The sequence below is a fragment of the Marichromatium sp. AB32 genome, from assembly GCF_003718675.1.
Lineage (GTDB): Bacteria > Pseudomonadota > Gammaproteobacteria > Chromatiales > Chromatiaceae > Marichromatium > Marichromatium gracile.
On the sequence record NZ_RHFJ01000030.1, the window covers coordinates 1 to 44235 of the forward strand.

Annotated in this window: 32 protein-coding genes and 1 pseudogene; 12 read left to right on the plus strand and 21 right to left on the minus strand. The window is 66.5% G+C overall.

Annotated features, from left to right (window positions below; translation table 11 throughout):
- The 8 genes and pseudogenes from EBL85_RS10400 to EBL85_RS10440 form a co-directional block, all read right to left on the minus strand.
- The gene (locus EBL85_RS10400; RefSeq protein WP_123139253.1) at positions 1-1728 is read right to left on the minus strand and encodes a type I secretion system permease/ATPase; all 1728 of its coding nucleotides are present in this window, start codon (positions 1726-1728) and stop codon (positions 1-3) included.
- Between the two features lie 132 nt (positions 1729-1860).
- Positions 1861-2655 (minus strand): SapC family protein, encoded by a 795-nt coding sequence (locus EBL85_RS10405; RefSeq protein ID WP_123142874.1) that lies wholly within the window; start codon positions 2653-2655, stop codon positions 1861-1863.
- Positions 2656-2844: 189 nt separating this feature from the next.
- Complete coding sequence (locus EBL85_RS10410) at positions 2845-4047, minus strand: trypsin-like serine protease (RefSeq protein ID WP_123142875.1); 1203 nt, start codon at positions 4045-4047, stop codon at positions 2845-2847.
- A gap of 152 nt (positions 4048-4199) precedes the next feature.
- A complete protein-coding gene (locus tag EBL85_RS10415; protein ID WP_148040532.1) occupies positions 4200-6974 on the minus strand; it encodes a hypothetical protein in 2775 nt (924 codons plus the stop codon).
- Between the two features lie 622 nt (positions 6975-7596).
- Positions 7597-8376 (minus strand): conserved phage C-terminal domain-containing protein, encoded by a 780-nt coding sequence (locus tag EBL85_RS10420; protein ID WP_123142877.1) that lies wholly within the window; start codon positions 8374-8376, stop codon positions 7597-7599.
- 437 nt (positions 8377-8813) lie between these two features.
- Entirely contained in the window at positions 8814-9962 is a 1149-nt protein-coding gene (locus tag EBL85_RS10425) for a transposase (protein WP_123142878.1), read from the minus strand.
- 289 nt (positions 9963-10251) lie between these two features.
- Positions 10252-10494 (minus strand): annotated as a pseudogene (locus EBL85_RS10430) (transposase); the annotation flags it as partial.
- Between the two features lie 403 nt (positions 10495-10897).
- Positions 10898-13225 (minus strand): hypothetical protein, encoded by a 2328-nt coding sequence (locus tag EBL85_RS10440; RefSeq protein WP_123142879.1) that lies wholly within the window; start codon positions 13223-13225, stop codon positions 10898-10900.
- Positions 13226-13692: 467 nt separating this feature from the next.
- On the opposite strand from EBL85_RS10440, the gene EBL85_RS10445 reads away from it, so the two are divergent.
- The 11 genes from EBL85_RS10445 to purE all read left to right on the plus strand — a co-directional run bounded on the left by EBL85_RS10445 (position 13693) and on the right by purE (position 27833).
- A complete protein-coding gene (locus tag EBL85_RS10445; RefSeq protein WP_123139260.1) occupies positions 13693-14529 on the plus strand; it encodes an ABC transporter permease in 837 nt (278 codons plus the stop codon).
- Positions 14519-15865, plus strand: a complete 1347-nt coding sequence (locus EBL85_RS10450; RefSeq protein ID WP_062274950.1) for an ABC transporter ATP-binding protein — start codon at positions 14519-14521, stop codon at positions 15863-15865. Before EBL85_RS10445 ends, EBL85_RS10450 begins: the two co-directional genes overlap by 11 nt.
- Positions 15866-15998: 133 nt before the next feature.
- Positions 15999-17126, plus strand: a complete 1128-nt coding sequence (locus EBL85_RS10455) for a DegT/DnrJ/EryC1/StrS aminotransferase family protein (protein WP_062274952.1) — start codon at positions 15999-16001, stop codon at positions 17124-17126.
- The gene (locus EBL85_RS10460; RefSeq protein ID WP_123142880.1) at positions 17113-17685 is read left to right on the plus strand and encodes an acyltransferase; all 573 of its coding nucleotides are present in this window, start codon (positions 17113-17115) and stop codon (positions 17683-17685) included. The genes EBL85_RS10455 and EBL85_RS10460 overlap by 14 nt, the downstream gene beginning before the upstream one ends.
- Before the next feature lie 69 nt (positions 17686-17754).
- Positions 17755-18969 carry a glycosyltransferase gene (locus tag EBL85_RS10465; protein ID WP_123142881.1) on the plus strand — a complete coding sequence of 405 codons (1215 nt, stop codon included), beginning with the start codon at positions 17755-17757 and terminating at the stop codon, positions 18967-18969.
- Between the two features lie 31 nt (positions 18970-19000).
- A complete protein-coding gene (locus EBL85_RS10470; protein ID WP_123139263.1) occupies positions 19001-20035 on the plus strand; it encodes a glycosyltransferase in 1035 nt (344 codons plus the stop codon).
- A complete protein-coding gene (locus EBL85_RS10475; RefSeq protein ID WP_123142882.1) occupies positions 20032-21216 on the plus strand; it encodes a glycosyl transferase in 1185 nt (394 codons plus the stop codon). Before EBL85_RS10470 ends, EBL85_RS10475 begins: the two co-directional genes overlap by 4 nt.
- A 7-nt stretch (positions 21217-21223) precedes the next feature.
- Positions 21224-23467: a glycosyltransferase gene (locus EBL85_RS10480; RefSeq protein WP_148040533.1), complete on the plus strand. Its 2244-nt coding sequence runs from the start codon at positions 21224-21226 to the stop codon at positions 23465-23467.
- A gap of 97 nt (positions 23468-23564) precedes the next feature.
- A complete protein-coding gene (locus EBL85_RS10485) occupies positions 23565-25487 on the plus strand; it encodes an acyltransferase family protein (protein ID WP_148040534.1) in 1923 nt (640 codons plus the stop codon).
- 682 nt (positions 25488-26169) lie between these two features.
- Complete coding sequence (gene purK / locus EBL85_RS10490) at positions 26170-27324, plus strand: 5-(carboxyamino)imidazole ribonucleotide synthase (RefSeq protein WP_123142885.1); 1155 nt, start codon at positions 26170-26172, stop codon at positions 27322-27324.
- A complete protein-coding gene (purE, locus tag EBL85_RS10495) occupies positions 27321-27833 on the plus strand; it encodes a 5-(carboxyamino)imidazole ribonucleotide mutase (RefSeq protein WP_123139268.1) in 513 nt (170 codons plus the stop codon). The genes purK and purE overlap by 4 nt, the downstream gene beginning before the upstream one ends.
- A 99-nt stretch (positions 27834-27932) precedes the next feature.
- On the opposite strand, the gene EBL85_RS10500 is transcribed toward purE, so the two are convergent.
- On the minus strand, positions 27933-29267 hold the full coding sequence (locus EBL85_RS10500; protein WP_123139269.1) for a peptidylprolyl isomerase: 1335 nt from the start codon (positions 29265-29267) through the stop codon (positions 27933-27935).
- On the minus strand, positions 29248-31692 hold the full coding sequence (locus EBL85_RS10505; protein ID WP_123142886.1) for an LPS-assembly protein LptD: 2445 nt from the start codon (positions 31690-31692) through the stop codon (positions 29248-29250). The genes EBL85_RS10500 and EBL85_RS10505 overlap by 20 nt, the downstream gene beginning before the upstream one ends.
- Before the next feature lie 213 nt (positions 31693-31905).
- Here EBL85_RS10505 and EBL85_RS10510 point away from each other — a divergent pair, with 213 nt between their 5' ends.
- Complete coding sequence (locus tag EBL85_RS10510; RefSeq protein WP_123142887.1) at positions 31906-32886, plus strand: aminoglycoside phosphotransferase family protein; 981 nt, start codon at positions 31906-31908, stop codon at positions 32884-32886.
- Between the two features lie 38 nt (positions 32887-32924).
- Here the strand turns inward: EBL85_RS10510 and purD are convergent, their stop codons facing one another.
- The 11 genes from purD to dsbD form a co-directional block, all read right to left on the minus strand.
- A complete protein-coding gene (purD, locus tag EBL85_RS10515) occupies positions 32925-34217 on the minus strand; it encodes a phosphoribosylamine--glycine ligase (RefSeq protein WP_123139272.1) in 1293 nt (430 codons plus the stop codon).
- Between the two features lie 65 nt (positions 34218-34282).
- Complete coding sequence (gene lpxA / locus EBL85_RS10520) at positions 34283-35059, minus strand: acyl-ACP--UDP-N-acetylglucosamine O-acyltransferase (protein ID WP_123139273.1); 777 nt, start codon at positions 35057-35059, stop codon at positions 34283-34285.
- Between the two features lie 170 nt (positions 35060-35229).
- Positions 35230-36804, minus strand: a complete 1575-nt coding sequence (purH, locus tag EBL85_RS10525) for a bifunctional phosphoribosylaminoimidazolecarboxamide formyltransferase/IMP cyclohydrolase (protein ID WP_123139274.1) — start codon at positions 36802-36804, stop codon at positions 35230-35232.
- A 104-nt stretch (positions 36805-36908) separates the two neighbouring features.
- A complete protein-coding gene (locus tag EBL85_RS10530; protein ID WP_005221820.1) occupies positions 36909-37217 on the minus strand; it encodes a helix-turn-helix domain-containing protein in 309 nt (102 codons plus the stop codon).
- The gene (dusB, locus tag EBL85_RS10535; RefSeq protein ID WP_123142888.1) at positions 37214-38221 is read right to left on the minus strand and encodes a tRNA dihydrouridine synthase DusB; all 1008 of its coding nucleotides are present in this window, start codon (positions 38219-38221) and stop codon (positions 37214-37216) included. Before dusB ends, EBL85_RS10530 begins: the two co-directional genes overlap by 4 nt.
- A complete protein-coding gene (gene prmA, locus EBL85_RS10540; RefSeq protein ID WP_123142890.1) occupies positions 38218-39099 on the minus strand; it encodes a 50S ribosomal protein L11 methyltransferase in 882 nt (293 codons plus the stop codon). Before prmA ends, dusB begins: the two co-directional genes overlap by 4 nt.
- Before the next feature lie 748 nt (positions 39100-39847).
- Positions 39848-41188, minus strand: coding sequence for an acetyl-CoA carboxylase biotin carboxylase subunit (accC, locus tag EBL85_RS10545; RefSeq protein ID WP_062274983.1), 1341 nt, complete (start codon positions 41186-41188; stop codon positions 39848-39850).
- A gap of 99 nt (positions 41189-41287) precedes the next feature.
- On the minus strand, positions 41288-41752 hold the full coding sequence (gene accB, locus EBL85_RS10550) for an acetyl-CoA carboxylase biotin carboxyl carrier protein (RefSeq protein WP_123139278.1): 465 nt from the start codon (positions 41750-41752) through the stop codon (positions 41288-41290).
- A 2-nt stretch (positions 41753-41754) separates the two neighbouring features.
- Entirely contained in the window at positions 41755-42216 is a 462-nt protein-coding gene (gene aroQ, locus EBL85_RS10555) for a type II 3-dehydroquinate dehydratase (RefSeq protein WP_005221810.1), read from the minus strand.
- Positions 42217-42348: 132 nt separating this feature from the next.
- Complete coding sequence (locus EBL85_RS10560; RefSeq protein ID WP_123139279.1) at positions 42349-42918, minus strand: TlpA disulfide reductase family protein; 570 nt, start codon at positions 42916-42918, stop codon at positions 42349-42351.
- Positions 42915-44235, minus strand: a 1321-nt coding sequence (dsbD, locus tag EBL85_RS10565) for a protein-disulfide reductase DsbD (RefSeq protein ID WP_123142889.1), incomplete at its 5' end; no start/stop codon positions are given. The genes dsbD and EBL85_RS10560, both read right to left, overlap by 4 nt.

Here is a 44235-nt window from a genome sequence, read left to right on the forward strand (position 1 = left end):
TCAGGCGCTGGCGCTGGAGGCCGCGTCCAGCGACGCGGGCTGGACCGAGCGTGGCTTGAGCACGCGCGAGAGCACCTCCTGGCGCGGACCATAGGCCTCGATGCGGCCGTCCTTGATCACCAGTACCTTGTCGACCGCCTTGAGCACGCTCGGGCGATGCGAGATCAGTACCACGGTGGCGTGGGTGGCGCGCAGGTTGTCGATCGCCTCGAGCAGCGCCGCCTCGCCGCGGTCGTCGAGGTTGGAGTTGGGCTCGTCGAGGATCACCAGCTTGGGGTTCTTGTAGAGCGCGCGGGCGAGCCCGATGCGCTGGCGCTGACCGCCGGAGAGCATCACGCCGCCGCCGCCGAGCCGGGTGTCGTAGCCGTTGGGCAGTTGCGCGATCAGCTCGTGCACCCCGGCGCGTTGCGCCGCGGCCACCACCTCGGTGTCCTCGATCTCGCCGAAGCGGGCGATGTTCTCGGCCACGGTGCCGTCGAACAGCTCGACGTCCTGCGGCAGATAGCCGATGTGCGGACCGAGCTCGTCACGGTTGTAGAGCGCCAGATCGGCGCCGTCGAGCCGCACCGCGCCCGAGGCCAGGGGCCAGATGCCGAGCATCACCCGCGCCAGGGTCGACTTGCCCGCCGCCGAGGGGCCGATCATGCCGACCACGTCGCCGGCGGCGATCTCCAGCGAGATGCCGCGCAGCACCGGCTTGCGCGCGCCGGGGGGCGCGGCCACCACGCCCTCGAGCTGGAGCGCGCCGGTCGGCGCCGGCAGGCTGATGTGACGGCTGCCCGGCGGGATCTCGGTGAGCAGCTTCTGCAGCCGGCCATAGCTGGCGCGGGCGTTCACGAAGCCCTTCCAGGAGCCGATCATCTGATCGACCGGGGCCAGCGCGCGGCCCATCATGATCGAGGCGGCGATCATCACACCGGGGGTGATCGACTGCTGGATCGCCAGCCAGGCGCCGGCGCCGAGGATCAGCGACTGCAGGAACATGCGGAAGGACTTGCTGGTGGCCATCAGCAGCGCCGCCTCCTCGCTCGCGCGCGCCTGCCAGCCGATGGTCTGGGCGTGGTGGTCGTGCCAGCGCTGCTGGATCTGCGGACGCATCCCCAGCGCCTCGATCACCTCGACGTTGCGCAGCTTGGCGTTGAGCACGTGCTGCTCGCGGATTGCCTGGTTGGAGGCGGCCATCAGCGGCTTGCGGGTGCGGAACTCGTTGAGGAAGGCCAGCGCGATGAGGATCAGCGCGCCGCCGAGCGCGATCACCCCGAGCAGCGGGTGGAACATGAAGATGACCACCATGTAGACCGGGATCCAGGGCGCATCGAAGAAGCCGAACAGCCCGTTGCCGGTCATGAACTGGCGAAAGCCGCCGAGATCGCTGATCGGCTGGGCGCTGCCCTGGCCGGGCTGGCGCGCGGCGACATCCATGGTGGCGTCGAACACCCGCTGGCTGAGCACCCCGTCGAGCCGGGCGCCGACGCGGATCAGCACCATCGAGCGCACCCATTCGAGCAGCCCCATGGTGAGCATCAGGAAGGCGACCAGCACGGTCAGCGCCATCAGCGTCGAGACGCTCGACGAGGCCAGCACCCGGTCGTAGATCTGCAGCATGTACAGCGGCGGGACCAGCATCAGCAAGTTGATGAACAGGCTGAAGAAACCGGCACCGTAGAAGGAGCTGCGGCAGATCGCCATTGCTTCCTTGAGGGTCTTCGCGGGCTGCAGTTCGGCCATGGGGATTCCTCGATTGATCAACGGGCAATTTTAGCACAGGGCGTGCCTCGCCCGTGTCCGCGCCACCGCGGCGGGGACCTGCCGGGCGGCGCGCGATCGTCTTGTCGGGTCAAGCGGTTGGCGGTGTCGGGATCAGCGTGTCAGCGCGTCCCAGTCGAACTCGAAGCTCTCCTCCTCGGGCTGGTCGAGCATCGCCCGCGCCTGCCTGGCCGCGGCCTCGTCGTGTTGGGCGTGGGCCTTGGCGAGCAGGCCGAGTCGTTGCAGGTGCTGCATCGAGAGCAGCTGGCAGTAGGCCATCGACAGCGCGCCGCTGGCGCGCAGTCCGGCGAGGGTCTCGGCGTCGAGCTGATTGAGCGCGGCCTCGTCGATACGCAACAGCCCCTCGATCTCGCGCTCACCCTCGTCGCCCTGGACCTTGATCGGCCAGGGCGCGATCACCCCGGCCTCGGCCAGCGCGGCGCAGGCGCGTGCGGTGGTCTGGCGGTTGGTCTCGACCTGCTGGAGGAACTCGAGCACCTTGGTGATCGCCGCCGAGGGCTTGCCCTCGTCGTCGAACAGCGCCTCGTCCTCGGGGTCGTCGGTGAGCAGGCCGCTGTCCTCGTCGATGCACAGCACCAGCTGGTCGCCCTCGGTGCGCACCAGGCGGAAGGGGTAGCCGCGCAGCGCCGCCGGGATGTAGCCGCCGCCGACCCAGCGGCCCTCCTGGGTCACGCACAGGTTGCGACCGGGGGCGAGCCCCAGCACCGCGCTCAGCGCGAAGCCTTCGCCCTGACGGACGAAGGCCAGCGGCAGGCCCATGGTCGCCTTGGGCAGCTCGGCGGCCACCACATCGACCAGCGCCGCGCCCCGGGCGAAGGCATAGGAGTCATAGCGTTTCCAGCGCCGAGCGGCGTGGCGCTCGCGTGACAAGGCAGCGATCTTGGGCATGGATTCGACCTCGGATGAAGATGGGGGCTGGGTGGCGCGTGGCCGAGGGCGCGGCTGGAGCGGGGATCGGGCGCGCCGATCCCGGGCGTCGCCGACCGGCGCGTCGGTCCTGGCGCACGGGCGTTCGAGTCAGGCGATCATGATAACGCGGATGGTGCGATCGCTGCAGGTCGGCGCGGCGGCGCGGCCTCAGCCCCACCAGTCGTCGTCGACGATGATGCGCGTGGCGCTCAGCTGGGTGACGCCGGCGCCGAAGTCGGCGCCGACCGGGTTGAAGACATCGAGAAAGAAGGTCTCGGCCTCTTCCGGGGTGGTGTCGCCGATCACCTCGACGGCGATCACCGCCTGATCCTCGCCGGGATAGAGCACCAGGGTCTCGCTCACCGGCAGATAGTCCTGGCCGGCGACGGCGGTGCCGTCGCGGGTGGCGTAGTCGACGCTCAGCCAGGCCTCGGGGCCGCTGCGGGTGCCGTTGAACTCCAGCAGGAAATAGGCGTGACTGGTGCCGCTGTCGCCCTCCTGGACCAGCGGCGAGACCTCGGTCGCGTTGCTCGGCGCGTCGGTGTAATTGGCGCGCAGGCTCAGGTCGATCCATTGCTGATAGTGGCTCACCCGCTGCCAGGAGGCGATCTCGCCGAAGCTGCTGTTGACCTGGTTGTCGACATCGGGCTGGGTGAGCCAGGTGTTGATGCTGGCGGTATAGCTGGCGATCCCGGCGACGCGCCCGTCGACGAAGGCCGGCCCGCCGCTGTCGCCGGGCGAGATCAGCCCCTCGTTCACGCCGATGCCGAGATGGTCGAGATCGAGCAGCTGACCGAGCGCGTCGTGTCGGCTGCTGCCGTCGTCGAAGTCGGCGATCAGCTGGGTGCCGCTGGCCGGCTCCCAGGTGAGGATGCGACCGAAGCGCGCGTCCAGGGTCTCGATCCCGGCATCGAAGGTGTTGAACGCCATCAGTCGCAACGACTCGCCGGAATAGGAATCGATGGTTCCGTTCGCGCCGGTGCCGGGGGTGCCGTAGCCGACCAGGGTCAACACCTGCCCGATCTCGTCGGGGCTGCGATAGAGCCCGTAGCGCTCGGCCGTGACCGGGGCCGACTGGTCGAGCCAGACCAGCGCCAGATCGTGGTTGCCGTTGACCGGGTCGTAGTCGGGGTGGAGCGTCACCCGGCTTGCCGTCAGCGTCTCGCTGCCGGCGGTGGTCTCGAAGGTGACGCTGGCCGAGGTCACGCCGGGATCGAACAGGTGCGCGGCGGTGAGCACCGCCTGCCCGTCGGATAACAGTACGCCGGTGCCGTAATAGCCGCCGGCGCTGACCTTGACCACGCCGTCGTAGCCGAGGCCGGGGACGGCTCGATGAGTGGAATCGTTCGCGCGGGTGACGGTGCTGACCATGGCGGGGCTTCGCTACGGGGATGAATGGACGATATGACCACGCGCGCTCGCGCCTGGTTCATCTCGGGAGTGTAGCTCGGTCGCCGTCTTCGGTGGCCGGATCGTGCGCGACGCCCCGCAACTCGGGGCGCCGTCGCAGGCGCGGGCTGTCGTCAGATGACGTGGAAGTTGTAGGTGGTCAGGTTGGCGACGTCGGCCTGGGTGATGTCGACCACGCCCAGCAAGGTGACCTCGGCGCCGCCGGCGTCGGTGCCGCCATCGCTGTCGTAGTACAGCTCCGTCTTGCTGGTGCTGGTGTTGTAGGCGACCACCACGGCGCCGCCGGTGACCCCGCTCTGGTTGGCCAGCATGGTCTCGATGTCGCTGGCCCCGGTGATCGCGTTGGTGGCGACGATGACATTGCCCGTGACCTGATCGGCGCTGCCGATGTTGCCCTTGGCGAAGGTCTCGCTGGCCGTGCCGCTGAGGTCGAGATTGTCGTTGTCTTTGAAGGCCAGCACATCGCCGCCGTCACCGACATCGAACCCGGTGATGGAGTTGCCGCCGGTGCCATCGTCGGTGCTGTCGAACAGTACGGAGAAGGTGCCGGTGCCGAAGGCGATGGTGTCGGTGCCGGTCGAGGCGTGTACGATCACGCTCGCGTCCGTCGTGGTGACGTTGGTCAGCGTGATGGTGTCGTCGCCCGGGGTCGTGGCCAGTTGCAGATAGTCGATGGTGGTGTCGGTGCCGGTCAGCGAGAAGCTCCGGCCGCTGATGTCGGCCGCCTGCCCCTGCCCCTGCATCTGGTGTGTGGTGTCGATGGTGAGGGCGTCGATCTTGGCGAGACCCTGAGCGACCGCGGTCAGCTCCGCCGCGTCCATCCCGCTGTCGCTGGCGGTGTTGACGTTGACCGTGGCGTCGACCGCCGTCTGGGCGCCGAGCAGGTTGCCGATAGCGGTTGCGTCGAGCCCGGTGGTGGAGAGCGCCAGGGTGCCGGTGATGCCGTTGTTGGCGACATTACCGATGCTGGTGGATACCGCCGCGAGGTCGGTGCCGTCCATGTTGGTGGCGGTGACCTGCGCGTCCGTGGCCTTGCCGAGCAGGTTGCCGATCGCGGCGGCGCTCTGGGTGTCGGTCAGGGTGAGGTTGGTGATGGCGTCGACCTTGGCGATGCCGGTGTTGACGGCGCCGAGTTCGGGGGCGGTCATGCTGGCGGCATCGACGTTGACCGTGGCGGCATCGGCCGTCTGGGTGCCGAGCAGGTTGTCGATGTCGGTCTCGTTGAGTCCGGTGGTGGAGAGCGCCAGGGTGCCGGTGATGCCGTCGGTGGCGACCTTGGCGATGTTGTCGGCCACTGCCTTGAGGTCGGTGCCGTCCATGTTGGTGGCGGTGACCTGCGCGTTCGTGGCCTTGCCGAGCAGGTTGCCGATCGCGGTGGCGCTCTGGGTGTCGGTCAGGGTCAGGTTGCTGAGCCCGTCGACCTTGGCGATGCCGGTGTTGACCGCATCGAGTTCGGCGTCGGTCATGCTGGTGGCATCGACGTTGACCGTGGCGCCGGCCGCCGTCTGGGTGCCGAGCAGATTGCCGATGTCGGTCTCGTCGAGCCCGGTGGTGGAGAGCGCCAGGGTGCCGGTGATGCCGTCGGTGGCGACCTTGGCGACGTTGTCGGCCACCGCCTTGAGGTCGGTGTCGCCCATGCTGGTGGCGGTGACCTGCGCGCCCGTGGCCTTGCCGAGCAGGTTGCCGATCTCGGTGGCGCTCTGGGTGTCGGTCAGGGTCAGGTTGCTGAGCCCGTCGGCCGCCAGCTTGGCGGCATTGTCCGACAGCGCCGTGAGCTGCGCCGCGGTGGCGCTGCTGGCGTCGACCTTGGTGGCGCCATCGGCGAGTTTGGCCGCCAGGCCGGTCACGGCGAAGGTGGCCGCGCTCATCGTCAGCGGCCCCGGGATGCCGGCGTCGTCGAGGTCGGTGAGGTCGGGCTTGGTGCTGGCCTCGTGACCATCGCGGGTGAAGGTCAGTGCGCCCGCGTTCTCGGTGACGGTGATGTCACCGGTCGCCGATCCCGCGAAGGTCAGGGTGATGTTGGGCGAGGTGCCGCTCTCGGTGACGCTGAACGTCGGGGGCGGAGGCGTGCCGCCACCGCTGCCGGGCTCCTCCGGGGTCTCCGGCGAGCCGGGTTGTTCGAAGGTGTCGGGCAGCTCGATATCGTCCGGGACCTCGACGCCCTGGGGGACCTGTAGCCTGACGCCCTCGGTGGGGATGAAGTCGACCGGGATCGGGGTGTCGGCGGCAGGTGTCCAGCCCTCGGGCGGGGTGAACGCGGGCAGGAAGGGCGCGACCTCGTTGACCCGCGCGAGCGCGGCCGCGGCGTTGCCGGAGGCCACCGCGGCCTGGAATTCGGGGTCGTTGGCGAAGTCCGCGAGATTCAGACCGTTGCCGAGATCACGCCCTTCCGCGAAGCCGTAGGTGAACAGGTGCTCGGCGATGCCGATCTGTCCGGCCTCGGCCTGCGCCAGCACATCGGGGTTGGCCCGGGCATAGGCCTGCAGATCGATGCCGGGGGCGGGGGCGCGAAGCTCGCCGTTGCCCTGGCCGTGGTCGAAGAAGTGCGCGAAGGGTGTCAGCGTGCCCGCCGTCACGGCGCTGTCGACATCCGGGTTCTGCTCCAGATAGAAGGCTGGATCGAACAGCGGCGAGGGTTGGCGCTGCTCCTGCGCGCCGTAGGTGACGAAATGGTCGTAAGCGGTGGTGCTGCCATTGGCGACCGCCTCGGCAACATCCGGGTTCTGCTGCAAATAGAAATCGAGATCGACGAAGGCGTTGGGGTTGCGTCCCTCGAAACGTCCGTATTGCTCGAAATGTTCCTCAGCGGTGAAGGTGCCGGCCTGTACGCTCGCCGCGACATCCGGGTTGTTGCGCAAGTAAAAGTCTTCGTCGAAAAACCTAACCATCTGCGATCTCTCCATCGTGCGCGTCATCGGGCGCACCGGGGTTCGGGACAATCCTCCCTGCCGTGATGGCCGGGGAGGAGATCGAGCCGTCCGGGCTCGAGGGCCGATGCGCCGTTGTCGACCAACCCCTGTCGATCGGGGCGGTCACAAAGGCGCAAGTGCCGGAGCCAGTCGAACACGTCCGATGACGGATGTCGATCGATGGGGAATGACTGTGGACGATTTCTTGTCGTCTTGAGGCGCTGTTCGCTGTTTTGGCGCGCACTGGACACGCAAGGGCGAGTGCACGGCGCGATCTCGCCGGGGAAGGGGGCGATGTCGTCGCCGTACTCCTTCGGCATCCGCGCATGGACGCGCTGTTCGACCGCTCGGGCTCGACGCCGCGAGCATGCGTTGCCTCAAGGTAAGTGGGTGTCCTTTTAAGGTAAGTAAGTGGGTGTCCTTTTTGAGCCAACTAACTGGGCGAGCTAACTAACTGGGTGTCCTTTTTACGCTCTTTACGCTCTTGAGCCTTCCGCTAACTGCTAACTGGGTGTCCCTTTCAGCTTCGGGTGTCCCTTTCAGCTTCCCTTTCTGGCCCTCGTTTCAGCATCCGCAGGTAACTGGGTGTCCTTTTCAGGAGCTATGCGTGGCCCGGCGGACTGTCAACCGCGCGCCCGAGGATATGGCGCATCGCATCGAGATGGCGCCGTACCTTGCCCGGCGCGGTCGGCGGGCGCGTGGTGGGGTCGGGGTCGCGCGGGGGCTCGGGTGACGGTGGGGGAGGGGGCGAGGCCGGTCGTCCGCGCTGGTGCAGCTCGGAGAGATAGCCCTCGAGCCGGGACGGGGTGAACAGCGTCGATGGGCGCAGATAACGCGCCTGCTCGGTGCGGCCCCACTGGGCGGTCTTCAGGTCGACCACAGCGCACAGCGTCTCCGGGGCGTGTCGTCGCAGCGCGCGGCGCAGGATGCGGTAGGTCGCGGTGCCCGGCGCGTCGGGGAAGCAGGCGTTGGCCGCGCGGTTGAGGTGGGCGACGACCCGCGCGATGGCGGCGTCATCGACGGGACGCGGCTCGGCCTGCTGTCTGGGCGCAGGGTCGGGCGCGCGTTGCGGCGCGGGCCGGGGTGGGTCGCGCCGCAGGATCGCCCGATAACGATTCGCCCGTCTGGCATCGCCGCGCTCGACCTGCAGCAGCTGTAGCTCGACCATGCGGCGGATGGCGCGCTTGACCGAGCTGTAGGAGGTGTTCGACACCCGCGCGAGCGTACGCAGCGACGGCCAGGCGACGCCGGAGTGCGAATTGATGTGCAGCGACAGACTGGTGGCGATGCGGCTGGCGGTATGGCTCAGCCTCGGCTCGGACAGCACGCGGCGCTGCCAGGCCAGGATCTCCACCGGCGAGGTGGCGAACTGAATGGACATTCGGCAATCTCCAGCATACGGAAACGGAGACCACCGACTGGATTGAGAGGGATCGCGAACGGGCAGTACGGCACATGCCAGCCCCTGGGGGACTTTGCTAGAATACCGCCGGCCACTGGTGCGCTCGACTCTGTTGCAGTCGGGGCTTTACGCGGTCAGGTGCGTCAACACCCCCGCGACGGTGGCCATCCTACCCTCGCCCAGTCCGGCTTGTCGAGCCTCCCCATCTCCGCGCCAACCCTTGGCGTCTCCCGCATTCGCCGTCTCCTCGCCCGTTCATCCTCCCGCCCCGAGGGGGCCACGGGGGAGCGATCATTCGTGCCTTCGGATTCGTCCGTTCAGGGGCCAGCCTGACCCCAGGGGTTGGGGCGCGTTGGACCCAGGGTGGGGTCAGGCTGGGCCCACGAAACGACCCCGGCTGATGGGCGATCGATATGTCAGGCCGTGGCGGCGGCAGCCGTGAAGAACTGCTTGGCGCGTCGCACGCCTCGCAGATAGCGACACTCCCGCTGTGCGGCGAGCGCCGTCATTCGTTCAGGCGCACCGATCGCCGCGCCGAAACCCTTGAGCAGGAAACCCGCGTGCTCGACGAAGCGCTCCGGCGCGATGCCGAGTCGGGCGAGGATGTCGGGCAACCCCGCCGGGATCGCGCCACGCTTGCGTGGATGCAGGGCGCGCCCGAGCGAGTCGACCAGGATCAGGTAATTGTCGAAGGTGAAGGGGATGGTGGCTGGGCATTCGGCGGGGTTGCCGAATGGCATCAGTGGGGCAGGTGGCAGACGGTTGAGGGCGGCTTCCCAGAGTTCAGCGCGACGTGCGTCTGCCGTGGGCTCCGTGTCTTCGGTCTCTGGCGGCGTCGATGCTGTCGCTGGGGTGGGCGGTGGATGCGATGAGCCTTGCCGGGGCTGTGGTGCCGCTTCTGCTTCATCCCCATCCCCTTGCAAGTCGGCGATCCGCGCCGCAATCCCGGTGTGCGCGCTCGCCTCCGGCGTCTCCGCGATCCCGGCGCGGATCGGGTTGAGATCGACATAGGCCATCACCGCCAGCAGCGCCGTCTCGTCGAGGATCGCCTGCGAACGAAAGCGTCCCTCCCAGAACCGCCCGCGCACCCCGTCCTCCCGATTCGCCGCCCGCGCGATCGATTCGTTCAACACCCGCATGAACCACGAGAGATCCACCAGCCGCGCCCGATAGGTCGCGACCAGCTCCGCGACACCATCCAGCTCCGCCTCGGTCATCCCCGCCCGCGTCGCAGGCGACAGGAACCGCTCCACCACCACCGGCCCCCGGAACAGACATCGCCAGCGCCGTAACACCTCCTCATCCGACCACTGAGAAGCACGCTCCGCATCGAGCCGCACCACCAGATGCACGTGATTACTCATCACCGCATAGGCCGCGACATCGATCGCGAACACCCCGGCGAGCTGACGCAACCGCAACTCCACCCAGTCGCGCCGATGCTCGAAGCTCCGTCCGGTCAACCGATCGAAGCCGCAGAGATAGGCCCGCCGCACGCAGCGCGTGACGAGGTGGTACCAAGGCGTATCAGAGAGTGAGACGAGCGAGGCGCGGGGACGAGTCATGAGGTCTCTCCGCGAGGGGTGATGAAGGGAAGGTAGGAGAGGTGGGGAAGGAAGTCAAAGGTAAGTGGGTGTCCTTTTCTTCACGAGGGGTGATGAAGGGAAGGTAGGAGAGGTGGGGAGGGAAGTCAAAGGTAAGTGGGTGTCCTTTTCTTCTCTCTTCTACCAAGGCGTATCAGAGAGTGAGACGAGCGAGGCGCGGGGACGAGTCATGAGGTCTCTCCGCGAGGGGTGATGAAGGGAAGGTAGGAGAGGCGGGGAGGGAAGTCAAAGGTAAGTGGGTGTCCTTTTCTTCCGCATCGAGCCGCACCACCAGATGCACGTGATTACTCATCACCGCATAGGCCGCGACATCGATCGCGAACACCCCGGCGAGCTGACGCAACCGCAACTCCACCCAGCCGCGCCGATGCTCGAAGCTCCGTCCGGTCAACCGATCGAAGCCACAGAGATAGGCCCGCCGTACGCAGCGCGTGACGAGGTGGTACCAAGGCGTATCAGAGAGTGAGACGAGCGAGGCGCGGGGACGAGTCATGAGGTCTCTCCGCGAGGGGTGATGAAGGGAAGGTAGGTGAGGTGGGGAGGGAAGTCAAAGGTAAGTGGGTGTCCTTTTCTTCCACCCGTGACGAGGTGGTACCAAGGCGTATCAGAGAGTGAGACGAGCGAGGCGCGGGGACGAGTCATGAGGTCTCTCCGCGAGGGGTGATGAAAGGAAGGTAGGAGAGGTGGGGAGGGAAGTCAAAGGTAAGTGGGTGTCCTTTTCTTCCGGAGAGGCGGGGAGGGAAGTCAAAGGTAAGTGGGTGTCCTTTTCTTCCCCTTTTGCGTTTGCAAAAAAAACGCCCCCGGTTTTCCGAGGGCGGTTTTTAATCAAGCATCAAGCGTTAGTGCAGACGTTGGGTTGCCGTTGGCAACCCAACCTAAGCCGCTTAGGAGAGGGGTTAAGCGAAGGTGAAGTCGGCCAAGACGGGAATAGTGCCACCAGTTAGGCCGGTCAACTCAATGGCCAAGTCGCCGTCATTGAAGCTGCCGTTCTGGTCGGCGTCGACATAGACCCAGGTGTCGGCGGTGTCGTCAACAATTACGACCGCTCGCTGGTCACCACCCGCACCGAAGAAGTTCTCGGCCTTGCCTGCTGCTATTTCGCCGGTAGCCGCGTTAATGTCAGCTGGGGCACCAGTCTTGAGCGACGAAGTAAGCACGCCGCTGAAGCCAAAGGCCGAAAGATCAATCTTGTCTTCAGTAGTGACGAAGTTGGCGATGGTGTCAAACTGGTTGGCACCGCTGATCACGCCAGTATTGGATTCACCCGCGCCAGAATAGACCAAGTGCTCTGTTTCGGCACCACCAGCAGTCAATGTAATAGCATCACCACCTGCGGCACCGGTGATGATGAAGTCACCGCCTGCAGTGGTAGAGCCAGTCAAGTCCAGCGTGTCATTTCCCGAACCCAGCTTAAAGGCTACACCGTTAGTTGCAGTGAAAGCAGTGCCGCCAGCGGTGGTTGCAGAAACGCTCTGGGTTGCTTCAGAAGCATCAAACAAGACCAACGATTGAGCGTTCAGGTCCGTAATGGTCAGGCCAGCGTTGCCGTTGGCAACGTTGATGGTCAGTGCTTCATCGGCGGTCAGGTCGCTGATGGTATGTGTCACAGCGCCAGTCGCAGTGGCCTTGTCAGCTGTCAGCGTTACAGTCTCGATATCATTGATATCCAGAGTGCTGCCAGTGGTGATGGCGGTAGCGCCTTTAACCAGAACATCAATAGTGTCGTTAGGGCTGCCTGCGCCAGCATCTTTGACGTTGATGTTCAGGGTGTTACCGAGAGCCGCGTTAATTTCAACGCCGGCACCCTTCGCCAAGTTATTAACGGTAACAGCATTGCCTGCTACAGTTGCAGCACCCACCTTGAGTGTAGTAATGCCGTCCAGCTTGGAGACATCAAAAGCTGCCGCTGTACCACCAGCTCCACGGATATCCAAAGTCTCGAAGCCGGACACAGACAGGTTGTTAACCAGCGTGGCGCCAGCGTTGACGCCAATGATGTCAGTACCTTCACCACCTTCCAGAGTGTCGTTGGTGGTCAAGGAATTGCCGAGATAGAAGGTGTCGTCGCCAGTACCGCCTGTGGCTGTGACATTACCTGTGGCGGACAGATCGAAGCTGACACCACCCGTGTTGCTAGACGCATCAACTGTAGCCACGGTCGCCGCCAGAGCTGCAGTGACAGTAAGGGAGCCTTCACCGCTTGCGTTAACGGTCGTGGTTGCGTTGAGAGCGGCACCACCAGTATCACGCAGGTTCGTGATCACCGAGGCGCCAGTTGCAGAGAAGTTGAGCGTCTCGAACTCATTCGCCGCAGTCATGCCGCCAACGTCCAAGTTGGTGATCGTTGCACCATCCAGAGCAATCGACAGAGCATCGGCGTTTCCGGCTGCAAGGCTGTCTTTGAAGCCCACGTTGTAGGTGCTAGCCCCAGTGATCTCGCCTTTGACGCCAACCGCGGCAGCTTCCTGCACGTTGGTGACAGTCACGCCAGTAGTATCAGTCGAGCGGTCGTTCCAGATTTCCGTAACGCCGGTCGCGTTTACCATATTGACAGTCGTACCACCAGCAGTTGTCGCGCCTTGAATAAAGACCTGCTCGACGCTCGTCATGTTCGGCGTGACGCTGACGGCTGCTGTACCATCGGAGAAGAAGTTCAGACGGTCGGTGCCGCCTCCACCGTTGATGACGTCTGCAGCACCGAGAGTGTTAGCGCCGGCAGCCGAACCTGCGCCACCGATGACGGTGTCGTCGCCATTGGTGCCTTGAATGTTATCGATTGCCGTAGTCAGCGTGAACGTCTCCCCACTCGTCGGCGTCTCAGACCCACCCGAGGCACGCCCCTCAGCCGCACCATAGAGCACGAAGTGCTGGTAACCACTGGTGAAGGTGCCGGCGTCGACGGCGGCCTGGACATCAGGGTTGTCCGCGAGGTAGGTGGCCTCGTTGAAGGTGTCGGCGCCGGGCTGACGGCCCTCGGTGGCACCGTACATCTCGAAGTGCTCCAGCGCGCTGGAGAAGACGCCGGCCTGCACGGCGGCGAGCACGTCCGGGTTCTGGGTGTAGTAGCCGGTCGGCTCGAAGTAGGGGTTGGGCTGGCGACCCTCGGCCTCGCCGTAAAGGGTGTAGTGCTGCTCGGCACTGGTGAAGACACCCTGGAGGACGGCCTGAAGGACGTCGGGGTTCTGCTGCAGATAGTATTCTTGAACGAAGGTCTGGAGAGCCATGAGTTTTAGTCCTTTACGGTGGGATGTTAGGGTGGTGGGTGAGCCCGAAACTCGGCTAGGCTAACGCAGCCTGACGCTATCAGCAACTCACGCCATGGCGCAAGCACTCGGCCGTCGAGTTGCTGTACCAGAGCGGTTCAGCGCGGGCGGTGGCGCCGACAGGCTTTGGGGCGCCCGACTCCGCTGTGCCGACCTGTACCAGGAACTCATCTTGGTGTCCCCAAAAAGCAACATTGGATACGAGCACTGCTAAATTCTACTCAAGTTTTCCCATAAAACAAGCCTGAAAGTGCGCGACTGACACTATATTGAAACGTGTCTCTTTTTAGCATCACCTCGGGGCGACCGCTGGTGGTGCGCAAGATTGTCCCGCCCGCCCCGGATCGCTACACTGAATCCCTTGACTTGCCCTGGCGTGTCCCGCGCGGCCCGCCGTCACCCGCTCACCCGACCTCCCAAAGCTGCCGATGGACTCTCCGTATTCCGATCTATCCACCACCGCGCCGTCGGCCCTGCCGGCGAGTTTGTGGCGCAACCGGGGGCTGGTCCTCCAGTTGGTCCGGCGCGACATCAGCAGTCGCTACCGCGGCTCGTGGCTGGGGCTGGCCTGGTCGGTGCTCAACCCGGTGCTGATGCTGCTGGTCTACAGCTTCGTGTTCTCGGTGGTGTTCAAGGCGCGTTGGGGCGGTCCGGTGGAGGACGGGCATGCGGCCTTCGGTCTGGTGCTGTTCGCCGGGCTGATCGTGCATGCGCTGTTCTCCGAGGTGGCCAATCGCGCGCCGCGGCTGATCTTGGACAACGTCAGTTATGTGAAGCGGGTGGTGTTTCCGCTGGAGGTGCTGCCCTGGGTGGCGTTGGGCTCGGCGCTCTTCCACATGGGCATCAGTCTGGTGGTGCTGCTGGCGGGGCAGTGGCTGCTGACGCAGTCGCTGCCCTGGACCGCGCTGCTGTTGCCGGTGGTGGTCGCGCCGCTGTTGCTGGTGACGCTCGGGTGCGGCTGGTTCCTGGCCGCGACCGGGGTCTATCTGCGCGACATCGGGCAGAGCATCGGTCTGCTGACCACGGTGATGCTGTTTCTGTCGCCGACCTTCTATCCGCTCTCGGCGCTGCCCGAGCTGGGGCAGACGCTGCTGTATCTCAACCCGCTCACGCTGGTGATCGAGGAGAGCCGGCGGGTGTTGCTGTTCGGTCAGTTGCCGCACTGGGGCGGTCTGCTGGTCTATTCGGTCATCAGCGTGATGGTGGCCTGGGGCGGTTTCTGGTGGTTCCAGCGGGCGCGCCGAGGGTTTGCCGATGTCGTCTGAGCCGATGATGATCCGTGCCGAGGGGCTGGGTAAGTGCTATCGGGTGTACGAGCGCCCGGAGGACCGGCTCAAGCAGTCGGTTGTGGCGCGCTGGCGCGGTCTGCGGGGGCAGCCGCCGCCGCAGTATTATCGCGAGTTCTGGGCGCTGCGCGAGGTGTCGCTGGAGCTGCGCCGGGGGGAGACGCTCGGGGTCATCGGGCGCAACGGCTCGGGCAAGTCGACGCTGCTGCAGATGCTCTGCGGCACCCTGGCGCCGACCACCGGGCGGGTGGAGACCGGGGGGCGGATCGCCGCGCTGCTGGAGCTGGGCGCGGGGTTCAACCCGGAGTTCACCGGGCGCGAGAACGTGTATCTCAACGGCAGCGTGCTGGGGCTGACGCAGGCGGAGGTCGACGCGCGTTTCGAGCGCATCGCCGCTTTCGCCGATATCGGCGCCTTCATCGACCAGCCGGTGAAGACCTATTCGAGCGGGATGTACGTTCGTCTGGCCTTTGCGGTGGCGGTGAACGTCGATGCCGACGTGCTGGTGGTCGACGAGGCCCTGGCCGTCGGCGACATGTATTTCCAGGCCAAGTGCATGGCGCACATCCAGCGGTTGATCGACGACGGGGTCAGCCTGCTGTTCGTCAGCCACGATGTGGGCGCGGTCAAGTCGGTGTGCCAGCGCGCGCTCTATCTCGACCGGGGGCAGCCGGTGGCGCTGGGCGAGACCGCCGGGGTGGTCGAGGCCTATTACAGCGCACGCGTACAGGCGGAGCGCGCCGCCAGACCGGCGCCGGAGGCCGCCTCGCCCGAGCTGCCCGCGCAGGATCTGTTCGATCCCGCGGATCTCGAGGCGCAGGCCGAGTTCGCGCGGCGCGCGGACTTTCAGCGCATCCGCAACGGTCAGGCGGAGTTCCTCGATGTGCGGCTGACGGATCTCGACGGCCAGCCGCTGGAGTGCGTCGAGTTCGGCCAGACGGTGGTGCTGCGCATGCTGTTTCGCGCCAATCAGGCGATCGCGCTGGCCGGCATGGCCTACCATGTGCGCGATCGCACGGGGTATGACATCATCTACTCCGACACCGAGATCGAGTCGCGCCCCATCACCGATCTGCGCGCCGGCCAGGTGGTACAGACGGACTGGCGCTTTACCGTGCGCTTGCGCGAGGGGGATTACTCGATCGCCGCGATGCTGTCGATCCCGGAGAATCTCGAGATCGCTCAGGTCGATGTGTGTGACTTCGTGCCCATCGCGCTGGCGTTCAAGGTGGTGCGGGGGGAGACCCTGCCGCTGCATGCCGCCTGTCACTGGCAGAACGAGGTGGCACACCGCACGCTCGAGGGCGAGGCTTAGGGGCGCTGTCCGGGGCTGTCGCCGCGACCGCGCGTCGGTCGCCGCGGCCCCGCTTGCCGACGGCCTCTGGTGCGCGCCCGCAGCGTCTGCGAGACATCGGGATCTCTCCGTTAACCTCTGCTGATCGGCACTCATGTCCTCCTCCAGACCCCTCTATGTGACGCAACCCGCCCTTCCGCCGCTGCGGGAGTTCATGCCCTATCTGGAGCAGATCTGGGATGCGCGGATGCTGACCAACGCTGGTCCCTTCCACGCGCGCTTCGAGGCCGCGCTGGGCGAGTACCTGGGGGTCGAGCATCTGGCGCTGTTCGCCAACGGCACGCTGGCGCTGATCACGGCCCTGCAGGCGCTGCGCATCACCGGGGAGGTGATCACCACGCCTTACTCGTTCGTGGCGACGGCGCACTCGCTGCTGTGGAACGGGATCAAGCCGGTGTTCGTCGATGTCGATCCGGTGACGCTGAACCTGGACCCGGCGCGCATCGAGGCGGCGATCACGCCGCAGACCACGGCGATCCTGGCGGTGCACGTCTATGGCCATCCGTGCGATCTGGATGCGATCGAGCGCATCGCCGACACCTACAACCTGAGGGTGATCTATGATGCCGCGCATGCCTTCGGGGCCAGGGTGGGGGGGCGCAGTCTGGTGGATCATGGCGACCTGTCGGTGTTGAGCTTCCACGCCACCAAGGTCTTCAACACCTTCGAGGGCGGGGCGATCATCTGCCCGGACGCGCGCACCAAGCAGCGTATCGATCGGCTGAAGAATTTCGGCTTCGTCGACGAGGTGACGGTGGTGGCCCCCGGCATCAACGGCAAGATGAACGAGTTCTGCGCGGCACTCGGCCTGTTGCAGCTCGAGCACGTCGATGCCGCGCTGGCGCGTCGCGCGGAGCTGGCGCGGATCTATCGCGCGGCCATCGACGAGATCCCCGGACTGCGCTGTCACCCGGACCCGGTGCCGGAGGGGGCGAATCATGCCTATTTCCCGATCATGGTTGAGTCGGCATACCCCATCGATCGCGATGCCCTGTACCAGCGCTTCAAGGCGCGAGACATCCATGCCCGGCGTTATTTCTATCCGCTGATCTCGGCGTTCCCGATGTACCGGGGGCTGCCATCGGCGCAGCCCGACCTGTTGCCGAACGCGGTGCGCGCGGCCGAACAGGTGCTCTGTCTGCCGCTCTACCCGGATCTCGAGGCGGAGGATCAGGCGCGCGTGATCGCGGTCTTGCGGGAGGCCGGCGATGGCGATGCTTGAGCGTGCCGAGGTCGAGGCGCTGGGGTTCGCCGGTGTCGGTCGCGACGTCGAGATCTCCGAGCGTGCGGTGTTCTATGGCGCATCGCGCATCACCCTGGGCGATGCGGTGCGCATCGATGACTTCTGCGTGGTGTCGGCGGGTGCCGGAGGCATCGCGATCGGCAGCCATGTGCATCTTGCCGTCGGCTGTACCCTGATCGGCGCGGCGCGGATCAGTCTGGAGGACTTCAGCGGTCTGTCCTCGCGGGTGTCGGTGTATTCGAGCAGCGATGACTACTCCGGCGCCGCGCTGACCAATCCGACGGTGCCCGATTGCTATCGGGCCGTTGCCCACGGCGAGGTGAGGTTCGGACGGCATGCGATCGTCGGTGCCGGGAGCGTGATCCTGCCCGGGGTGACGCTGGAGGAGGGCGTGGCGGTCGGCGCGCTCAGTCTGGTCACCAAGCGCTGCGCGGCGTTCGGCGTCTATGCCGGTCGCCCGGCGCGGCGCGTCAAGGAGCGCTCGCGCGAGCTGCTGCGACTGGAGGCGGCGTTGCTTGGCGAGGACGCGCCGCGATAGGACATGGAGTCCTGGCCGCCGCGGGCAGGATAGGCAGGCCTTGGCGCCGAGTACAGAGATGGATCGATCATGAGTAGTCCACGAGTCAGCGTTGTTGTCGCTGCATATAACCATGCCGCCTTTGTGCGTGAATGCATCGAGAGCGTGCAGGCCCAGACCTTCACCGATTGGGAGCTGGTCGTCACCGACGACGGCTCCCATGACGGTACCGCCGATATCCTCCGCGAGCTTGCCGCCTCGGATCGACGCATCCGCTTTCACGGCTTTGCCGTCAATCAGGGGGCCTGCATCGCGGTCAACGATGCCATCGCGCGGGCGCGCGGCGAGTTCGTCGCCGTGCTCAACTCCGATGATCGCTGGCGAGCGGACAAGCTGGCGCTTCAGGTGGCGTTTCTCGAGCGCCACCCCGAGTGCGGCGCGGTGTTTGCCAAGCCGCGCCTGATCGACGAACGCGGCGCGCCCTTCACCGACGCGGGACACAAGGACTATCTGATCTTCGAGGAGGCGAACCGTTCTCGTCAGGCATGGCTGGATCACTTCTTTCATGCCGGAAACTGTCTGTGTCACCCCTCGGTCCTGATCCGGCGCTCATGCTACGACCATGTCGGCTGTTATGACCCGCGTCTGGCCCAGTTGCCCGATCTGGACATGTGGGTGCGGCTCTGCGCGCATTACGAGATCCATATCCTCGACGCGCAGCTGGTCGACTTCCGCATCCTCGACGGCGAGCGCAATGCCAGCGCCGCGCGTCCCGAGGTGCTTGCTCGCGAGCCCTGGGAGCGGTTGCAGGTCTTGCGTCACTATCTGACCGACGGTCTCGACGGCCATGTGTCTCCGCTGTCGCATCCGGCGCAGCCGCAAGACGAGCCGTCGCCGCGCCTGCGCCTGGCCTGGACCGCCCTGGCGATCGGGACGCCGGCTCATCGCGCGCTGGCCCTGGAGATCCTTCATCGGGCGCTTGCGCCCGGCGAGCCCGTGGCCGCGGGCGCCCCGGAACTCTCCGCGTATCTGCGTCTCACCGGCGAGACGGATCTCTTCTGGCAGCGCCATGTTGCCATCTGTCACCAGCTCCAGCGCGACGTCGAGACGCTGCAGGATGTTGTCGCACGTCAGCGCGCCGAGCTGGCGTCGGTCAACCAGGCGCTCGACCTGAGCCAGTCGCGACATGCCTCGGCCGAGGCCGCACTGCGGGACATCCAGTCCTCCCGATCCTGGACCATGACCGCACCGCTGCGCCGGCTGGTGCGGCGGGTGAGCGGCTTGCGGCGAAAGGGGGATGAGTGATGATGACTGCCGTTTTCAACAGAGATGAATCATGAGCAAGACCCCATCTGTCAGTGTCGTGATTCCGGCCTACCGTCATCAGGCGTTCATCGCCGAGGCCATCGACAGTGTGCTGCGGCAGAGCTTCGATGACCTCGAGCTGATCGTCATCGATGACGGCTCGCCGGATGACACGGCGGCGGTTGCCGAGCGAGCCCTAGCCAATGATCCGCGCGCCCGGCTGCTGCGCCAGGACAACGCCGGTTCGCATGCGACGATCAACCGCGGGCTGTCGATGGCCCGCGGGGAGTGGGTCGCCATCCTGAATTCCGACGACCGCTATCACCCGGATCGTCTCGAGCGTCTGCTCGCGGTGGCGGGGGAGGGGTACGACTTCCTGGTCAGCGATTTGCGCCTGATCGACCAGGACGGGGGCGTCGTGAGCGACCCCGGGCACTGGTTCAATACGATGATCGAAGGGTTCCGTCAGTACGCGAGGGCCGATGGCCCCGTGGCCGGCTTGCTGTACGGCAACTATACGGCCTCGACCTCGAACTTCTTTTTCAGGCGCGCGCTGCTGGATCGCATCGGCGGTCTCAGGGAATATCGCTATGTCGTCGATTGGGAGTTTGCGCTGCGGGCCGCGCTCGAGGCGCCGGAGCGATTCACCTATCTGATCGACGAGCCCCTGTTCGATTATCGCCTTCACGGCGCCAATACGATTTTGTCGGGCGCGCTGCGCGGTGGCGCGGAGATCGAGCGCATGCAGCGAGGGATACTCCGCGAGCGCTTCGGTGTCCCGCGCGCGCTGCTGGCAGCCATGCACCGCAATCATCGCCATCTGCGTCGCCATTGGCGGGAGCTGGGTGAGCAACGCGTCGAGCGCTTCGTGCGCGATCGCGAGGCTGACGTGGCCCTGCTGCGTGATGCGCTCGACCTGGAGTCGAGCACTCGCCAGCAAGAAGTGGCCTTGCTGAAGGCCAAACTGGCAGAGCGCGAGACGGCCCTGGCCGCGCACAAGGCGGAGTTGGCCGCCATTCATGCCAGCCGTAGTTGGCGTTATACGAGGATTCTGCGTAAAAAATGAAATCATCGCCTCACTGCTTTACCAGCATTACGAGCAACTATCTGCCGAAGGCTCGCGTGCTGGCTTCGTCGATCAAGCGGGTCTGCCCCGATGCTGGTTTCCACTTGATGCTCAGCGACACGCCGCCCAGCGGTTTCGATCTGGCGGCGGAGCCTTTCGATAGTGTGCTGCAGATCGAGGATCTGCCGGTCGCCGATGTCAATGCCTGGGTGTTCAAGCACAGCGTGGTGGAGCTTTGCACCGCAGTGAAAGGCCTGGCGGCACAGGAGATCGCACGACGGCATGATGCGGCGCAGGTCTTCTATTTCGACCCCGACATGGTTGTTTTCGGTGGTCTGGATGAACTCAGCGGCAAGCTTGCCGGGCACAGCGTCGCCCTGACGCCTCACCTGACCGCCCCGGAGGAGGATCTGCAGGGGATTCTCGACAACGAGATCAGTGCCCTGAAGCACGGGATCTACAATCTGGGGTTCGTCGGCGTCAACACCGCCAGCAGCGAGGGACGGCGTTTTCTCGACTGGTGGGCGGCGCGGCTGGTGGACTTCTGTTATGACGATATCCCCAACGGACTGTTCACCGATCAGCGGTGGGTCGATCTGGCGCCCGGCTTCTTCGAGGACGTGCTGATCCTGCGTGATCCTCAATACAATGTCGCAACCTGGAACATCAGCCACCGACAGGCAACGGGGTCGATCGAGGACGGCATCGAGATCAATGGCCAGCCCTTGAGCTTCTATCACTTCTCCGGGTTCGACAGCGGCGCCCAGGAGGCCATGCTGAAGCGTTACGGGAAATCCAGCCCGGTGCTCTTCAAGCTGCGCGACTGGTATATCGAGGAGTGTCGCAAGAACGGTCAGGACGCGCTCGGCAAGCTGCCGTGCAAGTTTGCCTGCTACAGCAACGGGGAGACGATCACCAAGCTGCAGAGGATCGTCTATCGCAACCGTCAGGATCTGCAGGACGCCTTCCCCGATCCATTCGACACCTCAGACCTCCATCAGTCCTATTACGACTGGTTCCGTGTCAATGGTCCGGCACCAACGGACTTCGACGAGCTTCCCGCCGAGGCGCTGCGGGCACAGTTGAGCGAGGCGCTCGATGAGCTGCGTCGCATCAAGCATTCACGTAGCTGGAAGCTGGCCCGTCTGGTGAGTCGAGGTGCCCGGTTGCTCCGGCGCTGATGCTACCGTGGAACGCGTGCTTTGCTTTGATGGGGGCCCTGCGACAACAGGCTTGACGGTGCGGGATGACTGTCTGGTCGAGAGCCTGCGCCTGCTGTTGTCGAATACTGCCTACGCGACCGGGATTCGACTCTATCTGCCTGGGTTTAGCCGGGGGATGAGCGAGCGGGAAGAGCAGGCGTTTTGCAGCGAGCTTTCCAGCCGGGTCGGCCTGGATCTTGCGCGGGATGATCGCGTCGAGATCCACCCGCAGGTCAGCAACGGTCTCTCCGACATCCTGAGCACGCTGCCGGCCTCGGTCAGCGAGGTGATGGTTGTCGGCGCCGGCTTCCTGGTGCCGCCCGGGTGGGATACGCGGCTGCGTTCCATCGCCAAGGACGACGCCCTGATCGGCTGCATTTCTCCGCTTTGCATGGGGGTGCCGCCCCTCGATGACGGCGCTGGTCTCTCCGCGCGTGGATCGAGTTCAACGGGCGCGGTCGATGCGGCCGCCATGACCGCGTGGCTGGACAACGACCGGCTGGTTGCGGCGCTCGGCGCAACGCAACACCTACAGCTTCCCATCCTGTTCCCCCAGTGCTGCTACTTGACCGCGCAAGGGCTGTCCGCTCTACGGGCGGCAGGCAGGGGCCTGGACCCGGTCGTTTGTCTCGAGCGCGCCGGTCTCGTCAGCTTGGTCGCGCTGAATTTGCTGACCGCGAAACAGCGAGGCCTGGGTGAGTCAAGCGCGCTCTCGGCATACATCGAGTCTGCGTCGAAATCCAGCAAGCTGCTCGGATGGTTGCGCACCAGGCTTGACGAGGGGCATGCGCCAGCCATCGATTCCGCAGCCGTCCGTTCATCGCAGCCGGTTCAGCTGCATATCGCTCATAGCTGGGGCGGCGGGCTCGGTCACTGGGTGGATGATTTCATCGCGGGTGATTCGAGTCGAGTCAACCTGGTCTTGAAGTCGATCGGCTCCTGGGGTGAGTTCGGGCAGCGTCTCGAGCTTTACAGCAGCTACAGTGCGATGCCGCCGCTCCGTGTCTGGTCACTGACCACGCCAATCACGGAGACGGCACTGGCCAATCTGGATTATCGCGCCGTCCTGCGCGAGATCCTCTCGGAATATCAGGTCCAGGGCGTTATCGTCTCTTCGCTGATCGGTCACTCGCTCGATGTCTTTCGCACCGGCCTCCCGACCTTGCTGGTTGCTCATGACCATTATCCTTTCTGTATCGCGCTGTATTCCCGGTTCAACGATGTCTGCGCCCGCTGTGATGGCGAAAGGCTTCGGGCGTGCATGAAGGATAATCCTGGCCATCAATTCTTTACCAGTCGTGCCCCGGAGGACTGGGAGGCGTTGCGCGCAGCCTTTGTCGGGGTCTTGCAGGACAACCCCGTCACGCTGGTCACGCCTGTCCGTTCCGTGCTCGAGCGATGGCGTACCCAGATGCCTCAGCTCGAATCCCTGCCTGCCCATGTCATTCCGCACGGCTTGGGGTTGTCGCCCAGCCCATCGCTCGCGGGAGAGGATGCGGGGCGGTTGCGTGTTGTGATTCCGGGAAAACTGAGTGAGGCGAAGGGCTTGAGGCTGCTCGAGCAGGTCCTGCCCGCCTTGGCTCGGTTTGCGGACATCTACCTGATCGGCTGTGGTGTCAGCGGCCATGTGTTCTCCAGCATTCCCGGCGTTCATCTCGTCGAGCACTATGCCCGGGGAGAGATTCAGTCCGAGCTTTCCGCCTTGCGCCCGCATGTCGGCTTGCTCTGTTCTCTGGTCCCGGAAACCTTTTCCTACACGCTTGGCGAGCTGCAGCACTATGGCATACCTGTCGTTGCCACCCGAGTGGGGAGTTTTGTCGATCGCATCGATCATGGTGAAACCGGTTTTCTGTGTGACCTGGATGCCGGGGCGGTTGTCGAACTGATGCGCGCTCTCGATGACGACAGGGAGGTTCTCTCCAGGGTGCGTGGCCGGCTCGAACAGACTCCGCCGCGCACCTTGGACGGGATGGTGGCGGATTACCACAGGCTCCTTCCGGTGGCGCCGGTGGCAAGAGGACAGGCCCTGTTCGAGGCGGGGCCCAGACAACTGGCAAAAGAAGCCATCTACATCAACCCTCAGTCGACCTATAAAATGGCCGCGTATGCCTTTTTCAAGTATTCGCTCATCAAGGTCGCGAGCAGTCCGAGACTACCGTCGTGGTTGAGGAGCGGGCTCGGGAAGACCTTGCGGCTTTTGAAAAGGCTCAAGGGCTCGTGTGAGCGTTGACGGCCATGCCTCTTGTTGGGAAGTGAAGATCCTTTCGCTTTTCGAATATTCATGATTTGTGCTTCCTGATTTTCAGGCAGGGGGCAGGTTGTTTTTGATGGAAAAAGAAAAGCGTCCAAGTAAAGGTTCTGGCTGTCATCCCGCATATCGTCCAGATATTGACGGGCTCCGGGCTGTCGCCGTTCTTTTTGTCGTTCTTTTTCACGCCTTTCCCAGCCATTTGAGGGGTGGCTTCGTTGGCGTTGACGTTTTCTTTGTGATATCCGGTTTTCTTATCTCCTCGATCATATTCAAGAGCGTTGATGCCGGTGCTTTCAGTCTGTCCGATTTCTATGGCAGACGGGTGAAGCGGATCTTTCCGGCGCTTTTCCTGGTGCTGCTCTCGAGTTATCTCTTTGGCTGGTATTTCTTGCTGGAGAACGAGTACGAGCAGCTGGGCAAGCATATTGCCTCTGGTGCTGCCTTCATCTCCAACATCGTTCTGTTTACGGAGTCGGGATATTTCGATAGTGCCGCCGAACTAAAGCCCTTGCTGCACTTGTGGAGCCTGGGTGTCGAGGAACAGTTCTATATCTTCTGGCCCCTGCTGGTCATGCTGGCATGGCGAAAGGGGTTAAGCCTTGCCTGGCTGATCGCGGGTGTCTTCGTCGTGTCTTTCTCTCTCGGTATCGTCACGACAAAAAACAACGAGGAAGCCGCTTTTTACCTTCCGCTGACCCGCTTCTGGGAGCTGCTTGCCGGGAGTCTGCTGGCCTGGCTGAAACTGTATGCCGAGCCGGTTGGCAGTGCCGTCGAGACGGGCAAGGGCAAGGCATTTCTAAACAAGGCCAATGTTTTTTCCTTGGTTGGCGTGCTGTTTTTGATCGTTGCCGTCACACAAATCAACGAACGATCCGAGTTTCCGGGTTATTGGGCGCTGTTCCCTGTACTTGGCGCCGTCTTGATAATCGCTGCCGGGCCTCAGGCATGGGTCAACGAGAAAGTGCTTTCAAGCCGACTCTTCGTGTGGGTCGGCCTGATCAGCTATCCGCTTTATCTGTGGCATTGGCCGATCCTTTCCTTCGGTTATATCCTCGAGGACGGCTCGCCTGCCGTGGCGACCCGGCTGCTCGGTGTCGCCGGGGCCTTCCTGTTGGCATGGTTGACCTACCAGTTCGTCGAGAAAAGGGTTCGCTCCAGGGTCGGTGGAAAGAAGATCCTGGTGCTGGTGTTCGCCATGTCGGGCATTGGCCTGGTTGGGCTTGCCACCTATCTGGGTAACGGGTTTGGATTCAGGCTGAATTCCAATCTTGCGATGGATGAGCAGGCGATAAAGCAGGAGCGGGAGCAGTATTGGTCGGAGATTTCGGGCAGCGGTTTCCGTGACGATGCGACGAATATACTGATCTTCGGGGATAGTCAGGCATTCGATATCTACAAGGCATTGGCGAACGACGATCGTTTTGGTCTGAAGATCTATCAGACCAGCTTTGAGTGCGCCGCCTTCATGATGCCGAAGTGGGGGGCTGAAAAGAACGCGGAGTCGTGTCGTCAGAACTTTGCGACGATGATCTCTTCGCCGGAGATAAAGGACGCTGAAATCTTTGTCTATGCCGCTCATTGGCAAATGGCCGGCGAGCCGGAAGATGCGGAAGCATTCTATCGCCAGGCCGTCGCGGAAATAAAGGCTCTCAATCCTGAGATAAAGGTTGTCTTTTTCGGTCCGAAGCCATTGATCGGAGAGACATGGCTATCCATCAATGCGATCACCAAGGGGCAAAGATCGTTGCCCTTGATGAACGCATCGCTCAACGAGAAGAGATGGTTGAGACCGGAAGAAACCGATTATGCAAGGAGCATGGCAGGTCGTCTGGGTGTCGACTTTATCGACACCGAAGAGGTTTTCTGTGCTGGCGGATGTCCATTCTATGAAAACAACAAGTTTTCGTATTTTGACCAACTGCACTGGACTGAGTTTGGCGCTTCGCTGTTCATGACCAAGCTCAAGGCCCGCGGCGAGTTCCAGTCTCTTGTCCAGTAAGGGGGGGTCGTCCTGCGTCTGTTTGGCGATCCTTGTTTCTGACGGGGGGCTCGATCGCACAGGTTTGAAGCCCAGGGCGTTGATTGCAGCCAGCGGCGCCGGTGCGCTCGCCCGATGCTCAAGGGTCTCTTCGCTCAAGGGTCTCTTCCGGGGCTGTGCCCGGTGGCGGCATGGCGTGGCTGGCCTGGGGCGACACCTTGCCCAAGGGCCTGGAGCGGTTGCACCTCCGGCAACCCGAGACCGGGGGATCGGGCGGGAGACCTGGATGATCGACTCGACGCCGGTCCGTGCCATGCGTCTCGGCGCTGGCGGCGGACAAGAAGAGGGCGTAAGCGCCGCTGCGGCTGGCTGTCTGCGGACGTTTCGCAAATCCCGCGATCGCAACGCCACCGAGCGCCCGTTGGCAGGACTCAAGCCCTGTCGACGACCTGCCAGCCGTTACGACAAGTCGGCCCCCCGTTTTTCGGCGAGATTGAGGCTTGTTGGCATCCGCAGACGTCTCGGGCGCGAGGTTTTGCACGGAAGGTAAGACTGGAGACTCGCGGGCGCAGCCGATACCATGTCGTCTCAGCGTCCCCGCGACCGTCGCCCGACCCAGCCGATACGTCCACGCGCTGTCCTGACTACTCCCCTGTATTCTTTAGGGCTTTCCAATTTCTTCCACATCCCCGATCATTGCACTATGGATCGATTTTCCTTACCCATTGCCCGTATCGGCATCATCGGTGGTGGCCAACTCGGCCGCATGATGGCCAAGGCCGCCAAGCGGATCGGCTGCACCTGCGTGGTGCTCGATCCGCAGCCGGGTTCGCCCGCGGCGCAGATCGCCAGTCAGCAGATCGTCGGTCACTATCATGATCCGGCCAAGCTGCGCGAGCTGGCCGATGCCTGCGACGTGCTCACCTTCGACATCGAGGACATCGGCACCGAGACCCTGGTCGAACTCGAGCAGGAGGGGCATGCGATCTATCCGGCGCCGGGGGTGCTGGCGCTGATCCAGGACAAGCTCACCCAGAAGCAGGCGCTGGAGGCGGCGGGGATTCCCACCGCGCCCTTCGTGCCGATGCCCGAGCCCACGCCCGAGGCCTTCGCCGCTTTCGGCTATCCGCTGGTGCAGAAGGCGCGGCGCGGTGGTTACGACGGGCGCGGGGTGTCGATCATCAAGCGTCCGGAGGACTTCGACCGTCACCTGCCGGTGCCCTCGCTGGTCGAGCGCTTCGTGCCGGCGCGCAAGGAGGTCGCGGTGCTGGTGGCGCGTGGGCGCGACGGCGCCTGCCGTTGCTACCCGCCGGTGGAGATGTGCTTCCGCGCCGGCGAGAACGTGCTCGACATGCTGCTCGCCCCGGCGGCGATCGACGACAGCGAGGCCGAGGCGGCGCGCGCCCTGGCGGTGCGCACGGTCGAGGCGCTCGGCGGCGTCGGGGTGTTCGGTGTCGAGATGTTCCTCGCCGAGGACGGCTCGCTGCTGGTCAACGAGGTGGCGCCGCGCACCCACAACTCCGGCCATCACACCATCGAGGCCTGCGTCACCGACCAGTTCGAGCAGCATCTGCGCGCGGTGGTGGGGCTGCCGCTCGGCTCGACCGACCAGCTGGTGCCGGCGGCGATGATCAATCTGCTCGGCGCGCCCGGCTATCGTGGCCGGCCGGTGATCCGGGGGATGGCCGAGGCCCTCGCCATCCCGGGCGTGTGCGTGCACCTCTACGGCAAGGCCACCACCTCGCCGTTTCGCAAGATGGGCCATGTCACCGTGCTCGATACCGACATCGAACAGGCGCGCGAGAAGGCGCTGCGGGTACGCGAGCTGATCGAGATCACCGGGGAGGAGCAGGCATGAGCCAGGTTCAGGAACGCGCGCGCGCGCGCGTCGGCATCATCATGGGCAGCGATTCGGACCTGCCGGTGATGCAGGAGGCGGCCAACAGCCTGGCCGGTCTCGGCATCCCCTACGAGATGACCATCGTCTCGGCCCACCGCACCCCGCGTCGGCTCTACGAGTACGCCGAGCAGGCCGTCGCGCGCGGGCTGCAGGTGATCATCGCCGGTGCCGGCGGCGCGGCACACCTGCCGGGCATGGCCGCCTCGCTGACGCCGTTGCCGGTGATCGGGGTGCCGGTGAAGACCTCGACCCTGTCGGGCGAGGACTCGCTGCTGTCGATCGTGCAGATGCCCGCCGGGGTGCCGGTGGCGACGGTGGCGATCAACGGGGCGAAGAACGCGGGGCTGCTCGCGGCGCAGATCCTCGGCGCGTCCGACCCCGAGATCCGCGAGCGGGTGGCGCAGTACAAGCGCGACCTGGAGAAGCTGGTGATGGACAAGGTCGCCCAGCTCGAGGCCGGCGCCTGAGTCGCGACCTGCCTCTCGCCCCGGGCGCGCCGCGCGGCGCGCCCGTCACGATCCCGTCTCCTTCCGGCGCCGCATCCACGCGGCGCCGTCTTCGTCCGCTCAGGGCTCGAGGTCGTCGAGCCTGATCTCGATATAGGCCTCGTCGCGCAGCTGGCGCAGCCACTGCTCGATCGCCTCCTCGGCCTTGCGCTGTTGCAGCGCCTCGCGTGCCTTGATGCGCATCGCACCCTCGGCCGAGTCCTGGGTGCGGCGCTCCAGCACCTGCACCAGATGCCAGCCGAAGGGGCTCTGGAAGGGGGTGCTGAGCTGCTCCGGCCCGAGCCTGTCCATCACCTCCTCGAAGGCCGGCACGGTGTCGCCGGGATTGACCCAGCCGAGGTCGCCGCCGCGCAGCGCCGAGCCGGTGTCGTCGGAGTTGGCGCGGGCGAGCAGGGCGAAGTCGTCGCCGCCGAGGATGCGCTGGCGCAGCACCGAGAGACGGCGCTTGGCGTCGGCGTCGGAGACCAGCTCGTTGGTGCGGATGAGGATGTGGCGCACATGGGTCTGCTGCAGGTTGCCCGGCTTGGCGCCCTCGATCTGGCTGAGCTTGATGATGTGATAGCCGCTGGAGCTGCGGATCGGGTCGCTGATCTCGCCCTCGTTGAGGGTCAGCGCCAGGTCGGCGACCAGGGTCGGGGTGGCGCCGATCTCGAACCAGCCGAGGTCGCCGCCCTGCAGCGCGTTGCGCCCGTCGGAGTCGCGTGCCGCGAGTGCCGCGAAGTCGGCACCGCCGCGTAGTTTGACCACCAGTTGCTTGGCCTTGCGTTCGGCGCGTGCGACCTGCTCGGCGTCGGGCTGCTCGGGCAGGGCGATGAGGATGTGTTGGAGACGCACCCGCTCGCGCTCGATCAGCAGGCTCGACTCGCGCTCGAGGAAGCGGTCGATCTCCTGGTCGGTGATGCGGATCTTGCTCACCACCTCCTGGTTCTGCAGTCGGCTGGTGAGGATCTGGTCGCGGGTGTCCTCGCGGAAGTCGGCAAAGTCGATGCCGCCGGTCTCGAGCGTGGCCTGCAGCTCGGCGATGGTGAGACCGTTGCGCGCGGCGATGTCGCCGAGCGCCTCGTTGAGGGTGGCCTCGTCGACCTCGATGCCGAGCGCGCGGGCCTGCTGGCGCTGCAGCCGCTTGAGGATCAGGCGATCGAGCACCTGCTTCTCGAGCTGCGGGCGCGGCGGCGCGGCGGTGCCGGCGCGCTGCATCTGCGGCAGCACCAGTTCGATCTCGCGCTCGACCTCGCTCTGCACGATGACGTCGTCGTTGACCACGGCGACGATGGCGTCGAGCGCCTCGACCGCGGCGGTGGCGGGCGTCGCGCCGAGCGCGAGCGCCAGGGCGAGCGCGAGGCCGCCGAGCAGGCCGGCCCAGGGGGCGGGCCGGTTAGTCCGTGTGGTACCCATAGATTCCTCTTTCCAGGAGCTTGTCGATCGGGTTGCCGAATGAACCGAGACCGGCAAGCTCCAGTTGCAACATGACGCTGGTGCTGCCGTCGCGCTCGGAGCTGGTCTTGAGGTGCTGTCCGAGCAGGCGCAGGCGCCAGCAGCAACGTCCGTACTCGATGCCGGCGAAGGCCTCGATGGTCTCGTCGTTGAGCATCGAGTAGAGCCAGCGCCCGACCAGCCGGGTGCGGTCGCCGAGCGGGAGCTGGAAGGAGAGGTCGGCGTCCTCGTAGCGTTCGGATCCGGTCTGGTTGCCGAGGTTGTAGCGATAGCTGAGGTTGACCAGACGGTTCGGTTCGGGGGCGTAGCGCAGCTGCAGCACCCGCTTCTCCCACGGGTCCTCGGTCTCGTTGGGGTTCCACTGCACGCTCGCCCGTGCGCTCCAGTCCTGGCTGAGCCGGGCGGCGAACTCGCCGGCGACCGAGGAGCTGACGTCCTCCTCGGCCTCGTCGCCGTAGAGTCGCACGCGGCGCGAGTCGAAGTAGTAGATCTGGCCGATGCTGGCGCGGAACAGTTCGCGCCCGCTGTCGTCGGCGATGGTGCGCGAGGTCAGGCCGAGGGTGAGACGGTTCTCGTCGCCGATGCGGTCGTAGCCGGTGAAGCGGTTGGCGCGGAACAGGCTGGCGAAGCTGAAGTCGAGCGCGGTGGTGTCGAAGCGCGGGGTGTCCGACTGGTCCTCGTAGGCGGTGAGCAGGTAGTAGATGCGCGGCTCCAGGGTCTGCAGCGCACTGCTGCCGAACCAGTTGGTCTCGCGCTCGAAGACCAGCTTGCCGTCGAGATCGAAGCTGGGGATGAGGTGCGAGGGGCGCTCGGGCAGGCCGTCCTGCTGGTCCTGCAGCTCGTAGCCGGTGTAGTAGACCCGTGCCTGGGGGATGAGATAGCCGAAGCTGCGTCGCAGTGGGATGCGCGCCGAGGGGATGGCCACCAGGCGGCTGCCGTGGACTGCGGTGTTGTGGTCGAAGTAGTCGTACTGGCCCTGGAAGCGGTACTCGAGCAGGCCGTTCCAGCGCTGCGGGTCGAGTTCGAGTTCGAGGTGCGGGAGCTGGCCGTAGGGACGGTTCTCGGGGGTGATGCTGGTGTCGACGGTCTGGAACTGCTGCAACCGGATCAGGGTGCGCCAGCCCTCGCCGGTATAGCCGAAGTCGGCACGCTGCGAGAGGTTGCGCAGGCTGGTGACGTCGAGTCGGTTGCCGAAGTCCTCCAGATACTGGTCGTCGGAGGCCGAGGCGTAGTCGATCGAGCTGTACCAGCCGGCGTAGTAGCCGTTCTGCAGCACGCGCAGCGCGCCGCGCACCCCTTCCTCGGGGTTCTTGCGGTCCTCGGGCAGCAGCTCGGCGTTGATCTCGATCTGCTGGTGGGGCGAGAGATAGCGGAACTGGCCGCCGAGCATCAGCCCGCGGGTGCTCATGTAGCGCGGCATCAGGGTCGCGTCCATGTTGGGCGCGATGTTCCAGTAGTAGGGGATGGTGATATCGGTGCCGGTCTCGCTCGACGAGCCGAACGAGGGGATCAGCAGGCCGCTGCGCCGCCGATCGTCGATCGGGAAGCGCAGATAGGGGGTATAGAGCACCGGCACGTCGGCCACCCGCAGCCGCGCGTTGCGCGCCACGCCCATGCCGCTGTCGCGGTCGAGCTCCAGGGTGGAGGCGCGGATCGACCAGTCGTCGTTGCCGGGCGCGCAGGTGGTGTAGACGATGTCCTCGTAGCGACTGCGCGCCGGGTCGAGCAGCTCGGCGCGGGTGGCGCTGCCGCGCAGGTTGGCGCTGCCGGAGAGACGGTAGCGGGCGTGCTCGATCTCGCCGGTCTGGGTGTCGAGGTTGTAGTCGGCACGATCGCCCTGGAGACGCAGCCCGCGATAGTCGAGGAAGACGTCGCCGCTGGCCTCGGTCTGGCCGCTGGCGCTCGCGTAGGTGGCGCGGTCGGCCTCGAGACGCTGGCCCGGGCGGGTGATCTCGACGGTGCCGCGCAGTTCGATGCGCTCGCCCCGGCGGTCGTAGTCGACCCGGTCGGCGACGATGTCGATGGGGGTGGTGTCGTCCTCGTTGCCGAGGATGGAGACGTTGGCGCCCTTGCGCGGGCCGCACTGATCCCACTCCAGCCCCCGGTGCAGATAATCGACGCTGGCGCGCGCCGCGCCGGGCTGCGGGACGGGCTCCTCGGGCTCGGCCGGGAGGCTGTCATCGGGGGCGAGCGGGCTGAGCGCGACCAGGTCGGGCAGACGGATCGCCGAGAGCATGGCGCGCAGCGTCGCCAGGGTGCCGCCATCGCTGGATTCGGACTCCGGGCAGTCCTGGGTGCAGTTCGCCGCGCCCGGCGCGGAGACGGCGAGCAGGGTCGCCAGCAGTGAGGCGCGCACGCCCTGTTTGAAGTCGACCATGGTCGCCATGCGTCTGACGGGCTGGTTGGTGAGCGGGTGGACGGATCCGGTTGGAGGCTGCAACGATGTCATATCTGGGCCATACCATCAATCGCGATCATGCCCCGTCGAACGGCGAGATGGGCCGTCCCGGAGCCGATCCCGGCGTTGCGCGCACGCGCTGGTGGCTGGATCATTGCGCCTCCCTCTGTGTTTTCACCGACAACCCACCGGAGTTCCCCCTTGGCCGACCGCGACGCAGCGCTCCACGCCTGGCTCGATCAGGTGCTCGAAGGGGCGCCCTTCCTGCTCACCCCGGCCTCGGCCGACGCGAGCTTCAGGCGCTATCTGCGGGTCCATCTCGACGATCGTACCCTGATCGCGATGGACGCCCCGCCCGAGCACGAGGACTGTGGCCGTTTCGCGCGCCTGGCGCGACGGTTGCGCGCGGCCGGGCTCAATGCGCCCGGGGTGCACGCCGCGGCGACCGAGCAGGGCTTCCTGCTGCTCGACGACCTCGGTGAGCGGCCCTATCTGCAGGTGCTCGACGAGACCAACGCCGACCGGCTCTATGGCGAGGCGATGGACGCGCTGCTGACGCTGCAGACGGCGGTGGCGAGCGACGACCTGCCGCGCTACGACGCCGCCTTCCTCGGACGCGAGCTGGGGCTGTTCCGCGACTGGTTCCTCGAACGCCATCTCGGGCGCGCGCCCGACGCGGCGACCACGGCGCTGCTCGATGCGCTCGACCGGGTGCTGATCGACAGCGCCCTCGAACAGCCGCAGGTCTGCGTGCATCGCGACTATCACTCGCGCAACCTGATGTGGCTGGCCGCCGACAACCCCGGCGTCCTCGATTTCCAGGACGCGGTGCTGGGGCCGCTGACCTATGACCTGGTGTCGCTGCTGCGCGACGCCTATATCAGCTGGCCGGAGGCGCGCGTCGAGGGTTGGGCGCTCGACTTCCGCCGGCACGCGCTGGCGCGCGGCGTCCTCCCGGCGGCGAGCGCCGGCGGTCGCGACCCGGCGCAGTTCCTGCGCTGGTTCGACCTCATGGGGGTGCAGCGTCACCTCAAGGTGTGCGGGATCTTCGCCCGGCTCGCGCTGCGCGACGGCAAGCGGCAGTATCTCGACGACCTGCCACGGGTGCTCGACGCGCTGCGCACGGTCGCCGCGCGCCATCCCGAGCTGGCCGGGCTGGCGCGGTTGCTCGACGGGCTCTGAGTCGCGCCGGGCGCAGGCCCGGCGCGCTGGCCGAGCGCTCAGTCGTCCGCGCGCTCGCGGGCGATGGCGCGGTGGCCGATGTCGCGACGGCAGAAGCAGTCGTCCCAGCAGATCTGGTCGACCCCGGCATAGGCGGCGGCCTGGGCCGCCGAGACGTTCTCGCCGATGGCGGTGACGCAGAGCACGCGCCCGCCGCTGGTGCGCACCTGCTCGCCCTCGCGCGTGGTCCCGGCATGGAACACCTTGGCGCCGGTGGCCGCGGCGGCCTCCAGACCGAGGATCTCCTTGCCCTTCTCGTAGCCGTCCGGATAACCGCCGGCGGCCATCACCACGCCGAGCGCGGGGTTGGGGTTCCAGGCGGCCTCGATCCGGTCGAGCCGACCCTCGAGCGCGGCCTGGCACAGCGCGATCAGGTCGGAGTCGAGACGCATCAGCAGCGGCTGGGTCTCGGGGTCGCCGAGACGGCAGTTGAACTCCAGCACCTTGGGGGTGCCGTGCTCGTCGATCATCAGCCCGGCGTAGAGGAAACCGGTGTAGGGCGTGCCTTCGGCGGCGAGCCCGGCGACGGTCGGCTCCATCACCTCGCGCATGATGCGGGCGTGGATCTCGGGGGTGACGATCGGTGCCGGCGAGTAGGCGCCCATGCCGCCGGTGTTGGGGCCGCGGTCGCCGTCGTCGCGCGCCTTGTGGTCCTGCGAGGTGGCGAAGGGGAGGATGTGCTCGCCGTCGACCATGGCGATGAAGCTCGCCTCCTCGCCGCGCAGGAACTCCTCGATCACCACCCGCGCCCCGGCGCTGCCGAAGCGCCCGGCGTCGAGCATGTCGCGCACCGCGGCCTCGGCGGTGGCCAGATCATCGGCGAGGATCACGCCCTTGCCGGCGGCCAGGCCGTCGGCCTTGACCACGATCGGCGCGCCGATCTCGCGCAGATAGGCGAGCGCCGGCTCGATCTCGGTGAACACGCCGTAGGCGGCGGTGGGGATCTGGTGACGGGCGAGGAAGTCCTTGGTGAAGGCCTTGGAGCCCTCCAGCTGGGCGGCGTCGCGGCGCGGGCCGAAGCAGGCCAGCCCGGCCTCGGCGAAGGCGTCGACCACGCCGGCGACCAGCGGCGCCTCGGGGCCGACGATGGTCAGGCCGATCTGCTGGGCGCGGGCGAAGTCGACCAGCGCGGCGATGTCCTCGGCGGCGATCGCCACGTTCTCGATCTTGGGTTCGAGCGCGGTGCCGCCGTTGCCGGGGGCGACATAGACGCGTTCGGCGAGCGGGGACTGGGCGGCCTTCCAGGCCAGCGCGTGTTCGCGCCCGCCGCCACCGATGATGAGGATCTTCATGGGGTTGCTCCAGACGCGGCCGCTGGCCGCGCGATTGGCTGTGTGGGTTGGGTTCGGTTCGCGGCTCAGCCGAGCGAGATCAGCCCGCGTCGACTCGACTGGATGAAGCGCACGATGTGCTCGGTCTCGGGGCCGGGGTGCTCGCGCTCGGCGCGCACCAGCGCCTCGGCCAGACGCAGCCCGGAGCGGAACACCAGCCGGTAGACCGCCTTGATGCGGCTGCGCTGCGCCTGATCGAAGCCGCCGCGGCGCAGCCCGACCACGTTGAGCCCGACGAAGCGGGCGCGGTGGCCGTCGGCGAGGGCGTAGGGCGGCACGTCCTGCGACACCCCGGTGACCCCGGCGATCATCGCGTAGGCGCCGATACGGGCGAACTGGTGGACCGCCACCTGACCGGAGACGAAGCAGTGGTCCTCGACGGTGACATGACCGGCGAGGGTGGCGCCGTTGGCGAGGATGTTGTGATCACCGACCTGGGCGTCGTGTCCGGCGTGGGAGAAGGCCATCCAGAAGTTGTGGTCGCCGATGCGGGTGCCCTGCTCGGACTTGATCCCGCAGCTGATGTTGACCCCTTCCTTGAAATGGTTGTGGTCGCCGATCACCAGCGGGGTGGCGCGCTCCGGGGTGAAGCTCAGGTCCTGCGGCTCGGCACCGAGGGTGACGCCGTGACAGACGCGGTTGTGCGCGCCCATGCGGGTGTTGCCGTAGATGCGCGCGCAACTCTCGATACGGCACTCGGGACCGATCACGGCGCCGGACTCGACGATCGAGTAGGGGCCGATGGTGACGCTGGGGTCGATCTCGGCCCCGTCCTCGATGATGGCGGTGGGGTGGATGCGCATGGTTCGAATCCGCTGCTCCGATGCAGATGGAACCGCAAAGGCGCAAAGGACGCCAAGGCTCTTCTCCGGGAGCGGCCTGTTGCCGCCCCCGGTGTCGGGATGCGCCCAGGGCCTCCCTCAAGATCGCTTTGCGTGCTTCGCGTCTTTGCGGTTCAGATTGATGCGCCGGCCTAGTGGCGGAAGTGGCGCATCCCGGTGAACACCATGGCCATGCCGTGCTCGTTGGCGGCGGCGATGGTCTCCTCGTCGCGCATCGAGCCGCCGGGCTGGATGACGGCGGTGATGCCGGCCTCGGCGGCCTGGTCGATGCCGTCGCGGAAGGGGAAGAAGGCGTCGGAGGCCATCACCGATCCGGCGACCTGGAGGTTGGCGTGCTCGGCCTTGATCGCGGCGATGCGCGCGGAGTTGACGCGGCTCATCTGGCCGGCACCGACGCCGATGGTCATGCCGTCGCGACCGTAGACGATGGCGTTGGACTTGACGAACTTGGCCACCCGCCAGGCGAACAGCAGGTCGGTGAGTTCCTGCTCGCTGGGCTCGCGGGTGGTGACGGTGCGCAGCGCGTCGTGGAGCGCGAGGTCGGCGTCCTGCACCAGCAGGCCGCCGTTGACGCGCTTGTAGTCGAGCCGGGCGCCGGGCTGGGCCGACCACTCGCCGCAGACGAGCAGACGCACGTTCTTCTTGGCGGCGACGGCCACCGCGGCCTCGGGGGCGACGCTGGGGGCGATGATCACCTCGACGAACTGACGCTCGACGATCAGCTTCGCGGTCTCGGCGTCGAGTTCGCGGTTGAAGGCGATGATGCCGCCGAAGGCCGACTCGGGGTCGGTCGAGAAGGCGCGCTCGTAGGCCTCGCGGATGTTCGCGCCGATGGCCACGCCGCAGGGGTTGGCGTGCTTGACGATGACGCAGGCCGGGGCCTCGTCGAACTGCTTGACGCACTCGAGCGCGGCGTCGGTGTCGGCGATGTTGTTGAACGACAGCGCCTTGCCCTGGAGCTGGTGGGCGGTGCTGATGCCGGCCTCGGCGCGCTGGTGCTCGACATAGAAGGCGGCGTTCTGGTGCGGGTTCTCGCCGTAGCGCATCGACTGGTGACGCACCAGCTGCAGCGAGAGGGTGCGCGGCAGGGCCACCGGGGCCTCCTCGCCTTCGCTCCGGGCCTCGGCGCGGGCGCCGAGATAGTTGGCGATGGCGCCGTCGTAGCGGGCGGTGTGCTCGAAGGCCTTGGCGGCGAGGTCGAAGCGGGTGGTGTCGCTCACCCCGCCGTGCTCGGCCAGCTCGGCGCCGACGCGGGCGTAGTCGGCGGCGTCGACCACCACGGTGACGTTGGCGTGGTTCTTGGCCGCTGCGCGCAGCAGGGTCGGGCCGCCGATGTCGATGTTCTCGATCGCCGTCGGCAGGTCGCAGTCGGGACGCGCCACGGTCTGCTCGAAGGGATAGAGGTTGACCACCACCAGATCGATCGGCTTGATCCCGTTCTCGCGCATCACCCGGTCATCGGTGCCGCGACGACCGAGGATGCCGCCGTGGATGTTCGGGTGCAGGGTCTTGACGCGCCCGGCCATCATCTCGGGGAAGCCGGTGTAGTCGGAGACCTCGGTGACGGCGATGTTCTGCTCGGTGAGCAGTCGCGCGGTGCCGCCGGTGGAGAGGATTTCGACGCCTCTGGCCGCCAGCTCCCGGGCGAAGTCGACCAGGCCGGTCTTGTCGGAAACGCTGATCAAGGCGCGATTGATGGGTTGCATCTGGTGTAGGTCCGGATCGGTTGGTTGGTACTGGATGGATGCTGATCGATTCCCCGCGGGGAATCAATCGGTCGGCGTCGCGGTCGACGCCGGCGGGGGTGCGCTCAACGCTCGCGCTCGACCCCGTAGTCGTTCAGCCGCTTGCGCAGGGTGGTGCGGGTCATGCCGAGCATGCGCGAGGCCTGGCTGAGATTGCCGCCGGTGTGCTGGAGCACGGTCTCGAACAGCGGACGCTCGACCTCCTCCATCACCAGGGCGTAGAGATCATGCACGTCATGGTCGCCCATGTTGTCGAGATAGGCGCGCAGGGCGAGGCGCACGCACTTGTTCAGCGGGTCGGAGTGGTTGGCGTCCGTCACCCGGAGCCCCGTCGAGTTCGGCTCCGATGCGTTGCCTGCAGCCTCTGTCTTCATGCTGCGTCTGTCTCCGTGTCGGGGCATTGATCGAAGAACGCGAGCACCTGCGCGAGTTGTTGCGCCGGCGTCTCGGTCCGGTTGATTTGGTCTCTAAAGCGCGCCGCACCGGGGAGGTGGCGGCTGTACCATGCGATGTGCTTGCGCGCGATGCGCACCCCGCCGTGGTCGCCGTAGAACTGGTAGAGCTGCTCGAGGTGTTCGCGCAGGAGGTCCCTGATCCAGGTTCGGGGGGGCGGGGCCGGGTCGGACGTGTCGCCCGTGGCCAGTGCGGTGGCGATGTCGCGGAAGATCCAGGGGCGTCCCTGGGCCGCGCGCCCGATCATGATAGCATCGGCGCCGGTGTAGTCCAGAACCGCGCGCGCCGAGCGCGCGTCGCCGATGTCGCCGTTGGCGATCAGGGTGATCGGCACCTGCTCGCGGATGGCGCGGATGGTGTCGTACTCGGCCGGGGCGCCATAGCCGCAGGCGCGGGTGCGCCCGTGCACGGTGAGCGCGGCGATGCCGCTCTCGTGCGCGATGCGGGCGATGTGCGGGGCGTTGCGCGCCTCCGGCGCCCAGCCGGTGCGGATCTTGAGCGTGACCGGTACTTCCACCGCCGCCACCACCGCCTCGAGGATCGCCGCCACCAGCGACTCGTCGCGCAACAGCGCCGAGCCGGCGGCGACCTTGCACACCTTCTTCGCCGGGCAGCCCATGTTGATGTCGATGATGTCGGCGCCGTGGGCGACGTTGATCCGCGCCGCCTCGGCCATGGCCGCGGGGTCGGCGCCGAGGATCTGCGCCGAGACCGGTCCGTGCTCGTCGCCGAAGTCGAGTCGGCGCACCGACTTGCGGGTGCCCCACAGCGCGGTGTTGGCCGAGATCATCTCCGAGACCGCGAGCCCCGCGCCGAGACGGCGGCAGAGGGTGCGGAAGGGGCGATCGGTGATGCCGGCCATCGGCGCCAGCACCAGATTGTTCTCCAGTCGGTGCGGGCCGATCCGGAAGGGGCGGGCGCTCATGTCGAGCGGCGTCCGCTGATCCGTACCCAGTCCTCGCGCTGACAGGTGGGATCAAGCGCGATCGTCTCGGCATAGGCCGCACGCACCGTCTCGGCCTGCTCGGCGAGCACGCCGGAGAGCACCAGCGCGCCGCCGTCGCCAACCGCTGCGATCAGCCGCGGGGCCAGCTCGACCAGCGGGCCGGCGAGGATGTTGGCCAGTACGATGTCGGCCTCGCCCTCGGGCTGGGCGTCGGGCAGATGGCACTCGATGCGCTCGGCCACGTCGTTGGCCGCGGCGTTGTCACGGGTGGCCTGGAGCGCCTGGGGGTCGTGGTCGACGGCGACGGCGCGCGCGGCGCCGAGCTTGAGTGCGGCGATGGCGAGGATGCCCGAGCCGCAGCCGTAGTCGAGCACCGTCTTGCCGGCGAGGTCGGCGCCGTCGAGCCACTCCAGACAGAGCGCGGTGGTGGCGTGGTGCCCGGTGCCGAAGGCCAACCCCGGGTCGAGCGCGACGATGACCGCGTCAGCGGCCTCGGGCGACTGGCCGTGCGGACAGACCCACAACCGTTGACCGAAGCGGGTGGGTTTGAAGGTGTCGAGCCAGACGCGCTCCCAGACCTGATCCTCCAGCCGCTCGACCACGGGCGGGACCGGCAGACGGGTGCCGAGGTCGCCAACGAGCGCGGCGACCAGCGCGTTGCTGGCGGCATCGTCCTCGAACAGCGCGGTGGTCGTCACCTCGGTCCACAGCGGGGTCTCGCCCGGCCCCGGCTCGAGCTGCGGCTCGTCGCCGGCATCGCCGAAGGTCACCGACAGCGCGCCGGCCTCCTCCAGCTCGATGGCGAGCCGTTCGGCCTGTTCGCGGGGGGCATCGAATCTGAGCTGAAGCCAGGGCATGGGGCGAGCGTCCTCTGAAACAAACCTGAAATCATAGCATCCGCGCGCGAGGCTGGGGCGGGTGGCGATCAGCTTCCAGCCGCCAGCCGCCAGCCGCCAGCCACCAGCCACCAGCCACCAGCCACCAGCCACCAGCCACCAGCCGCCAGCCACCAGCCACCAGCCACTTGCTGCCAGCGTCGTAGGATGGGCAAAGCGCAGCGTGCCCATCGAGACGCACGCAGGCGCCGGGCACGCTGCGCTTTGCCCGGCCTACGGGACGGGTCGCTGTTGGCCGGGAATCGACCGTCATCCACGCCCAAAAAACCTTCGTGTCCTTGGTGTCTTGGCGGTTTGGACCAGCCACCAGCTGTCAGCCGCCAGCCGCCAGCCGCCGGGAGATTGAACCGCCAAGATACCGTCTTGCCCGTCAATCGCTGATCATGCACACCAGCCTTCCCGACTGGAGGCTGGAAGCCGATCGCTGGAAGCTGGTTCGAACCGCCAAGACACAAAGGACGCGAAGAAAGCGATCAGCCTTCAGCAAACAGTCTCCAGTGTCGGTGTGCGATCAACCGCGACGCGACGAGACACCCCAGCCCCTCACTGGAGGCTGGCAGGTGGAAGCCTTTCTTCATCTTCGCGCGCTTGGCGGTTCACAATCTGACTGGAGGCTGGAGGCTGGAGGCTGGAGGCTGGAGGCTGGAGGCTGGAGGCTGGAGGCTGGAGGCTGGAGCGAGCGGGGCGGGCGGCTGCCCGCCCCGGTGGCTCAGAGGCCGAGCATCTTCTCGAGATAGTGGATGTTGGGTCCACCGGCGAGGAAGGCGCCGTCGCGCATGATGGTGCGCTGGAGTTTGATGTTGGTGTCGATGCCGTCGATGATGGTCTCGCGCAGCGCGCTGCACATGCGTGCGATGGCGGCGTCGCGATCCTCACCGTGGGTGATCAGCTTGCCGATCATCGAGTCGTAGTAACAGGGCACCGTGTAGCCGGAATAGATGTGCGTCTCCAGCCGTACGCCGGGGCCGCCGGGGGCGTGGAACTCGGTGATCTTGCCCGGGCTGGGCATGAAGGTCTCGGAGTTCTCGGCGTTGATCCGGCACTCGATGGCGTGTCCGCGGATCTCGATGTCCTCCTGACGGTAGCGCAGCGGTTCGCCGGCGGCGATCAGGATCTGTTCCTTGATGATGTCGATGCCGGTGACCATCTCGGTGACCGGGTGCTCGACCTGGACGCGGGTGTTCATCTCGATGAAGTAGAACTGCCCGTTCTCGTAGAGGAACTCGAAGGTGCCGGCGCCACGGTAGCCGATGGTGCGGCAGGCCTCGGCGCAGCGCTCGCCGATGGTGCGGCGCTGCTCCTCGGTGATGCCGGGGGCCGGGGCCTCCTCGACCACCTTCTGGTGGCGGCGCTGCATCGAGCAGTCGCGTTCACCGAGATGGATGGCGTTGCCCATCTGGTCGGCGAGTACCTGGAACTCGATGTGACGCGGGTTCTCCAGGTACTTCTCCATGTAGACCATGTCGTTGCCGAAGGCCGCGGCGGCCTCGGCCTTGGTCAGCGAGATGGCGTTGAGCAGGGTGGCCTCGGAGTGCACCACGCGCATGCCGCGTCCGCCGCCGCCGCCCGATGCCTTGATGATCACCGGGTAGCCGATCTCGCGCGCCAGCTCCAGGGTGCGCTTCTTGTTGTCGTCGAGCGGGCCGCCCGAGCCGGGGACGCAGGGCACGCCGGCGGCCTTCATCGCCTCGATCGCCGAGACCTTGTCGCCCATCAGGCGGATGGTCTCGGGGCGCGGGCCGATGAAGATGAACCCGGAGTGTTCGACGCGCTCGGCGAAGTCGGCGTTCTCCGAGAGGAAGCCGTAGCCGGGGTGGATGGCGACGGTGTCGGTCACCTCGGCGGCGCTGATCAGCGCCGGGATGTTGAGGTAGCTCTGCTGGGACGACGCCGGGCCGATGCACACGGCCTCGTCGGCCAGCAGCACGTGTTTGAGGTCGCGGTCGGCCTCGGAGTGTACCGCGACGGTCTTGATGCCGAGCTCGCGGCAGGCGCGCAGCACCCGGAGCGCGATCTCGCCGCGGTTCGCGATCAGAACCTTCTCGATCATTGCAGCCATGATTGCAGTGTCTTCTGTAGCGGTTGCCAGGCTGCGCCACCGAGGTGGCGCAGGGTCGACGCTCGCGTGAGGGGGCGTCCCCTCACTCGATCACTCGATCACGAACAGCGGCTGGTTGTATTCGACCGGCTGACCGTTCTCCACCAGGATGCGCTTGATGGTGCCCGCCTGCTCGCACTCGATCTGGTTGAGGATCTTCATCGCCTCGATGATGCACAGGGTCTCGCCGGTCTTGACCGACTGGCCTTCCTCGACGAAGGACTTGGCGCCCGGCGCCGGGGCGCGGTAGAAGGTGCCGACCATCGGCGAGCGCACGACCTCGCCCTGGAGTTCGAGCGGGGCCTCGTCATCGCCCTCGTCGGCGCTGCTCGCGGCAACGCTCGCCGCGGGTGCGGCCGGGGCCGGCGCCGCGGCTTGCTGCGGGGTGTAGACCGGCATGGCGGTGCTGCCGTGGCGGCTGATGCGCACGGATTCCTCGCCCTCGTGGATCTCGATCTCGGCGACGTCGGATTGCTCCAACAGCTCGATCAGCTTCTTAACCTTGCGGATGTCCATGGTCAGTGTTTCTCGTTCGTGTGGTCTTGCGCCACGCGGGTGAGCGCAGCGCGCAGCGCCAGTGCGTATCCCTCGGCCCCGAGCCCGCAGATCACTCCCTCCGCGATGTCGGAGAAGTAGGAGTGGGCGCGAAACGGCTCGCGGGCGTGCACGTTCGACAGGTGCACCTCGATGAAGGGGATCGCGACCCCCAGCAGCGCATCGCGCAGGGCGACGCTGGTGTGGGTGAAGGCGGCCGGATTGATGATGATGAAGCGCACGTTCTCGTGTGCCGCGCGGTGGACTGCGTCGACCAGGACGTGCTCGGCGTTGCTCTGCAGGAAGGCGAGGTCGTGTCCCGCCCGTGCAGCCATCTGCTGGAGCTCGCGCTCGATGTCGGCCAGCGTGGTGCTGCCGTAGTGCGCGGGCTCGCGGGTTCCGAGGAGGTTGAGATTGGGTCCGTTCAGGACCAGGATCGCGGCCATGTCGCCAGCTGCCTCGCCGAAGGTTGCAACGGTTTCGGATCCACTATTTCGGCTTTGAATAGTAGTGAACCGCTGCGAATTGTCCGTATTTTACGGGATGATGTCCAGCTGGTTCGGCGAATTCACGCCCCCTCAGCGGGCGCTCGCGGGGTCGTCGGCGAGTCGGGCGGCGAGTTGCTCGAATTGTGCCTGATCGAGTGCCCCGGTGTGGCTGAAGATGCGTCGGCCACGGGCGTCGAAGGCGACGGTGAAGGGCAGCCCCTCGACGCGGTTGCCGAGGCGCCGGGCGAGGTCGATGGCCTCGAGATCGGCGAGCAGCACGGTGAGATCGAGCGGGTGTTCGGCGAGGAAGGCGCGGGTCGTCTCCGGGCGGTCGACGGCGATCGCCACCACCCGTATCCCGGTCTCGGCGTGGGTGCGGGCGAACTGCTCGAGCAACGGCAGCTCGGTGGCGCAGGGCGGGCACCACACCGCCCAGAAATTGAGGATCAGCGGGCGGCCGGCCCAGGCGTTGCTCGTGTGTTCGCGTCCGCCGAGGTCGGGGAGGCGGAAGTCCGGCAGCTGGTCGAGCGTGCCGCCGCGCAGCCCGGCGTGACGGTCGCGGTCGGCGCCCTGGTCGAGCCAGCGCTGACCGAGGACCGCCGCGCCGATGCTGATGCCGCCGGCCAACGCGGTGACCAGCACCACCTTGGCCGGGCTCATGGTGCGGCCCGGCGCAGGTGATCGGCGAAGGCCTCGGCGGGGGTGAAGCCGACCAGGCGGAAGCCGCTGCGCTCGGCGCCGTCGGCGCCGAAGAACAGCATCGCCGGCGGTCCGGGGATGCCGAAGCGTCCCTGCATCAGCGCCTGATCGGCGGCGTCGTTGGCGGTGACGTCGGCCTGCAGCAGCACGAAGCGGTCGAGCTCTGCGATCACCGCGGGGTCGCTGAAGGTGTAGCGCTCCATCTCCTTGCAGGCGACGCACCAGTCGGCATAGAAGTCGAGCATCACCGGGCGGCCCTGGGCGCTGGCGGCGGCCAGTTCGCGATCGAGATCGGCCACCGTCTTGACCCGGGTGAACTCGGCATGGGCCGCCTCGCCGCCGCCGATGCCGAGCCCGCGCAGCGGCTGCAGGGTGTCCTTGCCGCCGGCGGCGGCGCCGATCAGCATCAGGCCGCCATAGACCAGCAGCGCCACCCCGAGCCCCTTCCACAGCTTGCGCCAGCCGCCGCTCTCGTGGCCGAGCGGGCTGAGCGCGCCGAGATAGACCGCCGAGCAGATCAGCAGCAGGCCCCACAGCAGCATCGCCACCGCCGCCGGGATCACCCGCTCGATCAGGCTGATGGCGACGGCGAGCAGGGCGACGCCGAACACCGCCTTGACGGCCTCCATCCAGGCCCCGGCGCGGGGCAGCAGCTTGCCCGCCGAGGTGCCGATGACGATCAGCGGTGCGCCCATGCCGAGACTCAGCGCGAACAGCGCCACGCCGCCGAGCAGCGCATCGCCGGTCTGGCTGATATAGATGAGCGCGCCGAACAGCGGCGGGGCGACGCAGGGACCGACGATCAGCGCCGAGAGCAGGCCCATGATCGCCACCCCGGCGAGGGTGCCGCCCTGCTGGCGGTTGCTGAGTGCGGCCAGGCGTGATTGCAGGCTGGCCGGCAGCTGGAGGTCGTAGAAGCCGAACATCGACAGCGCCAGGGCGACGAACACCAGGGCGAAGGCGCCGAGGATCCAGGGGTCCTGGAAGGCGGCCTGGAGGTTGGCGCCGAACAGCCCGGCGAGCACCCCGGCGACGGTGTAGGTCAACGCCATCGCCAGCACGTAGACCAGCGACAGCACGAAGGCGCGGCGGGTGGTGATGCCGGCACCCTGGCCGGCGATGATCCCGGAGAGGATGGGGATCATCGGGAACACGCAGGGGGTGAAGGCGAGCAGCAGACCGAGGCCGAAGAACAGCGCCACGCTGGTCCACAGGCTGGCGTTGGCCAGGGTCGAGGCCAGCCGGTCCTGCTCGGAGACCGGCGCCGCGCTCGGCGCG

Excerpts from the sequence above, each read along its gene's own strand:
- EBL85_RS10420 (WP_123142877.1), bottom strand. The coding sequence starts at position 8,376 with ATGTCCATTCAGTTCGCCACCTCGCCGGTGGAGATCCTGGCCTGGCAG.
- purE (WP_123139268.1), top strand. The coding sequence starts at position 27,321 with ATGAGCCAGGTTCAGGAACGCGCGCGCGCGCGCGTCGGCATCATCATG.
- EBL85_RS10530 (WP_005221820.1), bottom strand. The coding sequence starts at position 37,217 with ATGAAGACAGAGGCTGCAGGCAACGCATCGGAGCCGAACTCGACGGGG.
- aroQ (WP_005221810.1), bottom strand. The coding sequence starts at position 42,216 with ATGGCCGCGATCCTGGTCCTGAACGGACCCAATCTCAACCTCCTCGGA.
- EBL85_RS10400 (WP_123139253.1), bottom strand. The coding sequence starts at position 1,728 with ATGGCCGAACTGCAGCCCGCGAAGACCCTCAAGGAAGCAATGGCGATC.
- EBL85_RS10425 (WP_123142878.1), bottom strand. The coding sequence starts at position 9,962 with ATGACTCGTCCCCGCGCCTCGCTCGTCTCACTCTCTGATACGCCTTGG.
- EBL85_RS10410 (WP_123142875.1), bottom strand. The coding sequence starts at position 4,047 with ATGGTCAGCACCGTCACCCGCGCGAACGATTCCACTCATCGAGCCGTC.
- EBL85_RS10440 (WP_123142879.1), bottom strand. The coding sequence starts at position 13,225 with ATGGCTCTCCAGACCTTCGTTCAAGAATACTATCTGCAGCAGAACCCC.
- EBL85_RS10560 (WP_123139279.1), bottom strand. The coding sequence starts at position 42,918 with ATGAGCCCGGCCAAGGTGGTGCTGGTCACCGCGTTGGCCGGCGGCATC.
- EBL85_RS10470 (WP_123139263.1), top strand. The coding sequence starts at position 19,001 with ATGAGCAAGACCCCATCTGTCAGTGTCGTGATTCCGGCCTACCGTCAT.
- EBL85_RS10405 (WP_123142874.1), bottom strand. The coding sequence starts at position 2,655 with ATGCCCAAGATCGCTGCCTTGTCACGCGAGCGCCACGCCGCTCGGCGC.
- EBL85_RS10485 (WP_148040534.1), top strand. The coding sequence starts at position 23,565 with ATGGAAAAAGAAAAGCGTCCAAGTAAAGGTTCTGGCTGTCATCCCGCA.
- EBL85_RS10460 (WP_123142880.1), top strand. The coding sequence starts at position 17,113 with ATGGCGATGCTTGAGCGTGCCGAGGTCGAGGCGCTGGGGTTCGCCGGT.
- purD (WP_123139272.1), bottom strand. The coding sequence starts at position 34,217 with ATGAAGATCCTCATCATCGGTGGCGGCGGGCGCGAACACGCGCTGGCC.
- EBL85_RS10505 (WP_123142886.1), bottom strand. The coding sequence starts at position 31,692 with ATGGCGACCATGGTCGACTTCAAACAGGGCGTGCGCGCCTCACTGCTG.
- EBL85_RS10500 (WP_123139269.1), bottom strand. The coding sequence starts at position 29,267 with ATGGGTACCACACGGACTAACCGGCCCGCCCCCTGGGCCGGCCTGCTC.
- EBL85_RS10445 (WP_123139260.1), top strand. The coding sequence starts at position 13,693 with ATGGACTCTCCGTATTCCGATCTATCCACCACCGCGCCGTCGGCCCTG.
- EBL85_RS10415 (WP_148040532.1), bottom strand. The coding sequence starts at position 6,974 with ATGGTTAGGTTTTTCGACGAAGACTTTTACTTGCGCAACAACCCGGAT.
- lpxA (WP_123139273.1), bottom strand. The coding sequence starts at position 35,059 with ATGCGCATCCACCCCACCGCCATCATCGAGGACGGGGCCGAGATCGAC.
- accB (WP_123139278.1), bottom strand. The coding sequence starts at position 41,752 with ATGGACATCCGCAAGGTTAAGAAGCTGATCGAGCTGTTGGAGCAATCC.
- purH (WP_123139274.1), bottom strand. The coding sequence starts at position 36,804 with ATGCAACCCATCAATCGCGCCTTGATCAGCGTTTCCGACAAGACCGGC.
- accC (WP_062274983.1), bottom strand. The coding sequence starts at position 41,188 with ATGATCGAGAAGGTTCTGATCGCGAACCGCGGCGAGATCGCGCTCCGG.
- EBL85_RS10475 (WP_123142882.1), top strand. The coding sequence starts at position 20,032 with ATGAAATCATCGCCTCACTGCTTTACCAGCATTACGAGCAACTATCTG.
- EBL85_RS10450 (WP_062274950.1), top strand. The coding sequence starts at position 14,519 with ATGTCGTCTGAGCCGATGATGATCCGTGCCGAGGGGCTGGGTAAGTGC.
- purK (WP_123142885.1), top strand. The coding sequence starts at position 26,170 with ATGGATCGATTTTCCTTACCCATTGCCCGTATCGGCATCATCGGTGGT.
- prmA (WP_123142890.1), bottom strand. The coding sequence starts at position 39,099 with ATGCCCTGGCTTCAGCTCAGATTCGATGCCCCCCGCGAACAGGCCGAA.
- dusB (WP_123142888.1), bottom strand. The coding sequence starts at position 38,221 with ATGAGCGCCCGCCCCTTCCGGATCGGCCCGCACCGACTGGAGAACAAT.
- EBL85_RS10455 (WP_062274952.1), top strand. The coding sequence starts at position 15,999 with ATGTCCTCCTCCAGACCCCTCTATGTGACGCAACCCGCCCTTCCGCCG.
- EBL85_RS10465 (WP_123142881.1), top strand. The coding sequence starts at position 17,755 with ATGAGTAGTCCACGAGTCAGCGTTGTTGTCGCTGCATATAACCATGCC.